Below are 54,693 nucleotides of genomic sequence, written 5' to 3' on the forward strand. Positions count from 1 at the left end.
TGCTGGTGCCGTAGGAGTTCTCATCTATTCACTGCACTGTCCAGAATCCGGAATGCCGTTTATTGCAATCTGGTACACGCTCGGCATCGCCATCAGCGGACTTCTCGGCATGATTGGCGGGCGTGTCGTCCTACATTGGTAAGGGAGGTTGAATTGTCTGGCAACAGAAAGAAGTTCCCCTATCGGTCGCAGCTAATTTGATTGCCAGTCAGAATCTCGCTAGCCTGAAAGCGCCCCGCTTGAGAGAAAAATTGGTAGAAACACCACAAATTAATTAATCAAATTCGTGCAATATAAGGAAATTAGCGAGCTCGCTATTTTGCCAGCACCGTTCCAAATAGCAATAGTTCGGCTTTTCTTACATTTTCCTTGAGAAAGGTCTAATACCCCCCCCTGAATGGAACATCCAGACAGTCGAGGGGTTTTGATTCATGTCAGTGCCTTGCGGTTTTAATTTACGGAGGAGTTATTGATATGGGCGAACTGTTATTCTGGATTGTGTTGGGCGGCTTGCCTGTTCTTTTAGCGTGCGGGTTTGTTTATGCGCACTACCTCAAAAGAACCGGTGACACAACTTCTGATGATGACGCCGCATAAAGGGACACGATCGCCATGCATCCAGTATTGGGCCACGCTATCCCTTATGCGCCGTGTTTTCAAGCCGATTACAAATCCGTATGTGCCCCTGATCAACTCACTCGCTGATCGGGTTTTGCATTTCATATTGTGCGCCACTATTGGATCCATTGGGTCGGCCTCTAAACACGCGTTATCAAAATAGCCGACGTCTTAGTAAAAACCCCTTCACCGTCTGCACGGGAAGGGATTTTTGCTTAACGCAGACTGAATCTATTTCCGGTAGGCTAAGCCGCTCCAAATTCGGCCTTCATCTCGGTGGCGACCACCGTGCACTGCACCGATATAGGCCGCCACTGCAGCAACCAAGGCTGACGCCGCCAAAAGGAAAGCACTCAGAATGCCCGCAATTTTGGTCTTCTCAGCAGTTTCCAACGCTTTATCTTTTGCATCCTCAAGCGCCTTTCTGGCTTGTTCTTTTGCCTCATCGATCTGCTTTCGCGCCTCATCGATTTTCTTCTGTGCTTCCGCTCTTACGGTCTGGACGCGCTCGATAGTCTGATTGACGCGGTTTTGGGCGTCGGTCTCACTCATTCCGGTTTGAGCTATAATCTGACGGACGAGCCAAGCTTTATCTTCATCGGTTATCTGTCCTGTCGAGAGCAGGTTGGAGAAAATGCTACCTGCTTGTCGGGTGAAATCAGCTGCATTTTGACCCTCCGCACCAGATGTGGGTGCTCTATCGTTTCGCAGCAATGTATCCGTAAAGTAGTCGACGGGATTGGCCTTCAAGCCCTGTGGCAGCATTTGCTCAATTGAGGGTGCTGCTGCTTGCCCGGTGCCTTGGATAATGCCGCCGGCTGCACTGCCAGCTCCAGATATTAGTCCTCCGGCCAATTGGCCGGCTCCTTGCGCCGTTCCTCCAATGACGGTTCCTGCTGTTTCTGCGACAGTTTGGGCTGCGCCTCCAACTGCTTTGACGCCGCCAGATAAAATTGAAAGTGCAAATAGCGCAGAAATTAATGTGCCCAAGCCCCAAACGGCCAGACCGTTCAAGCCATCGCGAACGGTCAATTCGTCCCGAGTAGCGGTACCGGCAGGTCTCCGCATGCGGCCGGCGATATAGCCACCCAGCATATAAGAACCAACTATGGAGATGATGACAAACAGCGCGGTAATGACCAGCCAAGCTACGCTTATATCGCCTCCGTTATCCAAAGATATCGAACCAAGACCAAGCCCGCTCGCGAAAGTCGTCAAGACTGTCATAGTGGCCGATGCAACAACTGTTCCTGCAAAAATTGCCGGCCAGTCTACATAACCGCGATCGCCGTCGTTCTGTACTGAAGGTTGATCAACCATTAGCGTAACCCCAGAAATGACAGGATAAACAAAACAATCACAACCAGTCCTACAAGATAGATTATTGAGTTCATTATCGTCCCTCCTTTGTAACCGATCGTACTAATGAACAATTCTTGAGGATAAAAAGTTCCAGATTTTTAGAGATGCTTGCTGAATAAGCTGCCCGGCTCAGTTTCAGTTTTAAGGGAACATATCTTGCGCGAAATAGTTCGGTTGGCTTCGGTTAAGAAGGAACACGGCTATGAAGTTAATATTGCTTGCTTTTTCGACCTTATTGCTAGTGCCAACACCACTTTATGCACAATCGACCGCTGAAAAAACTGGCGTCAACTCGCTGATTGGAACAGCACCCACCACGCAGGACTTCGTGACGCTTAGCGGAAGCAGTGACATGTTCGAGATCGAATCGAGCAAGATTGCGGTGGATAAGGCTGATCCTGCAACCAAGAGCTTTGCCCAGCAAATGGTTACCGATCACGAGAAAACGTCCGCCGAACTCAAGGATTTAATCGCTACGAAGGTGAAGTCAGTTAAAGCACCCGCGGTACCGACGGAAGATCACCAAACAATGCTAGACGACTTGAAAAAACTTCAAGGCGATGAATTTACCAAGCAGTATCGAAGCGATCAGGAATCGGTGCACGAAAATGCTGTCGATCTATTTAAGCGATATGGAGAACACGGCGATGATGCTGACTTGAAGGCCTGGGCAAATACTACCCGCCCGACCCTTGAGCATCATCTGAAGATGGCTAAGGAACTGAATGAATAGAAATATTGTGATGCGGCTGCGCCCGGGAAAGGGGAGCTCCTTAGCGGCGCACGGAGGTTAAAATGGAATACCGGGATAAAAACATCTTTATTAAGTGGAAAGAGACACCAGATAACGGCGTCAAGGTTGAAACCGATTTTCAGTGCTACGCCTTTCTGCTTGTTCCCTCGTTGGGAGATGACAATGAGTTGGCTCTAAAACGGGGAACGGTTCTGGTTTCCGCCCGCTCAGAAGCTGACGCAAGGGTAGTAGCCGCCCAATATGAGACGGCTGCTCTCCCTGGACAAGTGGCGATTGGAGACGTTGACCTTACAACCAACGAATCAAGTGCCTTTCGCGACGTAAAGTCCTATCAGGTCCACCGTGTCTGCGACGAACCGATCAATGTACCGAGAGGCTTGATCGATATGAAAGAAAGCGACTTCGAGAGTTGATTGCGTCCGGTGCGGCTCGCACAGAAGTCAGTTTTTACGTCTGTCGCCCTTCGTCTAACTGCTGCGCATGCTCGTGTTCGATGCGCTCCAGGATCGCAAGAGCCTCTTTGGCCACATCTTCTGTAAGCGAAACTTGAAGCCGACCTTTAAACGTTAAGGGCTGTTTCGTTGCCTTGTCTACGATAGACCAAGTGCCATCGCCCTTGTGTAACATCTCATAAGTGGTCACCATTTCTGTCTCCAAAAAGATCAATGCAATGTCCTGATTTCAATTTTCACTGCCGCACCGATCCGAATACGAAATATCCAACAACAATTAGTGCTAGGGTAAACAAGCAGAACAGAAAGGTTGGACGTTTCCGCTTGTCTCCGGTTCGCTCGGAAGAATGAGTAGATTCATCGGAATTCCATTCCGGGAGGCCGGACGCGTGACTGGAGGCGTTGCTTTCAGTGGCTTTTGTTGGATCTCGGTCTGATCGCGGTATTGCATCGTTATCCGGAAATGAGGATCCTCCAGCTTCTGCGTCGGTTTCCATCGGCGCCGCTGCCGGATCAAAACCAGCAGCTTTATCCCCGGTCGCGCCTTTTTGGATAGATCCCCTTATACGAGCGCCAGCGCTTTTCTTTGGTGAATTAGTTTTCATCACTATGATCCTCCGCCTTCCAACTACCAGCTAGGTCAATTGTTCCTCCGCAGAGCAGCAGGTCAGTATATTTAAAATCGTCACTTTTACTCAGGGAACAAATGCCCCTCCGCAGATGTTTCGTTGTCGTTACAAGGAGGAAAGAAGATGGATCACACCAATCACGTCCGCTTGACGAATGAAGAACTTATTGCTGATAATATTGAAGGGGCGACAGTGTACGGGGTCGACGATGAGAAAGTTGGCACCGTTGATCACGTTCATGGTGCGGGGCTTGGAAGCACCGTCATCGTTGACGTTGGCGGATTTCTCGGAATTGGGGCGAAACCGGTTGCCGTTCCAATCAGCGACCTCGAATTTATGCGAGACGAAAACGGCGACGTGCATGCAGTAACAAGTTGGAATAAAGCCCAGCTTGAAGAAATGCCTGAACATCAAGACTAATCGTATTTGTAAGCCCCGGGCGATCTGTCGCTCGGGGTAAGCACGTCGCTTAAGAGGACATTCGTTAAAACAAAGCCGATGAAGTTTTCTCGGGAGGGAAGCATGCATTGGAATAAAGGAAGGGGAAGTGCCGCAGAAGCTGCGCGAAGATAATGCGCTAACGGTGATTACGCGAATTCGTCACGCCGTATGAATTGAAAAAAGTTTGAACGAACATTTCGTCTTCACGCACACGGCTGGCGTTATGGTCATCCCATTGAAGTTGGTCCATAATTGTCTCCTCGTTCAGGAAAGAACCGCACATCGCGCCCAAAGCTCAACTTTGTCTCGATGTCATCGCCGTGGTTCGATTACCTCGTTTGTTCGAACCAATTCCAGCTGTTCACTAAACCGCTCGTAGCATAGCGAGATGACGGCATCGTGAGCCTGATCAGAGACACTGCATACCGCATCGGAAACCAGTATTGTTCGATAACCTAGATCGATGGCTCCAAGCAGAGCTGCAAGAACGCAGAGGTCGGTCTCTGTTACACTAATGAGCACAGTATGAATATTCCTGGTTTTCAAGTGGCGCTGCAGCGCGACCTCCATCCAAGGTGAAGTAACCCTCTTGTCGAGAACAACGGCCGGTGGCAAAAATTTCTGCAACGGTTCTGTGAGTTGGATAAGAGTTGGATCGATGCGATCCAACGTCAGCATTTGCCATTTTTGATAATAACGTTCCCACTTCCGAAGGTGGACTCCGGCGTTTTAGGCGGAATAAAGCAGGTAAAGACCGTTTTTGCGGGATGGCGAGAGCAAATCTCCACAATGTTGGGCAATACGGTCTTGGTCCAAGGCACATGCCAGGGCGACGATGGCCCGAAAAGATTCTGCATGTCTATACAAAGATGTATGCAGCGGTCTCCCAAATCACACCGTATAAGCCCGGTTTTAAAAGGCATGTTACCCTTTCTCTGGTCTTCCCGATCGTAAAAATTGTCGTCCTTTCGGCAACATATCCAGTCCTGCGGGGTTACTTGCTCCAAGGGTTACGAACACGGCGAAGAGCTAAGGGGACTTTTGATGAGGCTGGCAAAAATTCTCAAGCGGCTCGGACCAGGACTGGTAACAGGCGCTGCCGATGACGATCCGAGTGGAATAGCGACGTATTCCCAGGCAGGGGCACAGTTCGGTCCAACTTTAATGTGGACCATGACGCTTTGCTATCCTTTAATGGTGGCAGTGCAGCTTATCAGCGCACAAGTCGGTCGTGTTACTGGCCATGGATTAGGAAAAAGCCTCAGGAACGTCCTGCCCAACTGGTTGGTTCTAGGCTTGATTGCTGTCCTATTCATCGCCAACACAATTAATATTGGTGCCAATCTGGCAGCAATGGGAGAAGCAGCTAAATTGGTCATCGGGGGATGGTCTCATATTTATACGTTACTGTTTGCCATACTCTCTCTCTTGCTACAATTGTTCATCCCTTATCATCGCTATGTTCAATTCCTTAAGTGGTTGACGCTCGTATTGTTTGCCTACATAGCCCTTCTCTTTATGGTAAAAATCGATTGGCTTGCAGCAGCGCAAGGCCTTGTCATTCCCCGAATTCCTGGCAACGAAGCCGTTACTACGATTGTAGCGATTTTTGGTACGACCATCAGTCCATATCTATTCTTCTGGCAGGCGGCGCAAGAAGTCGAAGAGCTTGATCAGAAAGAGGAACGTGAACCACTCAAGCAGAAACGAAGTCAAGCTCCCGATGCATTGAAACGCATCCGCTGGGATACTTTTGTCGGCATGGCTGTTTCGAATATAGTCGGTCTGGCGATAATCCTCGGCACTGCCGCGACCCTCAATGCAGCAGGAAAAACGGATATTCAAAGTGCTGCAGATGCTGCAGAAGCGCTGAAACCTGTGGCAGGAAATCTAGCTGCTTTAATATTCAGTCTTGGAATCATTGGGACCGGTCTACTAGCAATTCCAGTGCTGGCAGGATCTTCTGCCTATGCTGTCTGTGAAATCGGCGGCTGGAGTGCCAGCCTCGAATATAAACCGATAAGAGCGAAAGCCTTTTATGCCGTCATTACGCTCGGCATGGTTCTCGGCCTTGCCATTGATTGGTCTCCGATCAATCCAATGAAGGCGCTCTTCTGGAGCGCGGTTATCAATGGTATTGCGGCAGTTCCCGTTTTAGTGGGGCTTATGATGGTCGTTTCAAATCGAGAGATCATGGGCGAATTCGTCGCTAACGCTGCCCTCAAGCTTTTTGGATGGCTGGCAACGGCAGTCATGAGCGCAGCCGCAATTGGCATGTTGGTGTTTCCAGGATAGGGTACCCACTTCGTCGATTATCTCTTCCGACGAGGCCTTTTGTTCTTCGGTTATAATGAATGAGGCCACAGACTGGATTTTGCGCAGCAGTAGCGCCGATTGAGCATCCGGTTCCAGTCCTATCTGGAGAATAAAACGGTAGTCCAAGCCGACACATCGAACTCTATAAGCACAAGACCGCTTCGACTAGTCCCGCGATGCGAATCTTGGAAGAAACGGAGCTGGATGTACGCCCGGCCCGCAGGCGCTTGTTATTATGATTAACCGGTCCGATGGACATTTGCCTTGTATCAGCGGGAGATGCTGGCGCGCGTTTTTTGTGCAGTCGAACCGCAAAACGGATGAAATTCATCTCTAATCAATGGACGCCAAAAATCAGAGCCCTAGCTATTGTAGTAATACATTTCGTAAGAGGCCCAGCTAATGATCGCACCACAGCACCCAGACGAATATCAATATCGGTACGTTGAGTGTCAAACCGCAGTGGCTGATGATGTCCTCCGTCTAATAGAAAAAGCAGAGAAAGCAGGATGGTCAGCGGCAGAAGCCGCTCGCGCGATTTCGGATATCGCCAAAGCTCTTTCCCGCGGTTTTGGAAATGAACTTCGCTCAAATGATTGACCCTGGATAATTCGATCGTAGAGTTCTCTCCTATAGAAGTTTGGATGGCTCACCTGACGGCGAGCCATCCCGATTGTTTAGTCATTCTTATGGCCCTGCTGGTCTTCCTTCACATGTTGTTCGTGAGTACCGCCACGTTGGGCCCCACCGGTCTTGTTATCGCCATCATTCTTGTGGCTCTGTTCACCAGCCTTCACATGCTGCTCATGGCTGCCGCCACGCTGACCAGAACCGCTCTTGTTTTCATTTATGTTATTAGGCATCGGTTTTCCTCCTATACAGTGCCAAAATGGGCACCTGGATTGAACCGTTCAAGGCGATGAATGTTTCGAAATATTTTACTGAATCCCGTTCTGTACGTTATCGTACAATTAATAGAACATCTTTAACATTCTGATTTACCTTAACTTATAGCTATGCCAAGGAACTTTTATTATAAGAGATAATTATTTATTATCTAATAAATTTAAAAAGTGTATGATTAACCTCTAAACTTAGGAGGCTGACTTGCCGTTTTTCAACGAAGCGAGCCGGATATATAATAATATTGAAGTCAATTTCCTACGAAGCTGCTTTAATAACGCAGCTATCATTCTTGAAGAAAGCGACCGCAATTATTCGGCTTCAGAACTCTCATCTTGCATCATTATGCTCTACGAGCACGGGCTACGCGATCAATCCTATCTCTGTGAACTCGCTGCAAGGTTGGCCCACCAGAAATTCACCAACCGCTACACCATGCCCGTTCTGTATGACAATTCAAACGAACATGAGGGAACAATTCCCTAACATGGACGTTCGGTGTTGCTAGATATCAACCCTTTGCAGCCCCCGCTCGGCGGTTGATGTCTGCCCTGCCTCGACAATCAGTTGCGGCAGGCTTTTTGGGAGAAAAGCAATGACTTGGGGACATGCAATTTCGATTGAAGTGGGTGGACTAGGTCGATGTATCGTGGTCGATAGTACGGCGGCAGCAGCTGAGTATCTAATTGAGAGCTGGCCATATGAAGCCAAGGGCAAAGAATATTGGCGTGCGCTCGAAACCTGCCTCGCGGAAATTGATGGAGAGTCAAGTAAAGCAAGAAAATACTTTATCGCCGCTGCAAAAGCGGCCGCTCTCAACATTATGCCTGCTACAGTGCATTAACAGAATTCATCCACGCGATGGCGGCGAAGAATCGTGAGGATGATAAGACCCCGGTGCTCTGGGATGTGCACCGGGGTTTTTCCTTCTCGTTCGACCTGCACCGCAACCGATCAATTCGACAAAAGAAAAACTGTTGGCTTCGAGTGTGACCCTGCCCCTGGAAAACCAAACATGCTTAGGTTGATCGATTTCATTAAATGGAGGCAACAATTATCTGGAATATTCTTCTTGGGAGTCTGTTTACACTTCATTGTTTAATGGCGAGGACATCGAGATGAAACAGATCATTAGAGCGATGGTCATCACAGTGGGATCATCGATGGCATTTGCGCAGACACAAGGTATGCCGACCCAGACCGGCGGCCAGGAACCAGAAATTCCTGGCAACCCGCCCGCAGCGTCCGAGCGACCACCGTCAGTGCCGGAGAACGTACCCGTACCCAAAACAGCTCAACCACAAAAGCATGACCGTAAAGCACGGATCGGGAAGCATACGAAATGTGTGCAAGGTCAGGATGCAAATAAATGTCGGGATCAACAACGCGGTCGAAAATAGCCTTAACTCGAACTTACGAAATATGAAGTGATAGGCGGTGGGTATCTAAAACCCCCGATAAGCGTATAGTTTTCTTTTCCGAAGGAGAACGATATGCCGCTTTTTAACGAGGCAAGTCGGATTTACAAGCCGGAAGAAGTCAATTTCATGAGGAGTTGCTTTTCGCGGGCAGCAATCCTGCTGGAAGAAAGCGACCGCGAATATTCCGCAACGGATCTTTCCACCGCAATTATAAAACTTTATCAAAGTGGTCTTAGAAACCTTAATTATATCAGCGACTTATCGTCCCATCTTGCACACAAGCGGTATTGTGACCGCCATAGCAATATGTCTGCGGCATCCAACTCGAATATAGCCCCATCCCAGAAAATACCATCGTGACTTTCAAACGAAAGACTTAAACACTTCGTTGGAACAAATTTGGGCCCCGCTGTTTGGAAGAGCTATTTCCGCTTTGGGCTCGCGCCTAACGGAGGCAGCGTTTCATTCCAACAAGTGCAACGCCGGAGGAAATGACATGCCTGCAAAATCGAAAGCACAGCAACAAGCCGCAGGAGCGGCGCTGGCCGCCAAGCGTGGAGACAAGGCCAAAAGTAGCTTGCGCGGCCCATCAAAGCAGATGGAAAAATCTATGAGCAAGACAGAATTGGAGAAAATGGCATCGACGAAGCAAAAGGCAAAACCGGAACACACGTCCAAGTCTTGACCACGCGAACCATCTCATGCGCCCATTCAAAACTGCCCTGACACACTTGCTCCGATGGCATGCCACATCCTGTTTTAAGAAGAATATCGAAAATATGAAACAAATGGCACACTCACGGGTTTGGTAGATCTGCCGCAGAAAATGTTGCGGCACTAAACTTTGAAACCAAACTGGGAGAGCTTGAAATGGCCAGAACCAAACAACGCACACTGGACGATCTCTTTTACGATACGCTGAAAGATATCTATTACGCTGAACGCAAGATAGTGAAGACACTGCCCAAGATGGCGCGGGCAGCAAGCGATGAAAAGCTCAAAAATGCCTTCAAGAAACATCTTGAGCAGACAGAAGGCCATGTCGAGCGTTTGCAGCAATGTTTTGAGATTCTCGGCAAGCGAGCCCAGGGGAAGACCTGCGACGCCATCGAGGGCATCATTGCCGAAGGGGAAGAAATCATTGAAGAATTTTCCGATACCCCAGCTTTAGACGCAGGACTGATTTCTTCAGCACAAGCAGTCGAACATTATGAGATTACCCGTTATGGCACGTTGAAACGCTGGGCTGAAACGCTTGGTTACAAAGACGTGGCCAAATTACTTGACCAAACTTTGCAGGAAGAAGGCCAGACCGACAAGGATTTGACCCAACTTGCTGAGAGCTCGATCAACCGTCACGCAGAAGCCGCCTGATTTTCATGGACGTTATCGAGAAAATCTGTGTCGTCAGCCAGACTACCGACAGCAAACACAATGTTGCCAGTGTCGAGGCTCTCGCAGCGCGGTTGGCGAAGCTGTCAGGAAGCAGTCTCAGTCCTTCCTCGCAAAATTTCGACGATGTAGATGGGACGTTATTCGTCCCGACTTTCTCGCTGATCAGACAGAGCCATCCCGAACTCGACGCAAATCAGTTTTGGGGTGGCTGTGTTGATCAGGAGTTCATGACGACAAAACTGGCGACCCACCCCGCCTGGAACGAAGAAGACGAGTTGCCTGCCGGTTGGAAACCGCAATTCGCCAAGGATTTGGGAAGTGCAGCGCTGGCGGGCTTCTCCGTTTTCTCGCACGATCAAGCTGCACGAGCGGGCGCCTTTTTGCTCGACAAGAGTAAGATCCGACTGAAAGACCCTTACGCATCTGGCGGTAAAAACCAATGTGTCTTTGAAAACAACCACGAACTGGACGTGTTTCTTCAATCGCTTTCGCAAAGCGAGATAGCGAAAGGAATGGTGATTGAAGAAGATGTCGAGAATTCATCCACTTACTCTGTCGGACAAGTCAACGTCGCTGGTCTGACGGCGAGCTATCTTAGCCGCCAGTACATTGCGCACGACCTCGTGGGCGAAAGCGTTTATGCCGGCAGTAGACTTTACGTGGTTCGGGGAGGATGGGATGAGCTGCTGTTGCGCTTGCGCATGCCTGTCGCGCACCGAATAATTGAAGGCGCAAGGCGTTACGATATGGCGGCGGGAGAGCATTTCGGGCTTGTGGCGTCTCGAAAAAACTATGACGTTCTGGTTGGCCCCATAACGGAAGACGGCTTTTGCTGCGGCGTGCTCGAACAGTCCTGGCGCGTGGGCGGCGCTTCGCCCGCCGAGATTCTCGCTCTGGAAGCAATGAGCGAGGACCGGTCCATCTGCGCGCTACAAGTGATTGCGCGCGAGACTTACGGCGCAACTCCCCGGTTCGAGGTCAACGACTTTATCGTCTATGTCGGCCCGGACGATACCGGCCAGCCACTCCATAAGTATGCACGCATAGAGAAAATCTATCATGATCCGTAACGATACAATCATCGATGTGGGCCCGCATCAGCTGGAAGCCACAGTTATCTCACCCGATACAACGATTCCGGGTATCCTGTATCTGCATGGCTGGGCTGGCAATCAGGAACGCGACATCGAACGGGCTAAATCAATTTCTGAGCTCGGTTGTGTTTGTTTAACCTTCGACATGCGCGGTCACGGCCATACGATCACCAGCAACAAGACAGTTACACGGGGAGAAAATCTGGACGATGTCATTGCGGCCTATGATCGGCTGGCGAGCCTGAAGATGGTCGAAGAGGGATCGATTGTCGTCGTGGGCAGTAGTTATGGGGGGTATCTCGCTACGCTTTTGACAGAGTTCCGGCCCGTTAGATGGCTGGCACTCAGGGCCCCTGCCCTTTATCGCGATAGTTCTTGGCAATTACCGAAAGCACAACTCGACCGGGTCGACCTCGAGGCCTATCGCTCGGCACTGGTGGGAGCAGAAGATAATCGTGCGCTCCATCAGGCCAGAGAGTTTCATGGCGATGTGCTGCTTGTTGAATCCGAACATGACACAATCGTGCCTCATCCGACCATAGCAAGCTATCAAAGCGCGTTCATCCACGCACATTCGCTCACCGTGAGAACGCTTGGCGGAGCAGATCATGCCCTTTCGGACGCTATTTATCTAAAGGCTTACAATCAGCTTTTAACGCGCTGGATCAGAGAAATGGTTCTCGGAGCGCGTTAATTCGTGCCTCGGTTCAAATTTCATTATTCAAAGCTAGACCTTGCCGTTTCTCGTTCGCTGTCTTCCGATATTGCTTATGGAACATTCATTCGCTTTACTGGTTAGGATACCTCTCACAGAAGGGAGGAATTCCATGAAAAGGTCAATCCACTATCCCGCAACTGCTGCACTTGTTCTATTCGCATCCGCTGCATTTGCCCAAACATCTCCGTCGGAAAAGCCGCTAACACCTGCGGTAACAACGCCTGGCGAAACCAATCCAAAAGCGCCTGTACCGGGGAAGAACAGCTTTACCGAGGAGCAGGCAAAGCAACGCCTGACTGACGAAGGCTATACCGAAATCATGAACCTCGAACTCAGCGAAGATGGCATTTGGCGGGCCGAAGCGATGCGCGACGGACAGCCTTTTAAGGTTCAGCTCGATTATCAGGGCAACATAACGACCCGATAAGCAAGTAGCTAAGCCCTAAACTGAATGAAGGAGAGGACGATGGTACATGTCACAGGTCTATTCGACAATCACGATGAAGCGCTTGACGCGGTCCGTGCTCTGGAAGAAGCTGGCATTTCGGCCGACAATATCAGTCTGATATCCAACAATACCAACGGACAATATGCCGGTGATGCGGTGCGGGAAGACCAATCCACAATCACGGGCGTTGAAACCGGGGCTGGCGTTGGCGCCGTCGCAGGCGGTGGTGCTGGACTGCTGACAGGACTTGGCTTGCTCGCAATACCCGGCGTCGGGCCCGTTGTTGCTGGTGGCTGGCTCACGGCCACACTGGTCGGGGTGCTTGGTGGCGCAGCTGCCGGAGGTGTCGCAGGCGGAATTGTCGGCGCGCTTATGGAAAGCGGCCTTCCTGAGGAAGAAGCGCAAGCCTATTCAGAAGCAATTCGCCGAGGCAGCACCCTGATCGTCGTTCGCTGTGACGAGAACGAACGACAAAAGGCCGAAGCAATTTTCGATGAATGGGCGCGCGTGGACATAAGGAAGAGACGCAACGCCTATATCGATGAAGGCTGGGAAGGGTTCAACGCTTCTGGAACTCCCTATACATCCGACCAGATTGAACAGGAACGCCGTCGATGGCAATAGGCCGGGAACGGAGCAGCCACTATGAAGGAGCTTTCTCCCAAGGATGCCCGTCAGGGTCGAAAAGGTCGTCATGTTTTCGTGATCCTTATCGTCAGCCTCATTCTGGCACTCATTGTCTGGGCTGCCGTTGGCTTTTACGGCTCCCAAATACCGGGTCGGGGTTTCATGGTAGATGACAGCAAGCCACCTGCGACCACGGAATCGCAAACGCCTGCCTCCGCGACCGGTACGCGATGACACGCCGTGCGCATAAACAACCGGAAGTCGCGTTGGGACCTGTCCGTCACGAAGCGCTCTATTGCAGTATGCGATTCCTGAACGATCGACGATGGCCGACGAATTCGCCAGTGAACCATAGCGCGAGTCCAAACGTGAAGTTTGTTACAGCGATAGCGCGGAACATCGATGGCCTGACTGGGTTAGGCTCATGTCACGCGCGACGAAACGCATTTTGAAACACCCAAACCACCGGAAGGAAAGAAAATGGCCCAGAGTCATTCACAAAGCCATACCCAGGGTGGCACCCACGAACAGCATGTAAAAGCTGGTCAGCAAAGCCATAAGAATGATGGCAAGCAGGCAAGCGGTGGCAACAATCAGCAGTCCTCATCACGTGGCGGCTCGCATGAGCAACATGTGAAGGCGGGACAGAAAAGCCACAAGAATTCATGACCAAAGGGGGCGGCCTTGTGCCGCCCCATTCTCAAACCGAACCGTGGTTCGGAAAGGTCAGACTGATGTCTTGCCCTCTTCATTCCGACTACACGTTGGAACCTGACGAACTTGTGGAGTTGATCCCCGCTCTGCGCGCTTTTTCGCGCACTTTTTATCGACAAAGGGAAGATGCCGAAGATCTCGTTCAAGAAACACTTCTCAAAGCTCTCGCCAATCGGGAGAAATACGTCCCTTATTCCCCCCTCAAATCGTGGCTTTTCACTATTATGCGCAACACTTTTTGCACCCGTATCCGGCTGCAGAAGAGAGAAGCGCCCGGTGTTTCCGATTGCGTATCTCCAATTGCGAGCCTAGGTCCCTCCCAGGAAGACACTGTTGAAGCACATGATGTGCAAATCGCGCTGCAAACACTGCCGCACAAGTATCGCCGGGTACTTTCGCTGGTGGTGTTTGAAGGCAAAAGCTACGAACGTACAGCGGAACTTTGCGAGTGCTCAATCGGTACGGTCAAAAGCCGCTTGCATCGGGCCCGCCATAAACTGCACAACATAGTCGATGGTTCATGAATGGAAGCAATCAGGCTCGATTGTCTGATGAGAAACTGGTTATGACGGTGCAACGCGACCCGCTGATAGCTTGCGTTTTGAATTAAGGCATGACCAACTGTCTGTTATGACAAGTCGAAATGATAGTGCCATGCATTCATTTTCTGGTAAACATATCCTGGTTTTTGAAGACAGTTTTCTTCTATCGGAAGAAGCAGCGCAAAAGCTTGGGTCCATTGGGGCTTTCATTCTCGGACCCGTCAATACGATTGAGCAAGGATTGCGTTATCTGGAAAGCAATCTGGTTGACGCAGCGATACTGGATGTTGCGCTCGAACCAGCAGCCGTGCTGCCACTTGTCGAAGCACTTGAAACGCGCTCGACTCCCTTTGTCTTTGCGCTGCCGGTCAACCCCGCCATCGACAGCAAAGGCTTCGCTGGCTTTGTACTCAGCAACCGAGACAATGACCTATCCGTCATCGCGGAAGCACTTTTTCGGCGACGTGGTCTGGAACAGTAGGCCTGATCTTAGGCCTCTTTTGCAACGTAGTTGGAACACTGGATGTCTCCGGTGGTTAGGTCCGAAGCAACAACTATGCTGAGGAAGGACTACCCGTCATGAATGAGCAGTATCCCGCCCCACCTTTCGATACGCCCCGTCAATGCACACCCGGTTTGACGGAACGAATGAATCCAAGACCCGACCATGGCGAGCAATCCTACAAAGGGTCCGGAAAGCTTGAGGGCCGCAAAGCCATCATAACGGGCGGCGATAGCGGCATCGGTCGGGCCGTTGCAATTGCGTTCGCGCGCGAAGGTGCAGATGTGCTTATCGCCTATCTTCAGGAAGAGGCTGACGCGCTTGAAGCCGCTGCATTGATCGAGGCTGAGGGGCGCAAGGCTATCTTGATGAAATGTGACATTCAGCGTGCAGAAAACTGCCGGGAGATCGCGAAGCGGGCCGCGAGAGAATTTGGCCAGATCGATATTCTGGTTAACAACGCGGCACACCAATCGAGTTTTGCCTCGCTTGAAGATATCAGCGACGTTGAATGGGAATTGACCTTCCGCGTGAACATCCATGCGATGTTCTATTTGACGAAGGCCGCTTTACCCCATATGAAGCCGGGCGCGGCAATCATAAATACAGCTTCGATCAATTCAGACATGCCGAACCCGACCTTGTTGGCCTATGCGACAACCAAGGGCGCTATCCAGAATTTTACGGCAGGTCTAGCTCAATTGCTGGCGGAGAAAGGCATTCGCGCCAATGCAGTTGCGCCGGGTCCAGTATGGACACCACTAATCCCCTCCACACTTCCGGAAGAAGCTGTGGCGTCCTTTGGAAAGCAGACCACAATGAAGCGACCAGCCCAGCCCGCGGAACTGGCATCTGCTTACGTCATGCTGGCCGACCCGCTATCAAGTTATACCTCGGGTGCGACCATCGCGGTCACTGGCGGCAAGCCTATTCTGTAATTAAGCGCCCGCATGGAGCGGGCACTATTAATTGGGAGGATTGGTTTGTAAAGAATGAGGAGGCTGCTGCGTGCCAGCGTCGTCATCGGCTGTTCGAAACAGAAGAGAGCCAACGACCAAAAGTAAAACCACGCCGATGATCAAGGGAAGAAGTGTTTTCATTCGTCTTCAACGCGCTGTGCGTAAAGCCAGTGCTCCTTCTCTAGGTCGTCCTTTTTCGAACGCTTAGCCTCTTTTCGCGCCTTAAGCTTTTCAGACTCAGTATCCAGTGCGCGAGATGTCTTTTTATTATTATTCGACGCCTGCTTGTCGACAGTATCCACCATGTCGTTCTCCTTTGAACAGATGCCTCTAACCGACAAGGGAGGCCGATGTTCCCGATGAGGGAAGTTATTTGCTTTCATTCCGGTTAAGAGCTGCAATGAGGCTCATCAATTGAGGTTCGTCGACCAACAGACCCACTTCCTCTGTAGAAAGCCATTTGCGCTGACGCTGCTCATATTCTGGCCATTGTGCCTTCTCACATTGAACATGCAAGGGATAAACCTTAACCTTCACTGGGATGAATACTCTCTTCAAGCGTTTCCAATAAAGATAGTGGCCGATTGTCGAACGAGCGACGTTTCCTTCAATTCCGGCTTCTTCCTGAGCTTCGATGCGCGCAACATCGGCCATACTTCTTTTTTTCATCGGCCAACCTTTCGGCAGGGTAAATCTGCGCGTCCCGCGCGATGTAACAAGCATGATCTTAAGGCTGCCATTTTCAAACCGATAAGGAAGTGCAGCGGCCTGCTCGATCTCCTTACCGGCCTTCGCCCGTCGAATTCGCTTCTTCCATTTTCGTTTGCCCATTACTCCCTCCTCAGGGACCATCCGATGCATAACCGCAATCATTGCGTTCTGTTCCATTGAAACAAAAGCGTGGTTTCGCTGTTGGGAGCAACCATAGGATAGGGAGAAAATGACAATGCACGACACAACGCAAATGAATTGCATTAGTACCTGACTCGAATGCTATCGCACCTGTACAGAGATGGCGTCGGACCATTGCCTCAAACGTGGAGGGCCGCATGTCGAACCAAAGCACTTACGAACCATGCTGGCTTGCGCCGAAATTTGTGGAACTTCAGCGCAGGTGATGATGCTTCAAAGTCCTTATCATTACGCGCTCTGCATGCTCTGTGCGCGGAAATGTGAAGACTGCGCCGATAGTTGTCGTGCTTTAGAGGGAATGGAAGCCTGTGTTAAGGCATGCGAACGTTGCGCCGTATCATGCCGCGAAATGGCAATTCATCATTCGGGATAAGGCAATGTTCTCGAAACGGCCTTTCTTGAGGTATCCAATGGATCGCGTCGGGATTGATTCCGAGAACCAATGCCACTGCGACGGCGCGCGCCTTCAACTCCGTGGTTAGAACTGTCAACCGCGAGAGGACCCAAAAATAGTTACGACTTGACCCGACGACGATTGCCCATTCATAATCTGCATCTAGATCGACAATATTGTAGCCACTGTAGAACGGGCCGAAGAACGATACCTTCAGCGCACCCTCATCTGTAGCACCGACAAATCGCGCAGTGCCCGTTGCGCTTGTTGTGCATCGCTTCCAAGGATCAAAGCCTCGATTGACGACGCGTATCGTTCCATCTGCATTCCAAGAGTATTCCGCAGAGGTACGGGTCAGACCGCGTTCAAACCGGTTTTCGATACGTCCCAGTTCAAACCATTTTCCAAGGTAGCGCGAGATGTCAAATGGCTTGACTGGAATAACACCTTTTGGCACCTGCGGTGACGCGGCCCTTGCCAGAGCGATCCCCAGTGCCAACCCCGAAATGCCGAGTAGAAACTTGGCCGTTCTCATGTGTTGTCCTTCCTTGTCAGTCCATGCCTAACCTCATGCAAGAAAAATGGTTCCGCCCTCAGGCATACACGATCAACCATTTCAGCGTATTGCGTTCGGCTTTGCTCAGTCGAGGGGCCACAAGCCGGTCTGAGGCGACTGCTTCAATTTCGGATGCCAGCATGCCTTCAAGCCAATGTTCGATGACATTCGGATGAATATAGGCACTCCGACATACTGCACGCGTATTGCCAAGGGCTTGTGCAATTTTATCAATCACCTCATTGAGTGCTCGTTTCTTCGCGGCTTCGCTATCAGGAAGTTCCTTAGATTGAAATGCATCAAGCGCGCCGACGGTTGCAGCCCAAGTTCGGAAATGCTTGGATGTGAATTCGCTCTTCATGGCATCCTGCAAGTAATCATTGATATCCTGAGAGCTAACAGGGCGATAACTCCCCTCATCATTGACATACTGGAACAAGTGCTGTCCGGGAAGTTCTTGTATGGAGCGTACAATACGTGTAATTCGGCGATCGGACAGTTTCAGGTTCCAGTTTTGACCTGATTTACCCGTGAAAACGAGGCGCAGGCTGGCTCCTTCGTCTTTCACATGGCGGTTGCACAAAGTCGTGACACCAAAGCTCTTATTTGCTCGCGCGTAAGCGGAATTACCAACGCGCAACAACAACCGGTCCATCAACCAGATAATTGTCGCGACAACTTTTTCTCGGCAGAAAGAGCGTCGACGCATATCTGCGTCAATCTTCTCGCGCAGGTGGCTCAAATTGCTGCCAAAATATTGCAAGCCCGAAAACTTGCTGTCGCCACGTCGTTTCATCCAGTCGGGATGATAGATATATTGCTTTCTGTCACGCGCATCGCGGCCTGTTGCCTGTATATGCCCATATTCGCTCTGACATATCCAAACGTTCTTCCAAGCGGGTGGAATGGAAAGAGCTACAATGCGCGCTTTATCGGCCGCACTAACAGCACGTTTTTGGCTATCGACATAGCGAAAACCTTTGCCACAGCGAATTCGCTTCAGCCCAGGTTCGGCATCACTGGTATGATTCAGGCGTGAACGGACCGTTGAATTCTTCGCCAATGCGATCCCCGATTTTTCAGTCGTGATTTCATCGGTGAGATAACACCCCAAAGGAGCGGTGGGTTCCCGCATCAAACTCTAAACCCGGAACCTTCCAGCCTTCAGGTGGTTATTCTCCATTAAAAAGAGGATAAGCCGGTGCCTCAAGCATTCTGGAAAGGTTATCTGAAATTGTCGCTTGTCACCTGTGCCGTGGAATTGACGCCTGCGACGAGTGACAGCGAAAAAGTGCGTTTCCACACGCTCAATGTTAAAACGGGCAACCGGGTGATCAGTCGCTATGTCGATTCAGTGACACATAAGCCCGTGCGCGACGAAGACGAAATTAAGGGTTTCGAGAAGGCCGAAGGAGACTATGTCCTCCTCGAGGACGACGAGCTCGAAGCCGTGGCTCTCGAAAGCACTCGCACCATCGATATCGAAAAATTCGTGGAGCGCGATAGCATCGGTTGGATTTGGTACGATAAACCCCATTATCTTTCACCATCTGACAAGGTCGGGCAGGAAGCCTTTGGCGTTATTCGGGAGGCAATGGACAAGAGCGGTGTCTATGGTCTGGCAAGGCTTGTCATGTATCGGCGTGAACGAGCTGTTCTTCTGGAGCCACGCGGACAAGGTATTGTGCTATGGACATTGCATTTTGGTGATGAAGTTCGAAAAGCCGACGATTACTTCGTAGGCATCAAGGCGGAGAAGCCCGACAAAAAGCTGTTCTCCATGGTTCGCACACTGATCAAGCGCAGAACGGAGGACTGGAAGCCGGGCTTGCTGAAGGATCCGGTTCAGAAGAACCTGCAGTCAATGATCGCCGCCAAGAAAAAGAAAATTAAAACGCCGACAAAACCCAAATCAGCAGCGACCGCCCCGGCGACCGGCGGCAATGTCATCAACATCATGGATGCTTTACGCAAAAGCCTTACCAACGAGAAAAAGCAGCATTAGCTTCTCAGGATACAACCTTTTCGCACTATTTTGGTAAAGCCGTCGCCGCTTTGCGAAAGTCGTACCAGGGATCAAGCTTCGAAGCTGCTAGCCGCGTTGCTGTATTCAAAATCGTAAAATGTGCTGGACCGATAGCGGTATTTAGTTCATTCCAGGCGAGTGGCATAGAAACGGCTGCTCCAGGGCGAGCACGTGGCGAGTAAGGTGCAACAGCCGTCATACCTCGTTGATTGCGCAAATAATCAATGAGTATTTTGCCTTTGCGTTTGGCTTTGGAAATGGTCGAAACATAGCGATCAGGACTGTCTGCCGCCATCTCATCGGCAATCGACTTGGTAAAGGTTTTGAGGCTGTCCCAATTGGCTTTCGGCTTCAATGGCACGACGACGTGCAGTCCCTTTCCTCCGGATGTTTTTACAAATGTTGTCAGGCCATGCTTCTCAAGCCGCTCTTTGGTTTCAAAGGCCCCGTCGATGACACGTTCCCAGGCAACCCCTTCCCCTGGATCAAGGTCCATGGTTAGCATATCCGGCAATTCCCAGTCCCTGAGACTCGAACCCCAAGGATGGATTTCTAGCGAGGCAGCCTGAACCAAACCGATCAAACCGTCAAAATCCTTGATTGCGATGTAAGGCTCTTCATCCTTCTCCGAGGGATCATTCACCTCAACAATATGTTCGTTCAAACCCTTCCAAGCATGTTTCTGGAAGAAATGCTGGCCATCTATACCGGTCGGACAGCGCAGCAGAGCCAAAGGACGATTGACAATATATGGTTCAATTCGTGACCAGACTTCGGCGTAGTAATCCACCAGCCCCTGTTTTGTTATGCCCTCCTCCGGCCAGTACACGCGATCCGGGTGAGTGAGCTTCACGTCAGCTTCTTCGAGGGATGTCCTATACGGCTGAGATGGCATTGCACTTTTATCCAATGTGACCTCCTCGGCAGTCTTGTCGTCACGCAGTCCGCGGAAAGATGCATGGCGCAGTCTTTTGTCCGCAGTCCATGCACGGAACTCGACTTCTGCAACCAATTGCGGCTTGACGAATATCGCACCGCGTTTTTCTTCAGCGGTCAGCTCTATTGCGAATGGGCTTTGTTTCTGACGTATCGACGTGAGCTTCGTGTAAAGATCTTTGGCCAGCTTGACGGAAAAACCAGTTCCCACACGCCCAACAGGAACAAGTCCTTTCTTCTCCTGAGCGCCCAACAGCAGAGAACCAATTGCGCGAGACGTTGAAGTTGAAGGCACAAATCCGGCAATTACAAACTCCTGCCGTCCTATGCATTTCGATTTGCGCCAGCCCTTGCTGCGCCCGGAAATAGAAGGAGCATCGCTCAATTTCGAGACGATGCCCTCCAGTCCGAGACCACAAGCATTCTTCAATACAGCGTCACCATCGGCATCAAAGGCTTCGCTATAGCGCAGCGTTCTCGAGGCATTGGAAATGAGCTTTGCCAGTAGGGATTTGCGTTCGACGAGCGGCACTTGCCGCAAATCGCGGCCATCCTGATAAAGCAGATCAAAGATATAAAAGGCGAACCGGTCCGAACGTCCGTCACTCAGATCGCTTTGCAGTGCCGAAAAGTCCGACAGCCCCGCCTTATTTTCCACGACAATCTCGCCATCAAATATGGCATTCTCGACTCCCGTAGCCAGAAGATCGTTGACTATCGAACGGCCAAATTTCTTTGTCCAATCTAGCCCGCTGCGTGAATAGAGCACGACTTTATCATCAGCGACATGCGCCTGAATGCGATAACCATCAAACTTGATTTCGTGAATCCAGCGGCTTCCTCCGGGCGCGGCTGATACCAATGTCGCCAATTGAGGTTCTATGAATGGCGGCATCGCAGCTTTCTTTGCGCGCCTCGACAATGGCACAGCATTGCCTTCCTTCGCTGCGCGGTTTTTATTCAGCGGTCCGGTTTTGGACGACCAGCCCGGCGCTTCATTTTCCACATCGGCGATAACTCGCCCGGTTTTCACCGATTGCGGTTTCTCCTCAAGAATATCGGGGTCGTCAGCCTCTCGTGAAAACTCGTCCTCGCCCTTTATGAGTAGCCAGTTTTCTCGCTTTTCGCCCGGTTTTCCATGCATTCGAACCAGATGCCAGCGCCCCTTCAGTTTATCGCCGCTCAGTTCGAACTCGAGATGCCCCTTCTTATAATTTTTGCGGGCATCGCCAACGGAGGTCCATTGTCCGCTATCCCAGACAATGACCGTCCCACCGCCGTACTCCCCCTTGGGGATCGTACCTTCAAATCCGGCATATTCAAGCGGATGATCTTCCACATGGACGGCCAAACGTTTCTCGCCCGGGACCAGACTTGGGCCCCGTGTGACCGCCCAGCTTTTTAACACTCCGTCCATTTCCAGCCTGAAATCATAATGCAGCCGACGCGCATCGTGTTTTTGCACCACAAATAAATCGCCCCTGCTTCGCCTGGCTTTGCCGCGGGGCTCCTTCGTCAGGTTGAAGTCACGTTTCTTATGATAGGTTTCAAGCGGCTGTCCCATTATCCAGCCTTTCGAGGCTTCGCTTTGGTTGTTGCGGATTTAGCCGGTTGCTTTTTTGGAGAGCTCAAGGCTGCGCTCTTGCGTAAGGCTTCCTTCAAATCAATCACGTCGGCCGCCCTGGGAGCTTCAGGCTTTCTGAGCGGTTTTCCTTCAATCTTTGCCTTAATCAAGTCGGCTAGTGCTGCATCATATCGGTCGTCAAAACTTGCCGGATCGAAGCGGCCCATCTTGGTGCCGATAATATGCTTGGCCAGATCGAGCATTTCCTGATCGAACTTGAATGCTTCCAGATCTTCGAAAGCCTCTTTTACAGGTCGAACTTCGTAATCAAAGTTCAGCGTCGATGCGATCATCCCCTCGCCATCCGCGCGAATGAGAATTTTGCGTGCACGGCGAAAGAGCACCGCCTCAGCGACTGCCGCCACTTTTTCAGCTTTCATTCCATCACGGAGAAGCAAAAACACCTCGTCATCATCAGTGGGCGTCAGATAATAAGGTCGATCGAGATAAACATCGTCGATTTCACTGCATTTGACGAAATGCGTGATATTGAGTGTTTTATTGCTTTCGGGAATTGCAGACTGGATTTCTTCATCATTGAAACTGACATATTTGCCGGACGAAACTTCATATCCCTTCATCTGCTCCTCTCGGGGAACAGGTTTACCCGTATCGCTATCGACAAATTCACGACTGAGACGATTACCCGTCTTGCGATTGATGAGATGAAAAGAAACCCGCTCTGATGTCGATACAGCCGTATAAAGGCCGACCGGCATCAAAAGCTGATCGACTTTCAACAGACCTTTCCAGTTTGCGCGCGGAGCCATAGCTGCCTCGCTCCTGTGACGAATTGAACCTGATTGGATAAACTCACGCGAACTACTGGTTGTTCCCGACGATTTAGTCAGAAATGCTGCTTTGACATTTCTATCATCCGCTCTAGCTTTCCGCCTTGAATTTCCTCGCCTCTGCAAGAAGTTTCGGTCGGTCCCGGTGACCAAGGCGATCAATCAAATCACGCGCCTGCAAAGGCGACAGGTCCGAATTCTCGGCCAGAAACTTGATATCCTCATCTTCTGTGAGAGGAGCGTGCTTATCGGGTTGGCTAGCCATGATGGTTCTTCCTTCCGTTAACGCTTTTAGGGCATCCACGGCTGACCGCCTTTAGTGCCCTTAACAGCCTCTGGTGTCCAACGAACTCATCTGTCAAATGTTCCAGTATTGTCTCCGTCGAGGGCAGAGAAGATTTCGTGGCAATTTAGGCACCTTGGCGAAAAAGAGGCCGCATCATAGTCAGATGAGACTGTTATTAATCTGTGAATTTGCGAACTTATTATCCCTACTGTTGGCTCACGATATCGGTTATTGCGACTACCGCCGATCCCATCCGACTTCCTCTGCCCCGCTCATGGAACATTTATTTGAGGACGAAGTTAGATATCGTTGGGTGTCAACTGTCGTGTGACCAAGCTTGGGAGATTGACGCCTGCCCTGCCTCTGCCACCCCGTCGAGGCAGGGCGTTTTTGATGGAACTATTCCTGCTTTACTGCATTTTATGGCCGTTTATAGCCGATACAGGCTTCGACTGGTGGCAGAAGGGAGGGTTTCATGCCGCTGTTTAATGAAGCGAGCCGCATATATGGGCCTGAGGAAGTGGAGTTGATGCGCAGATGCTTCGCACAAGCAAATGAAAAGCTCGAGCAAGCTGAAAGCAAGTTTTCAGCTTCGAATTTGGCCTCGAGCATTGTCAGACTTTATCAAAGCGGGCTGCGCGATGAGACCTACATTGTTGACCTGGCGGCTGGCATAGCAAGCGCCAGGTTTCTGATGGAGGAAACCGACTTCAATTTCACCAATTCCAACGATCCTATGGAGGAGAACATCGAATGAGTTGGGGTGAACCTGTTGACATTCAGCTTTATGGCGTTGGCAAATATCAAGCTGTCACGAGTACACCAATGGCTGCTGAATGCCTTTTGAACTATTGGCCAGAAGGCCAACACGGAGAGGAATATGAGGAGGCATTGCAAGCCGTTCTTGCCGATTTGGAAGGCAAGCCGAACACAGCACGCGCATCGTTCATTAGAGCGGCCCGGGTCGCAGGTTTGAATATCCGTCCTAGTCAAACGTCGATACTAAACTGATAAGAGTGGCAATGGCTGATCGCAAGAAACGTCCCCGGTCCGATAGATTTCTCGTTCGAGAGAAACACGCGACCGATCCTGTTCCCACAGAACCAAAGGATCACCAGGCGAGACCGACTCATGAACAGTCGAATTCACCTGGGAGCGAGATAATAAAGGCTCCACAAGAGCCTTACCCGGATCGGTCCGAGAACTAACCGGGGATTGCTCTTTGAGCCTTTGCGCGCCGTAGAGCGCTGTTGTTGCGCATTGATATGAAACGTGAGGTTTTTTGAGTTTCTTATTTCAGTCCAACTGACATCATACAATCAATGAAGGCTCCCAATGAGCGAGCACTTGTTTGACAGGCCGGTTTTTGTCGAGAAAAGCAGCGATTTAGTGTTAGAAATTGTAGGCATTGAGGATGCCATCGACTTTCTTTTCGAATGGCCCGAAGAGGACCGCGACGTTATCTATCAGATGACGTGGAAGGCTTGCTGCGATGCCCATAACGGCTTGAAACCATCCAGCGTAGCAAGACACGCATTTGAAGGTTTCGTCAAAAGACGCAATATTCTTGAATCGCCCAAACTGGATATGTCTTGGATGGCCGCAAATGACGGGGATGCCAAAATCCCTGCGTAATCCCCCATTTGGTATAATGAACTAAACATATGGATCGGCCCATTCGCAATTCAATGCGAATTGAGAGGCCAGTTTGCATTGAAACAGCCCCGGCGTCTTTGGGATGAGGGCCGGGGCTTTATTCTGGAGATGCACTCCTTATCGGAGATGAAGGTTTTAATTTCAAATGGACAGTGCGCGGTATGTGATCAGTTGTCCTTCGATTGGTTTTTCTCAATCTGATACGAAAGCCAGCGGCAAAACATTCCAGGACTGCGTTGTAAAATGAAGTTCTGTTAAACTTAGACAGCATTTTCACGCGCCCAGTATCGAAGTTCGCGGCAGCACTCAATAAAGCCTGAGATTGAGTTTACCGTTTCAAGGAGAACGAGGCCGTCATCGGTATTTGGGGTAATCCCCACTTTTTTCAGAAGCGGCGTAGCTCCGGTGGTGAATCCAATGAACTTACAATGCGCAAAGGCATCCGCGACAAATTCACGAGAGGATGCTTCGGACTTCAGCGCGATGGCTGCCTCTTCCGTCAAAACTAATGCAACCGCGTCAAACAGCACAGACGGACCGCCATCAATCATGTGATCTGCAGCTATCCATTCACCAGCGGAGCTTTCAAAGCCTCCTACCATTGGCGCGATCAGTTCAACCGTCGCTCCTTCCTTGACTGCTGCGCCGTGGATTGCTTCGACAAACTCCATGTCGGTTCCCTTAGAGACGAGAATTCCGATCTTGCGTCCCTCGAAACTATGGAAACTATTTTGGATAATGCTCAATGCTGGAGAGGCGGACAAATCGTGACGAACCGGTACGACTGTTTCCGCTGGCTTTGGCATTTCGCGAATACCGAGATTGCCCGCCACTTCATTCGCCAACGCCAATTCGATATTCATAAGATGCGAAATCAGACGCTCTCGAATGGTTAGGGTTTCAACTTTCGATAGTTCAAAAGTCAATGCCTTGATGATATGCCGCTGCTCAACATCTGTCTGGCTTAAGTAGAACTGTCGCGCTTGACTATAGTGATCGTTAAAGCTCTCCGGGCGCAGGCGAACTTTTTTCCCGTCCTCATGGGCTGCGAATGAGCGGAAGCCGTGCTCCGGATCGGGGCGTGGTCCTTCCCCCCAGGAGTTGGGTTGATAATTTGCTCGGTTGACAGGATTGCGCATCGCCATATGGCCGTCCTGCTGCAAATGCGCGAAGGGGCATTTAGGTGCATTTATTGGCAACTGGGTAAAGTTTGGCCCGCCAAGCCGCTTGAGCTGTGTATCCAGATAGGAAAAATTACGGCCCTGAAGAAGGGGATCGTTCGAGAAATCGATACCTGGTGGTACGTTTTGCGTCATAAAGGCGACCTGTTCCGTTTCCGCAAAAAAATTATCAGGCATACGGTTGAGCACAAGCCTGCCGACAGGGATAGGTTCGAGAACTTCTTCAGGGATTAGCTTGGTAGGATCGAGCACGTCGAACTCAAAACTATCGGCAAACTCCTGGTCGAAGAGTTGGACACACAACTCCCACTCCGGAAAATTATCGGTCTGAATGGCGGTCCACAGGTCGCGCCGATGGAAGTCTGGATCGGCGCCATTGATTTTCACCGCCTCATTCCAGACCACCGACTGCGACCCGAGTTTAGGCTTCCATAGAAATTTGACAAATGTCGACTGGTTATCGGTATTCAACAAACGGAAGGTATGCACCCCAAACCCTTCCATAAACCGAAAGGAGCGCGGAATAGCCCGATCTGACATGATCCACATGACCATATGCATGGATTCGGGCGTCAGGCTAATGAAATCCCAAAAATTGTCATGAGCAGATTGCGCTTGAGGAAACCCGCGGTCAGGTTCTTCTTTGACAGCATGAATTATATCTGGAAAGCGTATCGCATCCTGGATAAAAAAAACGGGGATATTATTACCAACGAGATCCCAATTGCCTTCCTTTGTATAAAATTTTACTGCGAAACCTCGGACGTCGCGCGCAAGATCAAATGATCCTTTTGACCCAGCGACAGTGGAAAAGCGCACAAATACTGGCGTTTTCTCGCCTATTCGCTGGAATATATCGGCGCGCGTATAATCGGTTAGTGATTTTGTCGTTTCAAAATAACCATGCGCGCCATATCCTCTCGCGTGAACCACGCGTTCTGGAATGCGCTCATGGTCGAAATGAAAGATTTTCTCCCGAAAGTGGAAATCTTCCATGAGCGCCGGGCCGGCGCCGCCAATTTTAAGAGTATTCAAATCGTCCGATACCGGCGCACCTTGTGACGTTGTCATGACGGGGATATCGCCGGTTGCAAACTGGTGCATATCTCCCCCATCTCCCGAGACCAGCTTCTGGTCGTTCAAACAGACCGAATTTCTGTCGGGCGTTGTTTTCTTGCTTTCAGTCATCTCTCATCTCCCCATTGTTTCTTGTTCGAAAGCCGCTTCAACGCGGCATGAGTTCGAGTCCTAACAATGGGAGAGAGGGTTTGTTCCTAGAATTTATACCTGGGAGTGGCCTCTTTTGAACTCTTCAAAGAATACGTGAGAGCTGTTTATCAAGATCGAACGACAATCAGGATCAAGAACTATTTTCAGCCACCAACTTCGCCCGCTGTTTCGGGCGACTGGTGAATTTTGATCCACTCAGCCAGAACCGCCAATGTAGTTCCGTCGCTCTGCTGACGCCAACGCGGGGCCCACTCTTGACTAAGCATTTCTCCTCGCAGGGCAGAAGTACAAATGGGGGCGCATCAAGCGAAACACCATCCAGATTGCCGCAAATTCCCAACGCCTGAGCAAGTTTCGCCGGACCGGAACACAGTCGCGTCATGTCGGTTGTTCGGCGCCTTTCCTGCATCCGGTGGATGCCTTGTCGTGGTTCGATAGCGCGCAGAAGAACGGCGGAGGCATCAGCGCACACAACGTTCATACACCAATGTAAACCGTAAATCCGATAGACATAGGCCACGGCTGGTTCTCCGAACATAGAGGCATTTCTGCGATTGCGGCCAAGGAAACTATGAGATGCCGGGTCGGTTCTTAAATAAGCTTCGGTTTCTACGATCACGCCGCCAGTGTCTTCGACACAAAACGTCCAACCAATGAGCTCCGGCGCGACATCGAAAGCGGCTCGGTCAAAAAATTCGCTTAGGTTGTTAATACTGGTCATGAGGGGCACTTTCCGCCTCGCTGTCAATTTCATTATCGAAAATATAAGCGCTCGCCCATTTCCCGCTTCAATATAGATCTCCTTCGAGAAAAAAGTAACCAAAGCAATAAATTCTATACTCGGACGGCGCCACAGGATAATGACTATAAAAATTATATTCAGTTAAGTATTGTCAACAACCGGGATCGGAGATGCATTAGAACTTGCGGCATCGGAACTTTGCGGATGACGCCCTGCGAATTTCTTACGAGAGAGCAGCGCTGATAGTTCGACAATATAGTTATAGTCTCTCAATCCACTATCATACAAAAGCAGGATGGTTGACGCCAAATCCCGTCCCGAGTACGCATGATTAGTCTCTTCAAGAACAATCGACGCCAATGCATAACAACGCCGCATGAAGTCGACTTCAATCTGGCTGTAAATACGGCTCGCTTCGTGGAATAATGGCATATTTGCCTCCCATGAAAAGCGAGTATGCGCTCAATTCTCCGCTTGATGTAAATTGGTCTGCTAACGTACGAAGTTCAGTTTCTCTTTCCTGCAACCGCGCATGCCGATGAGGTTCAGAAACTCTCCACAACAGCTGTCTCAAGTATAAGATACGAGACATTGTGCATAAAAATTCGCGATCGGAATGGTCTGGAAAATTTTGCCGGTGATGCGTATGGCAAAGAGGAATATCGCCGTCTTTTTGAACTGAGCGATCATATCGATTAAGAGTCAACGCTGTTAAATCTGCTCATAAGGCGGGAATACTCTTTTTCTGGCCATCCATAAGCATCTTGCGCGTAAAGCTCCAGTCCTCGGCGGTTGCGAATGATGACCGCACCACGTACCGACCTGATGTGTCCCATTCCCTCAAGGATATGAAGTGAAGTCGTGACGCTGGGGCGGCGCACACCCAGCATAATAGATAAAAACTCATGCGTGAGAGCGATTTCGCTGCCAGATATTCGGTCGCCGCACATCAAGAGCCATCGCGCGAGCCGTTGAGGTACGTCATGGATTGCGTTCGATGCAGCTGTATAGGCCAGTTGAACTGAAAATGCTTCAATTGACCGGATCATTATGTTGGAGAAATTTCGACTTCGCGCCATCCAGTGGCGAAATCTATCATAAGGCATCTCAAATGCCTGTCCGGCAACCTGCATCAAGACATCATAAGAACTTGTTTCTACACCCGCAATCGCTGAGGTTGGAACGTAGCCGTCAAATCCGAAAACACCCGCTTCAGCGCGGTGTCCCTGTTCAGTCTGAATAATGACAGAACCGATCCCTGAGCATAGAAAGTAAACCTTGGTAATGTCCCCGCCCTTCTTCGCTAGCACTGTTTTGCAGGGAAGCTCGACAAATTTCGTTTCACGAATAATGGCCGCATAATCGTCCGGGGGAAGCAATGCCAGCAGTTTGTTGGGCATATCATTTTGCTTTGGAATTGACATTTGCTCACCTTGGTTGCTTCCCTACGAGGAAAACAACCCGACAAAGCCTTGGTTCCAATGGTTGGCAAAATTCGACGCGGGATACGGCATGCCCTCTTTGTCATTTATCAGAATAAGGCTCTGATTCAGTCAGATATCACTATCAGCTTGAATTCTTGTCGCCTAAGAGCTGATGTCGAGCCCTGTTTAGCCTGCTTTTAATTGTTCCTATGGTGCAGCCCGCCTCAATAGCCGCATCTTCATAGCTCAATCCATTCAAGATAACGAGCTTAATGACGTCTTGATGTTGTTGGGAAAGCCTAACAATAGAGCGTCCGACATCCTGCAATTCCATTGCCCACTCCTGCGACGGACCAATGGTAGGTCCTTCCCACTCCTGTACTGGAACCTCGCGCCGCGCTCTTCTGATTTTGCTGCAAAAAGTGTTCTTCATAATAGTGAACAGCCAAGACTTAAGCGTGCCAAAAGGGACGTATTTATCTTGGCTTCTGAGCGCTTTGAACAGTGTTTCCTGAACCAGGTCGTCCGCATCTGTGGGTTGCCGACACATTGTTTTCGCAAAACTATGAAGTGCTGGAAGAAGCTGCAACAATTCGGATTCGAAATCGTTATTGGTTGACATGATTTATCCTCCTGTCCGCCCATCCTATAAGGCTCTCGATGCCGCATTGGTTCCCAAACAAAAAAGCTTGGTACGGTATCGTACGAAGCTCTTACACATTGCTCACATTAAAGCGTTTGAACCGTCAGTATCAAACCGTACATCGATAACAGGCATGAGGAATTATTCTAGGACTTCAAAATATTCCCCGATACCGCAGCTCTTTTAATTGTATATTTATTTAAATCCGTCGTGGTGATGATATCATGAGACATATGGATAATCGTCAATACTTACAGCCTATTTTCGCAGGAGATCGTTCATGCCCGATCATGATGCCGCAACTCGAAAGGACGACCTTCGAACAGGCATTCCCTTCTGGATAAAAACACCCAATTCCACCGTTCAAGCAGAAACCTATCTTCCTCGTAGGGCTTTTGACGTAATAGTCGTCGGAGCAGGTATCTCCGGAGCACTGACGGCAGAAGCGTTGACGCGCAGGGGAAAAAGCGTGTTGATCGTTGATCGGCGCCCTCCGGCACGCGGCTCGACATCAGCGTCGACAGCAATGATCCAACATGAGATCGACGTCCCCCTGAGCCGACTAAGCCGGAAAATTGGTGAGAACGAAGCTAATGCTGCCTGGTTACGGTCAGCGCAGGCCGTCCGCGACCTGATTGATTTGTCCGGCGTACTCGGGCTCAATTGCCAAATGCGTGCAAAGTCAGCGCTTTACCTTGCTGGCGATGAGATGGGAGAGAAAGCGCTTGCCAATGAGGCCGCTGCGCGCAACAAAATTGGTATCAGCGCCAGTTATCTCAGTCACAAAGTCCTCGTAGAGCGCATTGGATTGAACCGCCCCGGCGCAATTTTGTCGAACATCTCTGCATCAGCTAATCCCGCGCAACTTACCGCTGGGTTGTTACACACGGTTCTAACCCGCAATGCCCAGATCGTTTCGCCCGTCGAGATTACGGATATGGCAGAGTTGCCTTCAGGCGTAGCCTTGGCAACTCGTCGAGGCGAAGTTCTGGTTGCTGAACATGCAGTATTTTGCACCGGCTACGAATATCTGCCTCAAATGGAGGCGAAATCGCACAGTATCACATCGACCTGGGCGTTGGCTTCAAAGCCCTTGCGAAACGCGCCACCTTGGTTACGAGATATGCTCGTCTGGGAAGCTGCAGATCCTTATCTTTATCTCAGAACCGATGAGTTTGGACGTATTATCGCCGGTGGCGAAGACGAACAGGCACAAAATAGCAATGAGGATTCGAAGAAACTCGCAGATAAAGCGGCAATCATCATTCGTAAGTTGGAAGACCTCATCGGAGTGACGATTGATAAGCCCGACTATGTCTGGTCAGCTCCATTCGGTGTCACCAAGGATGGCCTGCCGATCATCGACCGTGTTCCCGGATACAAGCGCATTTTTACCGCTCTGGGCTTCGGCGGCAACGGAATTACCTTCGCAATGATTGCAGCCCAAAATATCACAGCCGCCATATCGGGCGAGCCAGTTCCTGATGCAGAACTTTTCCGATATCGCTGAACCATAAATCAAGCGATGATACAGACTAGGAGCCATTCACATCTGGACCGATGGAAATTGAAGCCGGTTGCGCCTTACGTGTTGATTTGCTTGATTGTCCGCCAAGGATGGCCATGGAAGCACACCCTATTCGGGTAGCGCTTTTGGAAGTGAAATTGATATTTTGAGGGTATTCTCCACCCACAATCGATCAAAGTCTGCGTTCAAGGCCGACACCAGTGCCCTTTCCAGTCTTGTACCGAACCCCTCGCTGGATTGGTCATCATGATACTCATTACCTGTTTCAAGCCAATAAATGAAAATAGTGTCAGACGACTCTTGAATATCTATGGAAAGCTCGCGTTCAGAACTCGCTAATGCACCGTGCTTGGCAGCATTCGTCGTCAGCTCATGCAAAAGCAGCGAGAGATTTGTCAGCGACTTTCCTGTGACGGCAGGATCATGGCCCGTGATATGAAAATTGTTTTCACCATAAGGCTCTAGAATAGTATGTAACAATTTCTGCAACGGGACCGACGAGATCGTAACATCGGCATCATCCCATGTCGGCATCGTCAGTTCATGCGCCCTGGCAAGTGCGGCCAATCTCGCCTGAACCACCTCGCGAAACTCATCAACCTGCGTAGCCGATCTTGCGCTCAATGAGACGATTCCGTTTGCCAGAGCGAACAAATTTTTCACGCGATGACGCATTTCGCCCATATGGAGCTTTTGTTGGCTTTGAGCCTCCAAGCGCTCGCTGATGTCGCGTGCAATTTTTGATGCACCAATAACAACGCCGTTTGTGTTTCGAATAGGCGAAATCGTCAATGAAATATCGATTGGCGTACCATCTCTTCGCTTCCGAACTGTTTCGAAATGATCGACTCGGTTTCCCTTTCGAATTTCGCTTAAAATGGCTGGTTCTTCGTCAAGCCGATCTTCTGGTATCAAGATCGTGACCGGCTTTCCGATGACTTCCTCGGCATGATAACCGAATAGGCGCTCGGCACCTCTATTCCAGCTTCTAATAATGCCATTCAGATCCTTGCTAACGATGGCGTCATCTGAACCGTCAACAATTGCAGCGAGCCAATCCCGTAGATCGAGATCGGTTTCGCCGAGTTGTGGTTGCGAAGCAGGTTTTACCGACAACAAAATGCGATGTTTGGCGTAAGCCGAACCAAGTCGATCAGTGCCAATTTGGTCTTTATCTTTTTCCATCGTAGGCCGCCCATTCTAAAATCATCAAAGAATATTAATTGTTCAGAACACGATATCAATTCCTTAGATCCACGTAATGCGTGAAGTGCTTTCCCTTATTCAAATTCTGGATAATCGCCCGCCATACCTGTTCTTCGCCTAACAATGTGATGAACTGTTCACTGCCAAATATCGCCATATCGCGTGACGAGCGCCATAATGTGCTTCCATCGGTCTATAGTGGTACATTAAAGGACCAATTATTGACCGTCAGTACGAGCTGTTTTCTATTTGCAATGGTAATAGGGCGCCCGAGACAATCCACAGTCGAAATCATGCTTTCGTCTGGATTTCGACTGGTGGTCGACGGTGGAGCGGTTTCGGGCAACAGCAGCATGATTGTCGAGAATGCTGGCGGCGGCGGCGCGGTCACTGCGGGCAATGGCATTCTGGTGGTGGATGCCATCAACGGCGGCGTCACGACGCCGGGCGCCTTTTCCCTGGCCAGGCCAGTGGCCGCCGGACCGTACAAATACACATTGCATCGCGGCAGCGCTGGCGATCCTTATGCTTGGGCGCGCACCGTCGGCCGTCACGGCAAGCAAAGCTGCCATGAAAACCCCTAGAAGGGATTGGACTATGATCTGTTCGCGGTCCAGGGCGGCCTCGACATTTATCAGGTTGACCGGGCCGATAGCAGCAGCGATATGGCCGGCTTCTATGGCGCGATCGGTACCGGGCACGGCAACACTGAATTTTTCGGCAACGGGCTCGGCTCCAACAGTCTGAATGCCTTCACTTTCGGCGGCTATTGGACCCACTACGGCCCCCAAGGCTGGTATGTCGATGCTCTGTTGCAAGGCACCCGGTACAATATCGACGCCGATTCCAACCGTCCGTTCTCACTCTCGACCAACGGGACCGGGTTCGGCGCCTCGTTCGAAACGGGCTATCCGTTCCCGCTGGCCAGCGGCTGGATTATCGAGCCCCAGGCTCAGCTCAGCTATCAGAGCATCGCCCTCGACGACGCCAACGACGGCACCGCTACTATCAGCTTCTCGAATGTTGACAACCTGCTCGGTCGTGTCGGGGCACGTCTTGCTAAGAGCTGGGAGCTAGCGCCGGGCGAAGCGAATCCTCGGCTCATAACCGGGTGGCTGCGCGCCAGCTATACCTATCAGTTTCTGGAAAAGCCCAACACGATTTTCACCTCGGCCACGGGACCGGTGCCGTTCGAAGGCGACTTTTCCGGCTCCTCGGTGATCCTTAATGCAGGCTTGGACGCCGACCTGCGCGACGATGTCTCTTTCTACGCCAATGTGGACTACGAATACCAATTCGGCGACTTAGGCCAGTCGATCGGTTGTCAGATCGGACTTAAAGTCAAATGGTGAATCCGCTGCTGCCAAAAAAATTTGTTGGATAATTTACTCTCCTAAATCCGGTACAAGCAGCAGAGGTCCTACCGTGATGTTAGTATAGGCACTATCGCTAATTTTTCACCTGGCCGCGCTATGGCTTCTGGGCTGGAGATGGCCCCCTGTTCAGCTTTCGCTTCGAGTAGTCAAGACGGAATATTCCTCTGCAAGAAAGTCGAGAAGAGACCGAACAGAAGTGAACAGTCCGCGGCGCGAGGGAAATGCTGCATGAATAACGCCACTGCTGGGTATCCAGTCGGACAGTAGGTCAACCAACCGCCCTGCCTTCAAGTTGTCCTGAATAACCATTGTCGGAAACTGGCAAACACCTATTCCCTGAAGAGCGGCCAACCGCAACGCGACCATATCTTCGATGATCACCCGGGGGCTGATAGGACATTTCAGCCATAGCACCGATCGGTCCACGTACATTCCATTCAAAGTTGGTTTCAGACGCTCCCACAGGCGAGACCCATTTTGGTGGTAAATTTCATTCTAAGGCCTGGTGCGATTTATCGCTTGTAAATCCCAGTCTCAGGGCAGCAGCCCTCAGATCTGGATTGTTAGTACTAAGCGACAGCGCTTGCTCAGCAGTTGCGGCAGCTTGCTCCGTTCTTCCATTAAGCCAATAGGCTTCCATAAGCGCAAACAGTGCCTTATCAGATTGCGGTGATATGGACACAGCATTTTGTGCAAGCTTTAGGCTGCGAGCCAAATCGCTTGGCGTACCATTGCTCGTGCGGCCGAGAACACGTGAAAGGGCCGCCTTCGCATCGCTGTCTTGGGAATTGCGTTTCAACGTGTTTTCGAGGCAGCCAATGTAGTTGGAGAGATCGGCGGCCAGAGCCAAGGCTATTTCTACCTTCAGAACGCAGTCGTTTCCGAGGACGGTATGACTTGTCTTATTGACGAGCCGGGCATTGATAAGCCCATTTGATGCGGCGATATTCTGGGAAATTACAGAAGCAATCGTCATCCGTTCCTGATTAACCGATTGACTAGCCCCCATTGTCTTTTCGACGCCTGAGCCGACCAGAACATTGTCGGTTTTGTCCTCTACCTGCCACCCGAGGCTTTCGCTCTTATTTTCCATCCCATATCGCAAGTGAACGGTATATTGAGGTTTCTCCATCCAAGGTTTTTGGCCAGCGCTGCCCTCGTCGCGAATTGTCAGAGTACGAAAATTGACTAGCGCCATATAGACAAGGTCACGGAGCTTCGCCGCCGCTTCCAGCGAAGGAGGATTGTCCGCATGAAAAGCAATAGCGACGATCGGTTTAAACGTCATGACTTCCTGTCTTGTCAGAAAATAAAACAATGACAACACGATCACCGATGCAATAGCGCCGCTAGAGAGAACGAAAAGTGTCAAATGCTGCTTTTTTGGCGAAACGGTCTAACTGGAGACAGTTCCGGTATGGCAGGAGATGTCGCCAATGAAAAATCGCGGTCTTGCGGCGTCCGGCGGACAAATATCAGCCGATATTTTCCAATCGGAATGCGAATTTCCATCGACTGCTCGTGGCCATGTGCTTCGTAAAATTGCAAAAGAGCGGTACGCAGTCGGCCAACTTCAATTCGCGCAATTGGATCAGAAGTTGGATCGAAACTCTCTGGCCGCCCCAGCACATCGACAGCGATGGCATATCCCTTGACACCTTGCGTATCGCCCGGAGCATAAAGATCGGCCAAGTACCGAAGAATGGACTTACCGCGATCAGATAAGCGGAACCGCTCGTCGACTGTTAAATCGGCAACGGCCTCTTGTGCTTCCTCTATAGAAACTTCTTCAGCCTTGATTTCATTACTGCACTCAATCATAGATTCCTCAGTAATTCTGCGACGAAGACGAGCGACATCTAAAATCGAAATAGGAACAACGATGAGTTCGTCCAGGGCGCTAATACGGCAGGATTACAAGACGCCGTCCCTTATCTAACGCAGACGTGTTCCGCTCAGTTTGTCGAAAAGCAGCACTTTGTCGGTTTCTATATCCAGATGGACGGCCGTTCCAATTGACACCGGCGGGCCGCCTTGCACCACAACGTTCATCTCCTGCGCTCCAAGCTGAATGACGAGTTCCTGGTTTTCGCCCGTGGGCTCAACGAGCAGTACTTCGCCCTCCAAACCCTCATTGCGCAGGCGAATATGCTGTGGTCGAATGCCGTAAATAATCTCCTTGCCTCTAGGCATTGGTTTCGGAAGAGGCAAAGCGATCCCGTCCTCTGTGATCGCGTGGCCGCCTGCGACTTTCGCGTGAAGAAGGTTGATCTCCGGCGTTCCGATAAAACTAGCAACAAAAACATTGGCCGGATCGTTATAGAGGTCGAGCGGCGGACCAAACTGTTCTATCTTGCCAGCATTGAGGACAACGATCTTGTCTGCCATCGTCATGGCTTCTGTCTGGTCGTGCGTGACGTATACGGTTGTTTTGCCGAGGCGTTGGTGGAGCTTCTTGATCTCACTTCGCATCTTGACACGCAGCTTTGCGTCCAAGTTTGACAGAGGCTCGTCAAACAGAAAAGCCCTTGGAGCTCTGACAATCGCCCGTCCCATTGCCACTCGTTGGCGCTGTCCGCCCGAAAGTTCGCGCGGATAGCGATCTAGAAGTTTTTCCAAACCAAGAATCTGGGCGGCATTTTGTATACGGGTGGGTATTTCTTCTTTGGAAACGCCTGCAAGCTTCAGGGAGAAGCTCATATTATCTGCAACCCTCATATGCGGATAAAGCGCATAGCTCTGGAAAACCATCGCAATATCGCGCTCCTTCGCCCGCATGTCATTGACGACATTACCACCAATTCTGATCTCACCTGACGTTATGTCTTCCAGACCGGCGATCATCCGAAGCAGTGTGGACTTACCGCAACCGGAAGGTCCCACCAAGACCACGAACTCTCCATCTCCCATTTCGAGCGAAACGTCTGAAAGTACTGGGACATTTCCATAGCTCTTGCCCACACTTCTAAGTTCAATCTTTGTCATTCTTTCCTCCCAAAGCGCACGCCGAAACGTTTTGCTGCGCGTTATGCGACTTTGCCTACGACAGTGGATCCGAGGCGCTCACGCATCCTTGCGCGGGCGAGCTCCAGTTTCCTATCGGTTTGTTGAATCTCGAGAACGGTCTTGCAGAACGCATCAGCTTCAACCAAGAGTTCAAGCTTGTTGGTCTTATCCAGCAGCGTTGCTTCGTCAGTCGAGATAACCGCTTCGCCGTGCATCGCGCCCAATATTGCACCTGCCATAACGCCAATGGAATCCGTATCTCGTCCCGAGTTGATCCCGTCGTGGATCGTCGCGTAGAAATCCCCGTTGTTGACAACAGCAAACCCAAGAGCAAGCGGCAGTTCTTCAATCGCATTCATGCGAGAAGGACGATAGGCGTCACTGGCTCTTCCCGCCTTTTCGACAGTATGAACGACATCATCCCCCATTGGAGAATAGTTCGCGATAATGGAATGGAAGCATTTGACGACTTTGCTATAGTCGGCCCCTCTTAGCTTCTGGGCAGCTTCTACAATGTCTGTGATCGCCCTTTTTGTCCCATCTTTGGCAAGCTCCAGCGCAGCGATGACTACCGTATTGATCGTGCTGCCGGGGATAAATGCGGCGCCTATAGCTGCAGCAAGGACACCAGCCGCCTCCAAGCCGTAGCTTTGTTGATGGCCAGATGCGAAAGCGATCGCCTCGTCATAGGCGGCCCTTGGATCACAAGCATTCACCATTCCGATGGGCGCGATGTACATAGCAGCACCGCAATTGACCATATTGCCGATCCCGCCCTCACGTGGATCGCAATTGGCCAACTGGTGTCGCTGGAATATCCATTTCTCCGGATAGAAAAGCCGTTCGATCAACGGTGCGTCCCGCTGAAGTTCGGGCACCCAGCGCGGCTTCCAGGCAATCTCCCTCACCATCCCCTCGGCCATGTCCCAGGCATCGATATGGCGTTTCACATCGTTGTAGACGGACATCAGACATAAAGTCATCAACGTATCGTCTGTAACGATACCATTGCCCCTTACCCGCCATTTACGCGCAAATCCGTCTTCGTGCTTTTTGTGCCATTCAGTATTCAGTTCTGTTACCCGACCGTAACGCGCGCGGATTTGTTCCGCTGAGAGCTTTTCAACCGGAGCACCAATGGCATCGCCGTAGGCGATACCATAGAGTGACGCTCGAATTCGTCCCTGGAGCGAAAGAGGATCAATATCGTTTTTCATTTCAGTACAGTCCTCGCATATTCAGTTAAACGGTCGCCCCCAGCCACTTTCCATTCGGAAACGAACTGATCCCATTGATCCAATTTTGCTTGGCCGGAGATGAACTTATACATCCAGGCCTTGTAGATATTTTGTGAGGAATCGATATCTGCCGCATATTCCGCAGGCCAGATAAAGTCGTTATCAGGTTTGTAATCGCGGGATACATTGTCCAGAAACTGGGTAGCGGCCTCGCTCCTGAAACCGTCAGGCATTTTCCATGTCGATGATGCTATAAAGCGAACGTACCAAGTCGCCATTTTAGCTGTCGGCTTCAATGTGTCGCCGTCCTTGGTATATTGCTCGCCCTCAAAACCAAGACGCTCAAGCGCCTGCCCCTCTGGACTGGCCACAAAATCAAGAAACTTCACGACCTCTTCCTTGTGCTCAGACAGGGATGAAATCGCAAACCCGCGCGGTTCTTTAGAAACATCAACTGCAGCCAGTCCTTGCCCACCGGCCCCCTTTGGAGGCGACAACAACGCCAACGATGGATTTGCATCAGGATTGACCTGCCGCATCTTGCCACTATAGACATCCACGTTTTCGGCAGATGAAGAGAACACTACTCCAACCCGGCCTGAATAGAATTTGTCTTCCCTCGTATCCCACTTTGTCGTGATATATTCCGGGTCAAGTAGGCCTTGTTCTCGAAGCGAGGAATAGTAGGCGATCTTGGTCCTTTGCTGTTCTGAAATCAGCGATGAAATCCAGTTGCCATCGCCATCTTTGAGCCAGCTCGCGCTAATGCCAAAAGCCTGATTGAATATGGAATCGGCTTCATTCATATTTCCCGGAACGGTCATTCCATAAGTATGGTCACTGCCAACCCCGCCAAAGTTGCCTTTTTTGATAGCCTTGAAAAGATTGGTGTAGTCTTCGACAGTGTGCGGCTTCGACAACCCTGTTTTGCTCAACCAGTCTGCCCGCATGACGGGCTGTGAAACCCGAGGGGGAAATACATAAAGCAGATAGGGATAATTTTGGAGCCTTGCTTTATTATGCGGATAAAGCGCATCCTTCAGATATGTGGTTTTCGGTAGCCATGTATTCCAGTCTTCAAGGATGCCCTGTTCGGACATGGCCTGATCGCCACCTTGAAAGTAAATCAAATCGGGAATATCGCCGGATAGAAGCATCGCACCAAGCTTGTCTGCATATCCAGACGCGGGCAGATTAACGATTTCGATCTTGATATCCGTTCCCTTTGCCCTCAGTGCGTTCTCATAGATTTGCATGAGTTTGACATCGTCAGGATTCGTATTGAGCAAGTCTTTGGCCACGACGCGAATTGTGACTGGGTCTGCCGAAGCGGGCATCGAGACTCCGCTCAACAGCGCGGCAGCGCCAACGGTGCATATAAAGTTTCGTTTAAGCACGAGGTCTCCTCCTATTGCTTGTCTAGCTTCAACCTTTGAGAGCGCCGCTCATGGTGCCTTTGGTGAAGAATTTCAGGATCAATGGGTAAACAGCCAGGATAGGAACGATTGTCAGCAGGATCATGCCCGCGCTCAGCGCTCTTATGTTGATCTGGCTAGCTCCGGTATAATTGGCCGAGTTCTCGAGACCAACCATGGCGATCTTGTCGCCTTCGACAACGAATTGGCGAAGAACCACCTGTAACGGCCATTTTGACTGATCGTTGAGATAGATCATCGGGCGGAAGAAGTCGTTCCAATGAAACACGAAGTAGAAAAGCGCGATCGTCGCCAGCGCAGATTTCGAGACCGGAAGTGCGATGTGCCAGAATATTTGGAAGGGGTTCGCGCCATCAAGTTCTGCTGCTTCTAAAACTTCGCTCGGTACTTCCTCGAAAAAGCGGATCAGAATGATGAGATACCACGCATTGACCAGCTTGAAGAGGATGACGGACCAATAGCTGTCGATAAGCCCCAGCCGCTTGTTCAGGAAATAGTCCGGTATTATCCCAGGATCGAAAACGATTGTAACGAGGACGAAGACGAGGATCGCGCGTCGTCCGGGCAGCCCAGGACGGGATAAGGCCCATGCCATCAGCGCGGTAAAGCAAACACCGAGTGCCGTACTGGTGAGAGTGATGAATATAGAATTCAGGATTCCGCGCTGAACAGCCGGATTTGTTACCAGAAGCTTCCATACTTCCAGAGAAAAGCCATTCGGGATGATCGCCAGTCCGCTCATCCCCGCTACCTGTGACGGGCTTGAAAGCGATACCGCCAGAAGATTCAGCAAAGGCTGAACCATGACGACAACCATCAGCAGCAGCGTGGACAGGATGATCGTATATTCCATCCGTTCCAGCGGCGATCTGCGAAGCTTGTTCGTTGCCATTACCAAACTCCCTTCCCGGTCAGTTTCTTGGAAAGAAGATGCGCGCCGGTGATCAGCAGCATGCCGAGGCCAGCTTTGAACAGTCCGGCGGCTGTCGCCAGAGAATATTGACCCGTCTGCAAACCAATCCGGTACACATAGGTGTCGAGGATATCGATCTTGCTGCGCACGATGTCGTTCGTGAAGTTGATGACCTGATTGAGGTCAGCATTGAGGAACATCCCGGCATTCAAAATGAACAGCGTTGCGATTGTTGGAACGATACCCGGAATTGTTACATAGAGAATCTTCTGCCACCGGTTCGCGCCATCTATTTCTGCCGCTTGATACAACTCCTGATCAATGGCCATGATTGCAGCAAGGTAAAGAAGACTATCCCACCCAGCCGAACGCCATATTTCCGAGAAAACCAGAACCCATCGGATCGTTCTCGTCTCGGTCATGAACGACACCGGCTGCAGTCCGAAGAAGCCGGTTACCTCATTCACCGCACCGGTGCTGGGTGAAAGGATAGCGACAAAAATACCTGCGATTACCACCCAGGACAGAAAATGCGGCAGATAGATCGCTGATTGTATGAATTTACGTGTTTTCCCGCTCTGCACTTCGTTCAGCAAAAGCGCGACAATAATCGGTACAGGAAAAACGAACGCGATCTTCATAGCAGATATGATCAGCGTGTTGGCCAGTACCTGCCAGAATATGAGTGACGAAAACAGAAGCTCAAAATGCTTCAACCCGACCCAAATGTTTGGAGGAATAATACGCAATTGCTCAAAAGCAATCTTTGCTTCCCAGATCGGCATAAAGTGGAAAATGAAAAAGAACACGACCGCTGGCGTCATCATGACGTAGTAAAGCCACCAGTTGCGCAGCACTCTGTTCCTTTTGGGAACGTTCCCAATTTCATCGCCGATTGCTGGCGACATTACTCCCTCAACCATAGCTTCCATACCTCCCTACGCCACCTGACCGGCGGTTTGCGCCGTGACATTGGCAACAGATCCGCGCTCTATGACATGGCACGGTACATAAATACGTTGATGATTGGATCGACCCGCTATCTCCTCGAGCAGGCTAACAACAGCCGTCGAACCAATTCGCCGCCCATCCTTCTTTACCGTTGTCAGGGCCGGCCACGAGAACGCCCCGGATGGAATTCCGTCAAAGCCTAGAACTGAGACATCCTCCGGGCAAGAAAGGCCAGCTTCCCTGATCGCCAGAATAGCGCCTAGAGCCATCAGATCATTAGCGCAAAAAACCGCCAGGTGCTTCCGCCCCGCAGTCATCTTCAGCAAATTTCGTATCGCCGATGCTCCACCATCGACGGTGTAATCACCATCTTCCGTCTTCAGCACAGACGGATCCACATCGCGTTCTATGCAATGGTCATGAACAGCCCGCAAGAAGCGTGCGCGCGCCAAACGGGAGCGAGGACCGAGAAGCAACGCTGGCTCCCTATGTCCGTGCTCTAGCAGCATGTCCAATCCGAGATGAACCCCTTGTGCAATATCGGAACCAACACTTGAAGTATCGGGAAACCGTTCGGCGCTCGAACCAATCAAGACAAATGGCAAGCCAAAGCGATCAAGATCATCGAGATTATCTGCGACAGGATTGATGATTGCACCGTCGACACGGGCCCGTCGCAACGCCTGAAAATGCGACGCTTCCTTGGCTGCATCCCAGTCCGAGGAGAACACCAAGAGCGACATTCCCTGTTGCGCCGCACGATCCTGTGCGCCCCGGGCGACCTCAGCCCAGAATGGATTGGCAATATCCGGGATAACCAAACCCAGTAATCCACTGCGCCCCGAACGCATTCCAACCGCCAGATGATTGCGTTCATACCCTGTTGCAATAACGGCTGCCCGAACCAGTTCGGCCGCCTCACTAGAAATATTGGGAGAACCAGCCAATACGCGCGCCACGGTGCTCTTGGACACACCAGCTTTTTTCGCGACGTCCACAATCGTCGCTCTACGATTTGAATCGCTTCCCAATTTTAATTCCCCCCTGATCGGTGAGACTTTCACCAACCGATTGACGTGGGAACGTTACCACTACATTATTACGCGGGCAACACTAATTTTTGAAACTGCCGCTGGCACGAAAACGGAGACCGTCTGCACATGATTACCGTCATTGGCTCTATCAATATCGATCTGGTGGCGAAGGCGTCCCGCTTGCCACAGACAGGCGAAACGGTCGCCGGTAAAACTTTCTCGATCGATGCGGGTGGAAAAGGCGCCAATCAGGCGCTCGCAGCGAGGCGCGCCGGCACGGATGTGCAGTTTATCGGCGCGGTCGGACAGGATAACTTTTCCAGCTCCGCCTTGGTTTTATTACGTGAAGAGAATGTAGACTTATCCTCAGTCAAGTCTGTCAACGAACCGACTGGCACAGCATTAATCAGCGTCAATGATGAAGGCGAAAACGCTATTATCGTAATTGCCGGTGCAAACAATACGATAACCAAAGAAGATGCCGCGACTGCAATCAGCGCAATGCATCAGAGCGACGTGCTCATGCTGCAACTCGAGATCCCAGCAAATGTGGTGGAATTCTCTCTTAATATAGCCCGTCAGAAAGGTGTGAGGTCGATTTTGAATATCGCCCCCTTCTTGCCAGATGCTTCACGTCTTTCGGGGCTTGCTGACATCATCATCGCCAACGAAACAGAATTCCAGCTGCTCGCAGCAGATATTGCGCTACCAGCGGACAATCTTGAAACGGCATTGGCCGACTTGCATCAGAGATCGGGCCAAAGTTTTGTCGTGACATTGGGTGCGGATGGCGTAATCGCAGTACATAATGGGCACATCTACTCGTCAAATGGGCTGACCATCAAACCCGTCGATACAGTCGGCGCCGGAGACACATTCTGCGGCTATTTTGCTGCTTCCATTGCTGCCAATGTACCGTTTCCCGAAGCACTGCAACGGGCGGCTATCGCTGGCTCCTTGGCATGCACCAAAACTGGCGCTCAGGAAGCCATTCCTAATGCGAAAGAGGTTGAGACATTGATGATAGAGCATTTAGACACTTTACAAGCCCAAAATTAGTCTCGATATGCGCTAGGCGGCGTGGACATAGTTGACCTTCCCGACCACATAGTGATCCTGATTAATCACCTGAAGGGACATGAAACGCCCTTCCGCCTCAGGAAGCGTGATTGTCGCGGGACCGGCATCGAGATCGAAGATCGCCGCCGAGTAAAGCGTGTCTCTGTTTGCCCGCACGACCGTCTGCTTGTCGATCGGCATGGCTTCCCGATAGTGGAAAAACCGCCCGACGCTTCCCGCTTGTTTGGCGGCAACCGCCATGTAGGTGTCGGATTCAGCGCGAACGACGTTATCGGCGGTCACCTTCACCTGTTCTTCTGCCAAAGCAGCCATTTGGCTGATCAGCATAATAGACCCGGCTACGGCTACGATACGAGGAAATGTAGTGACAGTCATTTTTCTCTCCAATCGTCATCTATGGAACAGTGACAAGGTCCGAAAGCACCCAGGACTTTTCGAAGAACCGCTTTTCCGGACCATAGAGCCGAAACAGAACTTCGAAATGTGAACCAGGCTTCGTCGGGATCCAGTTGCTCTCCTGCCCCTGTGGTGCGGTCGGTCCGAAGTAGACGTCTACTGCACCATCAGCGTTGACTTTAATTTCAGGACTGTTCGACGAGCGGCTGAATCGGCTCACCTCGCGGATAAAGGCATGAGTGTTACTGTCATAGACGGTAGCGGACCAGTATTGCGTGACCGGGGCCTGAGGCGGCACCGTGAACCTGTATGTCTTACTGCCTTCCAGTGCCGCACCGTCTCCGTCAGTCATCGTCAAAAGATAAAACTGACCGGCGCCGAGATGTTTGATGCCGACATACCCCATTGAATAAGTGACCGCGGTTGCGTCGGTTGGGTAGATATCCTTATGCGCAAAGTTGTCGGAGTGCCCTTGGATTACATCCGGCACTGCCGGAACAAACCACTTGGCTCCGCTGTAATATGGCTCGAAAATAACAGTTCGCTGATGCTCGAGCCATTCATGTGCTTCCTCGGCACCCTTTACTAGCGTTGCGACAGTATCTGCGTCAGGCCGAAACTGCTTTCCCTTCTCAATGCCAAGCGACCTTACAATATCTATCATTGCCCGGTCGCGTTCGAGCCACGGCTCGGACTGAATGACGCGGTCGAGAGATTGGAAATAATTCAGATCATAAGGGATTGTTGCATCGAACAGCGTATCGATGACGTCCACATACTTCGTTTCCTCTGGTCGCGCTGCGGACGCGAGCGGATAGAGTTTGACCCGTTTGCCGTAAGCCACGGCCTTGGCGACATCCGCGTCGCTGCCGGACTTCGGCGTTGAGCGGATAAGGGCATAGCCAGCATAAGTATCCGACCTAAGCGGTATGTAGCCTTTGGGGACCTTCTTGGAATAGCCGGGCGGTAAAATGAGGTATTTTCCGCCCTTGCCTTTGTCAGCTCCCGATGGGCCTGCGTCCTCGAGAGCGACCTGCCACAGATTGTCGATGTTGGCAGTGAGTGATCCTGTATCCGCCGGTGGAATTTCAAGGATGATCGGTCCCGCCTTGCTCGTGTCGAAGAACGGCATCAGATAAACTGTGTCGGGATTAGGTGTCAGTGTCTGGTTCTTCCAGGAAGGTAGACGAGACCAATAGGCGATTTGGTTCGGACCGCCGCCAGCCTTCTGAAATGCCTGCAGCATGAGGTCGGCATTGACGGCGGGCATTGCCCAGATAACCACCTCCGCAGCGCGCCGCTCCGCGCTTCGGCGCGCGATGTCATCCATCGAAAACGCATCATGATTGCTACCCAAGAGCATGGTCATCGCAATCACAAGGACATGTGCTTTCATAGCTCTCTCCAGACAAAATGCGATGAGAGAGTTTGGAATTGAGCGGGAAAGGACGCAAGTACGCAACGGTAAATGGCATTCAATAACAGTAGCGCTTTCGCTGCGGTTTGGTCGGTCGACCGGCATCCTGATAAATTCTGCTGTGATAATCAGGCCTCGAGCGAGAACGCGCCTTTAACCAGTCATCCAAAGTCAGTCTAAGCCCATCGGCAAACTGAATCAGAACAGCGGCATAGCGTCAAAATCATAACCGAATGTCTTGGGTGCCAGCGTGTTGCTGTAGCCGAGGCCTAGCCAGTCAAAAACGCTCGTGATCCGCCAGACCGCCATCAAGAGACGAAACTAAAATGATGGCACGGAATCCCATGCGGCATGATCAGAAATCGTGCCCCCTGCCTAGATCGCTAAGGAAACGCGTGCGGTCGCCGATCCTGACAACGCGATGTCTTACAGCGTGAATTCGCACATGGGCATCTCCATCAACGAACGAGGACCCAACTGATTCGGTAGTGGCGATTCCCCTGCCTTCGCCGGTCCTGACATATCGTTGCGATAATCTGCTCACGACCCGACGTCGCCATTTCGAACGGCTTGCCCCGTGTTGTTCTTTTGGCGAGTAATTAGCCACACCGGCATTAGAATGCTGATCGTCGGGGGCCTATAGCGCAATTCTGGTTTGGCAGGGCACTTCCGGCGGGTCCGACCGGAATTTCGTAATTGGAGCAAATTTGGTGGGACAGACTGATCCGACATTGCGAAAGATTCTGACCGTAAGTTAGGAACAGGCTCGACCCGTCCTTTATAAGCGAAGGTAGCACCAATTCCAGATTGCCAGTCAAGAGAGACACGGAAAGAAATAGTCCTGCGATCACAGTTAATATCAGTGCTTCATACCATTGCTGGAATGCTCGTTCGACGTTCACAGGTCCTGCTCAACCAATTTTATATTGTGCCGTTAAGATCGCCAATTCGCTCATTGTAAGGATCACAGTATATCGATACTGGGATGAACCACGGTCTCGACCATGAATGGCGCATGCAACGAAGCTGATCTGCAGCCCTCCGTCAGCTGTAGTTTCTGTATGAGATTCTTTGAGCGCTTCGTTATAAATTGTAGCTGTATCTGCGCATTCACGCCTTGCGGCTCCGGCTTTGACAATCATTACATTCCCCTTAGTTACTGTTTCCCGGAGCAATTGATAGTTATTTGAACTGCTTCCGAACGTTGCTATTTCGCTTCGCACTTTTATCAAACAACCAGAAGCGATGGTGGTTTCATTCTGTTTTGAGATGCCCGGTGAAAAAGGAGCCTGTAGGATCGATGGGCAGTCGGCACGCGTTTCCCATTCATAAACAGGCCACACCCCAGCCCTCCGCTTCTGGGGATCGGCAAAATGTTCTGTTCAACGAAACTGGGCTCTGCGCTCTTGGAATGCCGCCTTTAATTGCCTAATCGTTACTTTCGCCGAACAGCCGGATGAGCCCTTTTTGCGCTTAACCCGATGAGCTAATCCAGGGTTGAGCCTTTCAGAGCACCCTCCGGCTGTCTTGTGGCGTCAACTCGCGTCTCACGATTATTTCCGAACTGAGTAAAGAATCCGAATGACTCAAGAAAGTGCGCAGCACAGGAAAGCCTACCGGGCCCAAAGGACCATAGCAAGCAATGGAAGACTTCACCCATCCTCATTGTTGCAGCAGCATTGCTGAAGTAATGTAGACTTGCCTACAGTAGCTGCTTTCGGTAAGTATATTATGGGTCTTTATACCAGTAATAGCAAGAAAACGTGGCCAGCCTTAATCGAAAGTTGATAGTCATGACCCGAAGGAGTTTTGAACCGTCCATGAGCCACTACAGATTACCTTATGGTCTTGTATTCATGCATTTTCTCAATTTCGCGAATGAATTGCTCCGCAAATTGAGCTGTATCAATGTAGTCGTGCTCGTTCATTCCAAGATTGTGGTGACGCGTAAACACTGCCTTCAGTCGATCCAGAAACTTGGGCTCTGTCTCAGCCAGATGGCCGATAAGGACCTGAAGTATCTGTTCATGGGCCAGAACCTTACGTTCTAATGAGCTTGTATCATTCCTCAATGGATTTACTCCCGGTCGACGCGTGGCGTGCAGTGCGAGAGCGGGAAAAGCCTCCGCACGCGCGACGAAGGATGTTTGCAAGCCTCGTCCAATCCCGGGAGGGCGCACTCATTTGTCGATGAGCATTTTTAAGGTCACCCGTACTGGCTGCCTGATCCTCTTCATGGCGCGGACGCACAGGGTGATGGTGTTCTGGCGATGTGGATGGACGCTCCTCTTTCATTTCAGCCTCCTGTTATTGCACAATTGCACTCGCTCTAAAACGCTTTAGCAAGCGCAGTGCTATACCCTGCGGCGAGCGCAGCGCTCGGCGGCCCCTCCCAACGGCTTGGCCTGGCCTGATGACCCAGCCGCCGAAGGTAAAACCAACAACCATTGTTGCAATCGCACTAACTATCGCTCCGCCAAGAGCGGAATTTATCCAATGTGCATTTTTCATGGTGAAATCCGATCTTCAACGATCGAACGCGCCTTATTGCGCGCTGAGATGTATCATACCACTCTTATTGGGATAACTTGCACGAATTCTACCTGCATGGAAACCTTGGCTTCCGCGTGTTTGTGCGGCGAAAGCCCGAAGGAATCGTGCCACAGTTCAGGAGGTGCGACCCCATCACTATCCCTTACAATATTCTGCATGCATCACACAATCCAAAGGTAGATTAATAGTTTTCCGCTATCGCGAATACTAGCTCATTTATCGAGCTTCACTTGACACGTGGAAAACCTGATCTGTCAACCAGTCAGATGCACAGTATTTTAAATACCATCCAAGAGCTTTTTTTGAACACAACGCAGCTTCCGTCAACGCAACCGACGGTGAAGGCGCACCTGTTCCACCCTCGCAGGGTGAGACCTGTAGCTGCAGACGAAACATGTCTTGAGGCCGTCCGATATTTTGTGCAGAAATGGGTTTGGACTAGCCCCTCCCGCTATGCTTGATCAAGTGTGATTTTTTAGTTCCGGCCAAGAGGCAGAGAAGCACTTCCCTAAAGAAAGGCTTCTTCGGCGTAATTTTCACTTATCAAGCGCGTGGGTGCGGTGTTGGTGGCGACGCATTGCGTTTCAATTCTCTTGCCGGTGTAGCGATCGAACAGGTGCCAGGCGTCTGGCGCGATATCAAGTCTGACGGGTTCGCCATCCCGGCGGATGTCCTCGGCAGACAAGATAACGGCCAGTTCATGCACGCCGAGCGCACAATAAGCCACGCGTGCGTTTCCCAACTCCTCGATGAAGTCAACGGTTGCAGGTGCACCGTGGCTTTGTTCGCCTGCAGAACTTATTTTTTCAGGTCGCACACCGATGGTAAGGAGCGTGCCTTCCGGCAAAGCGGGAGCAAGGAGTACGGGTTCACTGCCTTCTCCATTGATTGTCACGCGACCTTTTGGTCCGACGGTGGCGGGCAACAGGTTCATTGCCGGAGCGCCGAGAAATCCGGCGACGAAGGCTGATGCAGGCTTTTTGTAAATTTCGCCTGGAGCTCCGATTTGCTCAACCCGACCGCCATTCATCACGATCAGTATGTCGGCGAGTGTCATCGCTTCAACCTGATCATGAGTGACGAAAATCGATGTGGCTTTCAGCCGCTTGTGCAAGCGCTTGATCTCGATACGCATCTGCACGCGCAATAATGCATCAAGATTGCTCAAAGGTTCATCGAACAGGAAAACATCCGGTTCGCGCACAATGGCACGACCCATGGCCACACGCTGGCGCTGGCCGCCGGACAATTGCGCCGGACGTCGGTCCAGATAGTCGGTCAGATTGAGAATAGCGGCTGTTTCCCCCACCCGTCGTTCGATTTCGCCTTTGGGTACTTTGGCGATACGAAGAGGATAACCAATATTCTGACGCACAGTCATATGCGGATAGAGCGCATAGTTTTGAAACACCATGGCGCAACCACGATCCGCCGGATCAACATCGTTCATGAAGGCACCGCCGATGGAAATAGCCCCCGACGAAATATCCTCAAGCCCGGCGATCATCCGAAGCAACGTTGATTTTCCGCATCCCGATGGACCGACAATCACCGCGAACTGACCATGTGGGACCTGCATTTCAATGCCATGCAGTACTGGTTTACCGTCATAGGTCTTGCGCAAATCAGAAATAACAATATCAGTCATCAGAGGTCTCCATACATGAGACGGTGGCGCAAAAGCTCGGCAGTGTCGGGGCGCAGTCCACTCTTCGCCAGATAATCCGTAGCAGAACCATAATGTCGATCTATGTAACTGATCGTGTCAGCCATGGTGCGGGGCTCAGCGGCGAGAAGCGGACGGAAGCTTTCCAGATCTGTCCCCTGCAGTGCAGCATGGGCGAGAATATCATCGATCATCGGCGCTATCATGGGGCCAGTCAGCGCGTAATCTTCGACGATGAGATCAGCACTGACACCCGCCAGCGCCAAAAGCAATGCGGCAATGATGCCTGTGCGATCCTTGCCAGCCGTGCAGTGAAAGAGCACAATTCCCTGCGGTGCTTCCGCAATCAGGGTCAGCACGCGAACGATTTCAACTGGACGATGGTTCAGCGCCTTGATGTAGAGATCGTAAAGCACATCGCCCTTTTCACCTGGTTCCGGGATAAGAGCTTCGAACAGTGAGACATTGTGGTAAGCGACCGTCGGATTGACATAAAACGGGTCGGGCTGGGATACCAGTTCCCGGTCATGGCGCAGATCAATCACCGTGGTGACACCCTCGTCCACCAGCAGGGCCATGCCTGCCGCATCGAGCCGATGCAAACCATCAGCCCGAAACATGCGACGCCATTGGGTTTCGCCATCCAGACCGGTGTAGCCGCCGAGATCGCGAATATTGAAGGTGCCCACAACCGGGATATGGCGGGTATGTTTCATGTGCATCAACGAATTCCTGATTTCATAAAAGATTGGACGACCTGCCGTTGCAGAACGATATAGATAAGCAGAATGGGAAGACTGGCCATGGTGGAGGCCGCCATAAGTGGACCCCATTGATTGCCTTCGCTTGTCATGAACATTTGTATGCCAATCTGCACCACGCTGTTTTCAGCTTTGCGTGATAGAAGCAGCGGCCAGAAATATTCGTTCCAGGTCGAAATAAAGATCAAAATCGCCAGCGAGGCGATGGTGCCACGCAGATTTGGCGCGACGACTTCCCAAAGAATGCGCCAGCTTCGCGCGCCATCCACACGCGCTGCCTCGAACACTTCCTTGGGAAAACCGCGCATGGATTGGGTGAGCAGAAGAATCGCCAGTGCAGAGGCAAAATGCGGCAAGATCAACGCGACCACGCTGTTGAGAAGCCCCATTCGTGCAACCAGGAGATAGTTCGGAATCATCACGACTTGAAACGGCACAAGCCAGGTCAGCGTGATGATCGTATAAACAAATTTGTCGAAACGAAACCGGAAGCGTGCAAATGCGTAGGCGGCGAGCAAGCCGGTAATGAGCTGGATCACAGTGACGACAGCAGAGACGAGAAGCGTATTGCCCAGCATGCGCATGATCGGAATGGTGTTGAGCGCATAGGCATAGTTATCCAGTGACACAGCGCTCGGCCACAGGCTCGCCTCGAAGAGCGCATTGGCCGGGCGCAACGATGTAACGACCATCCAGTAAACGGGAAAAAGGCAGATCAGCGACAGGAGAACCATCGTTGCATGGCCGAAGCCTGTTTGCACAAACGATTGGGCCTTGTTCCTGCGGCGTAAGCGCGCCCTTCCCGTCGCCTTAGTCTGTAGGACTGCTTCAATTGTCATGGAACGAATACCTGTCGATGAGACGGAAAAGGACAAAAGCAACAACGCTGAAGCCCAGGAACAGAATGACCGCGGCAGCAGAACTCCAGCCAACCGACATCGACGAGAACCCGAAATCCCACAGCAGATAATAGATATTGGAGGTCGCACCCAAGGGACCACCACCTGTGAGAACGTTGATGTAGGTAAAGCTCCATTGCGCACCGAGCAGGATGGTCATCATGACAAGAAACAACACAGACGACCGCAGAAGCGGCAGACGCACGTCACGGATTATTTCCCACTGATTTGCACCGTCCATTCGCGCAGCCTCAATCAATGACGGATTGATATTCGCGTTAGCCGCAGAGAGGATCAAAGTGGAAAAACCGATCAGTTTCCATCCTGTGATGCCGATCACCGTCCAGATCGCGAGCGATGGATCAGTCAGAAATTTGACCGGCCCCAAGCCCAGTATTTGCAGAACCGTGTTGACGAGGCCATAGCCGGGATCGAGTAGCCATCGCCACAAGGCAGCGGCTACGACAGGGGCAATAATCATCGGAACAAAGATGATAGCGCGATAGACGGTACGCGCCCGGGCCGGTAAATCATGAGTGTAGATGGCGAGCGCCAGTGGTATCAGTACAGAAAGCGGTAGCAATCCAAGCACATAAATGCCGGTGTTGCTCAGTGCCTGCCAGAATTTCGGCAGGGAAAAAATGCGCAGATAGTTGTCCCATCCGACAAAGACCTGCGGCGCGGTTGGCAACATATTCCAGCGATAGAAGGAAAGCCGGAATGCGTCCACCAGAGGCCAATAGACCCAGATGGTGAGCGTGAGCAGCGCCGGTATCAGGTAGAGCCAAGGAGCAAGCGGGGAGCGGGAAGCTTTTCGCAGTACTACCGTGCGGACGGGAGTTGAGGAAGAAAGCAGCGCCATTGTCGGCCTTTCAAAAAGGCGGCCCGCCTTGAAACGACGGGCCGACGAGAATTAAGGCATAAGAGCCTGCGCGTTCGTCTGAGCATCCACTAGCGTTTGCTGTACATCACCGATTCCAAAGATCGATGCTTCAACGCCGTCCATCATGGTCTTGATGATTTGTACATAGTTCGGGCCAGGCATCGGATCCCATGGCTCCAGGCGCGAAAGCTGGTCGAGATTAGGCGCCACAAGAGGATGGGCCTTGACCCACTCCCCCAGATATTGTGGGTCGTTGACAATATCAGGCCGAAGCGGCAGGTAACCAATCTCCGAGGTCACGATGGTGTAACCGTGTTTGGAGGTGAGAAACTTCGTCAGCTCCCAGGCAGCGCGCTGCTTGAGCGGATCATCGGTATGAATGGTGAGCGCACTACCCGAATTGTTGGGTCTGGTCGGCTTGTCGCCAAATTGCGGCATGGGAGCGGCTCGAAGCTCAAACTTATCCTTGGCCCCAGCGATAAGCGCGCCTTGAATGGCGCTTGTCATAAGATACATGCCAACCTTGCCGGCGGCCATGTTCTCCAGCTGGCTGTTAAAATCCAGATTCTCGTAGACGCCTGCATCATGCAGATCGCGGAGCATTTTCACCGCTTCAACGGCTTCCGGCTCAGCGAATTTCAGCGTCTTTCGATCGCGGGAGATCACCTCCCCACCGTTTGAGCGCACGACACCTTGCAGCAACCAGTCATAGTTGGCGGGGCCGGTGATGCCCGCGGCAAACCCCATATTGCCAGCGTTCTTGATGGCGAGCGCAGCCTGCTTCAGCTCATCCCAATTGCGCGGTGGCTTTTCCGGATCGAGACCAGCTTTACGGAACAGGTCAGCATTGTAAAACAAGACAGGCGTCGAAAACGTATAAGGGACGCCATAGGTCTTTCCCTCGATAACGCCTAGCTTCAGCCCGTTCGGGCTCATACCTTCAAAATGGCTGGCCAATTCCTGCGCGGGGACAATATCTTCCAGCGCTTTCGCACCATAATTCTCCCGCGCATAGTCGAGCGACATGAAGCCAGTCTGGGCCAAATCGACGGGCAGACCGGCAGCCAGATCGGCCTGAATACGGCTGGTGTCAGCGGCAGAATATGGCACACCCTGTACTGTGACGTTCGGGTTCGCTGCCATGAATTCAGCGATCATTTTCCTGGTCGCTTCCGCGCCGTTACCGGCGGAAGCAAGATTATAATTGTAGAATGTTATTGTAACCGGCTTGTCCACTTGCGCCGACATCGGCTCCGCGATCGCGGGCCAGGTCAGCCCCACCGCGAGAGCGCCTAAAACTATCTTCTTAAGCATGGTCATAGCTTCTTTCGCGTTGGAAATTATTCGGCGGCCAGCGCGTCGGCTTCGTAGCGGCGGATCACTTCAGCCATGCCGGCAAAGGTGAAGCTGTGCAGCTCGCGACGCGTGGATGGCTGCGGTGCGAAAGTGATGCTGAGGCCCGACGGACGAAGCGTGCCGATGGCAAAGGAAGAGCCCTCCAGCATGCGAAGTCCTTCATGCAGCCACAAGACGTCGGTGGCGGCATGCTGACCAACCCCCACGACAACCGGAATACCGTACCAATTGCTCACCCGGTCATAATGAATATGCCCCGACAAAATGCCGATGACGTCGTGACCTTTGACAGCCTGGCGCAACGCCTCTGTGTCGGCATAGCCGAGCGATTCCCATTCCATGCCTTCATCGTCGGTATCGAGCGCTGGCGCGTGATGCATGACCAAAAGCTTGGGAAGACCCTCGTGGCGGGCAAGCTCCGCTTTAAGCCAATCGATCTGGCCTTCTTCGAAGAAACCGCCGATCTTTCCGGGAACGCTCGTGTCGAGCGCGATGACGTGAATGCCGTGCAGGACCTGCGCATGATCGTATGGCGCATTGATATTGTCGACGCGCCCGAGCATGGTTGGATAAAAACCATCGCGACGGTCGTGATTGCCAAGGGCGTAGACCACGGGCATGGCAAGTTCAGCTTCGGCCATGAGGCGCTTCAATTGCTCGTAGCTGCCTGCGTCACCGCGATTGGTCAGGTCGCCGCT

General features: G+C 51.3%; 65 protein-coding genes (1 of these 65 only partly in view). 29 read left to right on the top strand and 36 right to left on the bottom strand.

What is annotated here, in order from left to right; translation table 11 throughout:
* Window positions 1-142: NrsF family protein (locus tag FHW03_RS20365; RefSeq protein ID WP_182522282.1), on the top strand; the 142-nt coding region annotated here is incomplete at its 5' end.
* A 707-nt stretch (window positions 143-849) separates the two neighbouring features.
* Here the strand turns inward: FHW03_RS20365 and FHW03_RS20370 are convergent.
* On the bottom strand, window positions 850-1,938 hold the full coding sequence (locus FHW03_RS20370) for an ATP synthase F0 subunit B (RefSeq protein ID WP_182522283.1): 1,089 nt from the start codon (window positions 1,936-1,938) through the stop codon (window positions 850-852).
* 244 nt (window positions 1,939-2,182) lie between these two features.
* Between FHW03_RS20370 and FHW03_RS20375 the strand changes: the two genes are divergently transcribed.
* Together FHW03_RS20375 and FHW03_RS20380 are read left to right on the top strand one after the other, a co-directional pair.
* On the top strand, window positions 2,183-2,713 hold the full coding sequence (locus FHW03_RS20375) for a DUF4142 domain-containing protein (RefSeq protein ID WP_182522284.1): 531 nt from the start codon (window positions 2,183-2,185) through the stop codon (window positions 2,711-2,713).
* A gap of 62 nt (window positions 2,714-2,775) precedes the next feature.
* Complete coding sequence (locus tag FHW03_RS20380) at window positions 2,776-3,147, top strand: hypothetical protein (RefSeq protein WP_182522285.1); 372 nt, start codon at window positions 2,776-2,778, stop codon at window positions 3,145-3,147.
* Between the two features lie 34 nt (window positions 3,148-3,181).
* Here FHW03_RS20380 and FHW03_RS20385 read toward each other — a convergent pair whose 3' ends face one another.
* Together FHW03_RS20385 and FHW03_RS20390 are read right to left on the bottom strand one after the other, a co-directional pair.
* Window positions 3,182-3,379 carry a hypothetical protein gene (locus tag FHW03_RS20385; protein ID WP_182522286.1) on the bottom strand — a complete coding sequence of 66 codons (198 nt, stop codon included), beginning with the start codon at window positions 3,377-3,379 and terminating at the stop codon, window positions 3,182-3,184.
* Between the two features lie 43 nt (window positions 3,380-3,422).
* Window positions 3,423-3,791, bottom strand: a complete 369-nt coding sequence (locus tag FHW03_RS20390; RefSeq protein WP_182522287.1) for a hypothetical protein — start codon at window positions 3,789-3,791, stop codon at window positions 3,423-3,425.
* Window positions 3,792-3,938: 147 nt separating this feature from the next.
* On the opposite strand from FHW03_RS20390, the gene FHW03_RS20395 reads away from it, so the two are divergent.
* Window positions 3,939-4,235, top strand: a complete 297-nt coding sequence (locus FHW03_RS20395) for a PRC-barrel domain-containing protein (protein WP_182522288.1) — start codon at window positions 3,939-3,941, stop codon at window positions 4,233-4,235.
* Between the two features lie 333 nt (window positions 4,236-4,568).
* On the opposite strand, the gene FHW03_RS26090 is transcribed toward FHW03_RS20395, so the two are convergent.
* Window positions 4,569-4,934 (bottom strand): cysteine hydrolase family protein, encoded by a 366-nt coding sequence (locus FHW03_RS26090; RefSeq protein WP_377515324.1) that lies wholly within the window; start codon window positions 4,932-4,934, stop codon window positions 4,569-4,571.
* Window positions 4,935-5,300: 366 nt separating this feature from the next.
* On the opposite strand from FHW03_RS26090, the gene FHW03_RS20405 reads away from it, so the two are divergent.
* Complete coding sequence (locus FHW03_RS20405) at window positions 5,301-6,551, top strand: Nramp family divalent metal transporter (RefSeq protein ID WP_182522289.1); 1,251 nt, start codon at window positions 5,301-5,303, stop codon at window positions 6,549-6,551.
* A gap of 423 nt (window positions 6,552-6,974) precedes the next feature.
* Window positions 6,975-7,172 (top strand): hypothetical protein, encoded by a 198-nt coding sequence (locus FHW03_RS20410; protein ID WP_182522290.1) that lies wholly within the window; start codon window positions 6,975-6,977, stop codon window positions 7,170-7,172.
* 77 nt (window positions 7,173-7,249) lie between these two features.
* Here the strand turns inward: FHW03_RS20410 and FHW03_RS20415 are convergent, their stop codons facing one another.
* The gene (locus tag FHW03_RS20415; RefSeq protein WP_182522291.1) at window positions 7,250-7,435 is read right to left on the bottom strand and encodes a hypothetical protein; all 186 of its coding nucleotides are present in this window, start codon (window positions 7,433-7,435) and stop codon (window positions 7,250-7,252) included.
* A gap of 244 nt (window positions 7,436-7,679) precedes the next feature.
* Between FHW03_RS20415 and FHW03_RS20420 the strand changes: the two genes are divergently transcribed.
* The 14 genes from FHW03_RS20420 to FHW03_RS20485 all read left to right on the top strand — a co-directional run bounded on the left by FHW03_RS20420 (window position 7,680) and on the right by FHW03_RS20485 (window position 15,874).
* Window positions 7,680-7,961, top strand: a complete 282-nt coding sequence (locus tag FHW03_RS20420) for a hypothetical protein (protein ID WP_182522292.1) — start codon at window positions 7,680-7,682, stop codon at window positions 7,959-7,961.
* Between the two features lie 109 nt (window positions 7,962-8,070).
* Window positions 8,071-8,319: a DUF982 domain-containing protein gene (locus FHW03_RS20425; protein WP_182522293.1), complete on the top strand. Its 249-nt coding sequence runs from the start codon at window positions 8,071-8,073 to the stop codon at window positions 8,317-8,319.
* 274 nt (window positions 8,320-8,593) lie between these two features.
* Entirely contained in the window at window positions 8,594-8,875 is a 282-nt protein-coding gene (locus FHW03_RS20430) for a hypothetical protein (RefSeq protein ID WP_182522294.1), read from the top strand.
* A gap of 517 nt (window positions 8,876-9,392) precedes the next feature.
* Entirely contained in the window at window positions 9,393-9,581 is a 189-nt protein-coding gene (locus tag FHW03_RS20435) for a DUF3008 family protein (RefSeq protein ID WP_182522295.1), read from the top strand.
* 185 nt (window positions 9,582-9,766) lie between these two features.
* Window positions 9,767-10,270, top strand: a complete 504-nt coding sequence (locus tag FHW03_RS20440) for a ferritin-like domain-containing protein (protein WP_182522296.1) — start codon at window positions 9,767-9,769, stop codon at window positions 10,268-10,270.
* Between the two features lie 5 nt (window positions 10,271-10,275).
* Window positions 10,276-11,361 (top strand): DUF3182 family protein, encoded by a 1,086-nt coding sequence (locus FHW03_RS20445; protein ID WP_182522297.1) that lies wholly within the window; start codon window positions 10,276-10,278, stop codon window positions 11,359-11,361.
* Window positions 11,351-12,079: an alpha/beta fold hydrolase gene (locus tag FHW03_RS20450; protein WP_182522298.1), complete on the top strand. Its 729-nt coding sequence runs from the start codon at window positions 11,351-11,353 to the stop codon at window positions 12,077-12,079. Before FHW03_RS20445 ends, FHW03_RS20450 begins: the two co-directional genes overlap by 11 nt.
* Window positions 12,080-12,212: 133 nt before the next feature.
* Window positions 12,213-12,530, top strand: a complete 318-nt coding sequence (locus tag FHW03_RS20455) for a PepSY domain-containing protein (RefSeq protein ID WP_182522299.1) — start codon at window positions 12,213-12,215, stop codon at window positions 12,528-12,530.
* A gap of 39 nt (window positions 12,531-12,569) precedes the next feature.
* A complete protein-coding gene (locus FHW03_RS20460; protein WP_182522300.1) occupies window positions 12,570-13,175 on the top strand; it encodes a hypothetical protein in 606 nt (201 codons plus the stop codon).
* Between the two features lie 21 nt (window positions 13,176-13,196).
* Window positions 13,197-13,412, top strand: a complete 216-nt coding sequence (locus tag FHW03_RS20465) for a hypothetical protein (RefSeq protein WP_182522301.1) — start codon at window positions 13,197-13,199, stop codon at window positions 13,410-13,412.
* Window positions 13,413-13,658: 246 nt separating this feature from the next.
* On the top strand, window positions 13,659-13,847 hold the full coding sequence (locus tag FHW03_RS20470; protein WP_182522302.1) for a hypothetical protein: 189 nt from the start codon (window positions 13,659-13,661) through the stop codon (window positions 13,845-13,847).
* Window positions 13,848-13,912: 65 nt separating this feature from the next.
* Complete coding sequence (locus tag FHW03_RS20475; protein ID WP_182522387.1) at window positions 13,913-14,416, top strand: sigma-70 family RNA polymerase sigma factor; 504 nt, start codon at window positions 13,913-13,915, stop codon at window positions 14,414-14,416.
* Between the two features lie 130 nt (window positions 14,417-14,546).
* Window positions 14,547-14,915 (top strand): transcriptional regulator, encoded by a 369-nt coding sequence (locus tag FHW03_RS20480; protein ID WP_182522303.1) that lies wholly within the window; start codon window positions 14,547-14,549, stop codon window positions 14,913-14,915.
* A gap of 98 nt (window positions 14,916-15,013) precedes the next feature.
* Window positions 15,014-15,874, top strand: a complete 861-nt coding sequence (locus tag FHW03_RS20485; RefSeq protein ID WP_182522304.1) for an SDR family oxidoreductase — start codon at window positions 15,014-15,016, stop codon at window positions 15,872-15,874.
* Window positions 15,875-16,032: 158 nt separating this feature from the next.
* Here FHW03_RS20485 and FHW03_RS20490 read toward each other — a convergent pair whose 3' ends face one another.
* The 4 genes from FHW03_RS20490 to FHW03_RS20505 all read right to left on the bottom strand — a co-directional run bounded on the left by FHW03_RS20490 (window position 16,033) and on the right by FHW03_RS20505 (window position 18,892).
* Window positions 16,033-16,200: a hypothetical protein gene (locus tag FHW03_RS20490; RefSeq protein WP_182522305.1), complete on the bottom strand. Its 168-nt coding sequence runs from the start codon at window positions 16,198-16,200 to the stop codon at window positions 16,033-16,035.
* 64 nt (window positions 16,201-16,264) lie between these two features.
* Window positions 16,265-16,726: an NUDIX hydrolase gene (locus FHW03_RS20495; protein ID WP_182522306.1), complete on the bottom strand. Its 462-nt coding sequence runs from the start codon at window positions 16,724-16,726 to the stop codon at window positions 16,265-16,267.
* A 392-nt stretch (window positions 16,727-17,118) separates the two neighbouring features.
* On the bottom strand, window positions 17,119-17,736 hold the full coding sequence (locus FHW03_RS20500) for a lipocalin family protein (protein WP_182522307.1): 618 nt from the start codon (window positions 17,734-17,736) through the stop codon (window positions 17,119-17,121).
* Window positions 17,737-17,794: 58 nt separating this feature from the next.
* Window positions 17,795-18,892, bottom strand: a complete 1,098-nt coding sequence (locus tag FHW03_RS20505) for a DNA topoisomerase IB (RefSeq protein WP_182522308.1) — start codon at window positions 18,890-18,892, stop codon at window positions 17,795-17,797.
* 66 nt (window positions 18,893-18,958) lie between these two features.
* On the opposite strand from FHW03_RS20505, the gene FHW03_RS20510 reads away from it, so the two are divergent.
* Entirely contained in the window at window positions 18,959-19,762 is an 804-nt protein-coding gene (locus FHW03_RS20510) for a Ku protein (protein ID WP_182522309.1), read from the top strand.
* Between the two features lie 25 nt (window positions 19,763-19,787).
* Here FHW03_RS20510 and ligD read toward each other — a convergent pair whose 3' ends face one another.
* From ligD to FHW03_RS20525, 3 genes are all read right to left on the bottom strand, one after another.
* On the bottom strand, window positions 19,788-22,283 hold the full coding sequence (gene ligD / locus FHW03_RS20515; protein WP_182522310.1) for a DNA ligase D: 2,496 nt from the start codon (window positions 22,281-22,283) through the stop codon (window positions 19,788-19,790).
* Complete coding sequence (locus FHW03_RS20520; protein ID WP_182522311.1) at window positions 22,283-23,113, bottom strand: Ku protein; 831 nt, start codon at window positions 23,111-23,113, stop codon at window positions 22,283-22,285. Before FHW03_RS20520 ends, ligD begins: the two co-directional genes overlap by 1 nt.
* A 112-nt stretch (window positions 23,114-23,225) precedes the next feature.
* Entirely contained in the window at window positions 23,226-23,399 is a 174-nt protein-coding gene (locus FHW03_RS20525) for a hypothetical protein (protein WP_182522312.1), read from the bottom strand.
* A gap of 496 nt (window positions 23,400-23,895) precedes the next feature.
* On the opposite strand from FHW03_RS20525, the gene FHW03_RS20530 reads away from it, so the two are divergent.
* The 3 genes from FHW03_RS20530 to FHW03_RS20540 all read left to right on the top strand — a co-directional run bounded on the left by FHW03_RS20530 (window position 23,896) and on the right by FHW03_RS20540 (window position 25,055).
* Window positions 23,896-24,177: a hypothetical protein gene (locus tag FHW03_RS20530; protein WP_182522313.1), complete on the top strand. Its 282-nt coding sequence runs from the start codon at window positions 23,896-23,898 to the stop codon at window positions 24,175-24,177.
* Window positions 24,174-24,431: a DUF982 domain-containing protein gene (locus FHW03_RS20535; protein ID WP_182522314.1), complete on the top strand. Its 258-nt coding sequence runs from the start codon at window positions 24,174-24,176 to the stop codon at window positions 24,429-24,431. Before FHW03_RS20530 ends, FHW03_RS20535 begins: the two co-directional genes overlap by 4 nt.
* A gap of 324 nt (window positions 24,432-24,755) precedes the next feature.
* Window positions 24,756-25,055, top strand: coding sequence for a DUF982 domain-containing protein (locus FHW03_RS20540; protein ID WP_182522315.1), 300 nt, complete (start codon window positions 24,756-24,758; stop codon window positions 25,053-25,055).
* A 281-nt stretch (window positions 25,056-25,336) separates the two neighbouring features.
* On the opposite strand, the gene FHW03_RS20545 is transcribed toward FHW03_RS20540, so the two are convergent.
* From FHW03_RS20545 to FHW03_RS20565, 5 genes are all read right to left on the bottom strand, one after another.
* Window positions 25,337-27,445, bottom strand: coding sequence for a catalase (locus FHW03_RS20545; RefSeq protein ID WP_182522316.1), 2,109 nt, complete (start codon window positions 27,443-27,445; stop codon window positions 25,337-25,339).
* A 172-nt stretch (window positions 27,446-27,617) separates the two neighbouring features.
* A complete protein-coding gene (locus FHW03_RS20550; RefSeq protein WP_182522317.1) occupies window positions 27,618-28,208 on the bottom strand; it encodes a DNA-3-methyladenine glycosylase in 591 nt (196 codons plus the stop codon).
* A 162-nt stretch (window positions 28,209-28,370) separates the two neighbouring features.
* Window positions 28,371-28,661, bottom strand: coding sequence for a hypothetical protein (locus FHW03_RS20555; RefSeq protein WP_182522318.1), 291 nt, complete (start codon window positions 28,659-28,661; stop codon window positions 28,371-28,373).
* 263 nt (window positions 28,662-28,924) lie between these two features.
* On the bottom strand, window positions 28,925-29,653 hold the full coding sequence (locus FHW03_RS20560; RefSeq protein WP_182522319.1) for a Crp/Fnr family transcriptional regulator: 729 nt from the start codon (window positions 29,651-29,653) through the stop codon (window positions 28,925-28,927).
* Window positions 29,654-29,795: 142 nt separating this feature from the next.
* A complete protein-coding gene (locus tag FHW03_RS20565) occupies window positions 29,796-30,275 on the bottom strand; it encodes a sigma-70 family RNA polymerase sigma factor (protein ID WP_182522320.1) in 480 nt (159 codons plus the stop codon).
* 301 nt (window positions 30,276-30,576) lie between these two features.
* Between FHW03_RS20565 and FHW03_RS20570 the strand changes: the two genes are divergently transcribed.
* Window positions 30,577-31,806, top strand: a complete 1,230-nt coding sequence (locus tag FHW03_RS20570; RefSeq protein ID WP_182522321.1) for an FAD-binding oxidoreductase — start codon at window positions 30,577-30,579, stop codon at window positions 31,804-31,806.
* A gap of 126 nt (window positions 31,807-31,932) precedes the next feature.
* Here FHW03_RS20570 and FHW03_RS20575 read toward each other — a convergent pair whose 3' ends face one another.
* Window positions 31,933-33,009 (bottom strand): PAS domain S-box protein, encoded by a 1,077-nt coding sequence (locus FHW03_RS20575; RefSeq protein ID WP_182522322.1) that lies wholly within the window; start codon window positions 33,007-33,009, stop codon window positions 31,933-31,935.
* Window positions 33,010-33,347: 338 nt separating this feature from the next.
* Between FHW03_RS20575 and FHW03_RS20580 the strand changes: the two genes are divergently transcribed.
* Together FHW03_RS20580 and FHW03_RS20585 are read left to right on the top strand one after the other, a co-directional pair.
* Window positions 33,348-33,614 carry an autotransporter outer membrane beta-barrel domain-containing protein gene (locus FHW03_RS20580; RefSeq protein WP_182522323.1) on the top strand — a complete coding sequence of 89 codons (267 nt, stop codon included), beginning with the start codon at window positions 33,348-33,350 and terminating at the stop codon, window positions 33,612-33,614.
* A gap of 6 nt (window positions 33,615-33,620) precedes the next feature.
* Entirely contained in the window at window positions 33,621-34,382 is a 762-nt protein-coding gene (locus tag FHW03_RS20585; protein WP_182522324.1) for an autotransporter outer membrane beta-barrel domain-containing protein, read from the top strand.
* Between the two features lie 150 nt (window positions 34,383-34,532).
* Here FHW03_RS20585 and FHW03_RS20590 read toward each other — a convergent pair whose 3' ends face one another.
* From FHW03_RS20590 to FHW03_RS20630, 9 genes are all read right to left on the bottom strand, one after another.
* The gene (locus FHW03_RS20590; RefSeq protein WP_377515362.1) at window positions 34,533-34,838 is read right to left on the bottom strand and encodes a LysR substrate-binding domain-containing protein; all 306 of its coding nucleotides are present in this window, start codon (window positions 34,836-34,838) and stop codon (window positions 34,533-34,535) included.
* Window positions 34,839-34,896: 58 nt separating this feature from the next.
* Complete coding sequence (locus FHW03_RS20595; RefSeq protein WP_182522325.1) at window positions 34,897-35,778, bottom strand: tetratricopeptide repeat protein; 882 nt, start codon at window positions 35,776-35,778, stop codon at window positions 34,897-34,899.
* The gene (locus tag FHW03_RS20600) at window positions 35,775-36,227 is read right to left on the bottom strand and encodes a hypothetical protein (RefSeq protein ID WP_182522326.1); all 453 of its coding nucleotides are present in this window, start codon (window positions 36,225-36,227) and stop codon (window positions 35,775-35,777) included. Before FHW03_RS20600 ends, FHW03_RS20595 begins: the two co-directional genes overlap by 4 nt.
* A 114-nt stretch (window positions 36,228-36,341) precedes the next feature.
* Window positions 36,342-37,391: a sn-glycerol-3-phosphate ABC transporter ATP-binding protein UgpC gene (locus tag FHW03_RS20605; protein WP_182522327.1), complete on the bottom strand. Its 1,050-nt coding sequence runs from the start codon at window positions 37,389-37,391 to the stop codon at window positions 36,342-36,344.
* A 41-nt stretch (window positions 37,392-37,432) separates the two neighbouring features.
* Window positions 37,433-38,629, bottom strand: a complete 1,197-nt coding sequence (locus FHW03_RS20610; protein WP_182522328.1) for an ADP-ribosylglycohydrolase family protein — start codon at window positions 38,627-38,629, stop codon at window positions 37,433-37,435.
* Window positions 38,626-40,047: an extracellular solute-binding protein gene (locus tag FHW03_RS20615; RefSeq protein WP_377515336.1), complete on the bottom strand. Its 1,422-nt coding sequence runs from the start codon at window positions 40,045-40,047 to the stop codon at window positions 38,626-38,628. Before FHW03_RS20615 ends, FHW03_RS20610 begins: the two co-directional genes overlap by 4 nt.
* 28 nt (window positions 40,048-40,075) lie before the next feature.
* Window positions 40,076-40,978, bottom strand: a complete 903-nt coding sequence (locus tag FHW03_RS20620; RefSeq protein WP_182522329.1) for a carbohydrate ABC transporter permease — start codon at window positions 40,976-40,978, stop codon at window positions 40,076-40,078.
* Window positions 40,978-41,931: an ABC transporter permease subunit gene (locus FHW03_RS20625; protein ID WP_182522330.1), complete on the bottom strand. Its 954-nt coding sequence runs from the start codon at window positions 41,929-41,931 to the stop codon at window positions 40,978-40,980. The genes FHW03_RS20620 and FHW03_RS20625 overlap by 1 nt, the downstream gene beginning before the upstream one ends.
* Window positions 41,932-41,937: 6 nt before the next feature.
* A complete protein-coding gene (locus FHW03_RS20630; protein ID WP_182522331.1) occupies window positions 41,938-42,981 on the bottom strand; it encodes a LacI family DNA-binding transcriptional regulator in 1,044 nt (347 codons plus the stop codon).
* A gap of 129 nt (window positions 42,982-43,110) precedes the next feature.
* Here FHW03_RS20630 and FHW03_RS20635 point away from each other — a divergent pair, with 129 nt between their 5' ends.
* Window positions 43,111-44,043, top strand: a complete 933-nt coding sequence (locus tag FHW03_RS20635) for a ribokinase (protein WP_182522332.1) — start codon at window positions 43,111-43,113, stop codon at window positions 44,041-44,043.
* Window positions 44,044-44,055: 12 nt separating this feature from the next.
* Here FHW03_RS20635 and FHW03_RS20640 read toward each other — a convergent pair whose 3' ends face one another.
* From FHW03_RS20640 to FHW03_RS20650, 3 genes are all read right to left on the bottom strand, one after another.
* Window positions 44,056-44,439 (bottom strand): DUF1254 domain-containing protein, encoded by a 384-nt coding sequence (locus FHW03_RS20640; RefSeq protein ID WP_210277352.1) that lies wholly within the window; start codon window positions 44,437-44,439, stop codon window positions 44,056-44,058.
* A gap of 19 nt (window positions 44,440-44,458) precedes the next feature.
* Entirely contained in the window at window positions 44,459-45,856 is a 1,398-nt protein-coding gene (locus tag FHW03_RS20645) for a DUF1254 domain-containing protein (RefSeq protein ID WP_182522333.1), read from the bottom strand.
* Window positions 45,857-46,788: 932 nt separating this feature from the next.
* Window positions 46,789-47,220 carry a hypothetical protein gene (locus FHW03_RS20650; RefSeq protein WP_182522334.1) on the bottom strand — a complete coding sequence of 144 codons (432 nt, stop codon included), beginning with the start codon at window positions 47,218-47,220 and terminating at the stop codon, window positions 46,789-46,791.
* 477 nt (window positions 47,221-47,697) lie between these two features.
* On the opposite strand from FHW03_RS20650, the gene FHW03_RS20655 reads away from it, so the two are divergent.
* Window positions 47,698-47,928: a hypothetical protein gene (locus FHW03_RS20655; protein WP_182522335.1), complete on the top strand. Its 231-nt coding sequence runs from the start codon at window positions 47,698-47,700 to the stop codon at window positions 47,926-47,928.
* A gap of 1,010 nt (window positions 47,929-48,938) precedes the next feature.
* Here the strand turns inward: FHW03_RS20655 and ugpC are convergent.
* The 6 genes in view from ugpC to FHW03_RS20685 are tightly spaced (at most 51 nt apart) and all read right to left on the bottom strand, a layout consistent with a single transcriptional unit that may run on beyond the window.
* Window positions 48,939-50,078, bottom strand: coding sequence for a sn-glycerol-3-phosphate ABC transporter ATP-binding protein UgpC (ugpC, locus tag FHW03_RS20660; RefSeq protein ID WP_182522336.1), 1,140 nt, complete (start codon window positions 50,076-50,078; stop codon window positions 48,939-48,941).
* A complete protein-coding gene (locus FHW03_RS20665) occupies window positions 50,078-50,818 on the bottom strand; it encodes a tyrosine-protein phosphatase (RefSeq protein ID WP_182522337.1) in 741 nt (246 codons plus the stop codon). The genes ugpC and FHW03_RS20665 overlap by 1 nt, the downstream gene beginning before the upstream one ends.
* Window positions 50,818-51,696, bottom strand: a complete 879-nt coding sequence (locus FHW03_RS20670; RefSeq protein WP_182522338.1) for a carbohydrate ABC transporter permease — start codon at window positions 51,694-51,696, stop codon at window positions 50,818-50,820. Before FHW03_RS20670 ends, FHW03_RS20665 begins: the two co-directional genes overlap by 1 nt.
* Window positions 51,686-52,618: a carbohydrate ABC transporter permease gene (locus FHW03_RS20675; RefSeq protein WP_182522339.1), complete on the bottom strand. Its 933-nt coding sequence runs from the start codon at window positions 52,616-52,618 to the stop codon at window positions 51,686-51,688. The genes FHW03_RS20670 and FHW03_RS20675 overlap by 11 nt, the downstream gene beginning before the upstream one ends.
* Window positions 52,619-52,669: 51 nt before the next feature.
* Window positions 52,670-53,953 carry an ABC transporter substrate-binding protein gene (locus FHW03_RS20680; RefSeq protein WP_182522340.1) on the bottom strand — a complete coding sequence of 428 codons (1,284 nt, stop codon included), beginning with the start codon at window positions 53,951-53,953 and terminating at the stop codon, window positions 52,670-52,672.
* Window positions 53,954-53,979: 26 nt separating this feature from the next.
* Window positions 53,980-54,693, bottom strand: the 3' portion of a protein-coding gene (locus FHW03_RS20685) for a metallophosphoesterase (protein ID WP_182522341.1). It continues 156 nt past the right edge of the window; 714 of the gene's 870 nt are visible here — the last part of the coding sequence; its start codon lies beyond the right edge, outside the window; it ends in the stop codon at window positions 53,980-53,982.

Source organism: Ochrobactrum sp. RH2CCR150 (assembly GCA_014138095.1).
Taxonomy (GTDB): Bacteria; Pseudomonadota; Alphaproteobacteria; order Rhizobiales; family Rhizobiaceae; genus Brucella; species Brucella gambitense.

Excerpts from the sequence above, each read along its gene's own strand:
- FHW03_RS20550 (WP_182522317.1), bottom strand. The coding sequence starts at position 28,208 with ATGACCAGTATTAACAACCTAAGCGAATTTTTTGACCGAGCCGCTTTC.
- FHW03_RS20445 (WP_182522297.1), top strand. The coding sequence starts at position 10,276 with ATGGACGTTATCGAGAAAATCTGTGTCGTCAGCCAGACTACCGACAGC.
- FHW03_RS20590 (WP_377515362.1), bottom strand. The coding sequence starts at position 34,838 with ATGTACGTGGACCGATCGGTGCTATGGCTGAAATGTCCTATCAGCCCC.
- FHW03_RS20670 (WP_182522338.1), bottom strand. The coding sequence starts at position 51,696 with ATGACAATTGAAGCAGTCCTACAGACTAAGGCGACGGGAAGGGCGCGC.
- FHW03_RS20480 (WP_182522303.1), top strand. The coding sequence starts at position 14,547 with ATGCATTCATTTTCTGGTAAACATATCCTGGTTTTTGAAGACAGTTTT.
- FHW03_RS20455 (WP_182522299.1), top strand. The coding sequence starts at position 12,213 with ATGAAAAGGTCAATCCACTATCCCGCAACTGCTGCACTTGTTCTATTC.
- FHW03_RS20380 (WP_182522285.1), top strand. The coding sequence starts at position 2,776 with ATGGAATACCGGGATAAAAACATCTTTATTAAGTGGAAAGAGACACCA.
- FHW03_RS20430 (WP_182522294.1), top strand. The coding sequence starts at position 8,594 with ATGAAACAGATCATTAGAGCGATGGTCATCACAGTGGGATCATCGATG.
- FHW03_RS26090 (WP_377515324.1), bottom strand. The coding sequence starts at position 4,934 with ATGCTGACGTTGGATCGCATCGATCCAACTCTTATCCAACTCACAGAA.
- FHW03_RS20495 (WP_182522306.1), bottom strand. The coding sequence starts at position 16,726 with ATGGGCAAACGAAAATGGAAGAAGCGAATTCGACGGGCGAAGGCCGGT.
- FHW03_RS20390 (WP_182522287.1), bottom strand. The coding sequence starts at position 3,791 with ATGAAAACTAATTCACCAAAGAAAAGCGCTGGCGCTCGTATAAGGGGA.
- FHW03_RS20625 (WP_182522330.1), bottom strand. The coding sequence starts at position 41,931 with ATGGAAGCTATGGTTGAGGGAGTAATGTCGCCAGCAATCGGCGATGAA.
- FHW03_RS20370 (WP_182522283.1), bottom strand. The coding sequence starts at position 1,938 with ATGGTTGATCAACCTTCAGTACAGAACGACGGCGATCGCGGTTATGTA.
- FHW03_RS20665 (WP_182522337.1), bottom strand. The coding sequence starts at position 50,818 with ATGCACATGAAACATACCCGCCATATCCCGGTTGTGGGCACCTTCAAT.
- FHW03_RS20565 (WP_182522320.1), bottom strand. The coding sequence starts at position 30,275 with ATGTCAACCAATAACGATTTCGAATCCGAATTGTTGCAGCTTCTTCCA.
- FHW03_RS20405 (WP_182522289.1), top strand. The coding sequence starts at position 5,301 with ATGAGGCTGGCAAAAATTCTCAAGCGGCTCGGACCAGGACTGGTAACA.
- FHW03_RS20645 (WP_182522333.1), bottom strand. The coding sequence starts at position 45,856 with ATGAAAGCACATGTCCTTGTGATTGCGATGACCATGCTCTTGGGTAGC.
- FHW03_RS20545 (WP_182522316.1), bottom strand. The coding sequence starts at position 27,445 with ATGACTGAAAGCAAGAAAACAACGCCCGACAGAAATTCGGTCTGTTTG.
- FHW03_RS20635 (WP_182522332.1), top strand. The coding sequence starts at position 43,111 with ATGATTACCGTCATTGGCTCTATCAATATCGATCTGGTGGCGAAGGCG.
- FHW03_RS20490 (WP_182522305.1), bottom strand. The coding sequence starts at position 16,200 with ATGGTGGATACTGTCGACAAGCAGGCGTCGAATAATAATAAAAAGACA.
- ugpC (WP_182522336.1), bottom strand. The coding sequence starts at position 50,078 with ATGACTGATATTGTTATTTCTGATTTGCGCAAGACCTATGACGGTAAA.
- FHW03_RS20675 (WP_182522339.1), bottom strand. The coding sequence starts at position 52,618 with ATGGCGCTGCTTTCTTCCTCAACTCCCGTCCGCACGGTAGTACTGCGA.
- FHW03_RS20520 (WP_182522311.1), bottom strand. The coding sequence starts at position 23,113 with ATGGCTCCGCGCGCAAACTGGAAAGGTCTGTTGAAAGTCGATCAGCTT.
- FHW03_RS20395 (WP_182522288.1), top strand. The coding sequence starts at position 3,939 with ATGGATCACACCAATCACGTCCGCTTGACGAATGAAGAACTTATTGCT.
- FHW03_RS20470 (WP_182522302.1), top strand. The coding sequence starts at position 13,659 with ATGGCCCAGAGTCATTCACAAAGCCATACCCAGGGTGGCACCCACGAA.
- ligD (WP_182522310.1), bottom strand. The coding sequence starts at position 22,283 with ATGGGACAGCCGCTTGAAACCTATCATAAGAAACGTGACTTCAACCTG.
- FHW03_RS20435 (WP_182522295.1), top strand. The coding sequence starts at position 9,393 with ATGCCTGCAAAATCGAAAGCACAGCAACAAGCCGCAGGAGCGGCGCTG.
- FHW03_RS20605 (WP_182522327.1), bottom strand. The coding sequence starts at position 37,391 with ATGACAAAGATTGAACTTAGAAGTGTGGGCAAGAGCTATGGAAATGTC.
- FHW03_RS20475 (WP_182522387.1), top strand. The coding sequence starts at position 13,913 with ATGTCTTGCCCTCTTCATTCCGACTACACGTTGGAACCTGACGAACTT.
- FHW03_RS20410 (WP_182522290.1), top strand. The coding sequence starts at position 6,975 with ATGATCGCACCACAGCACCCAGACGAATATCAATATCGGTACGTTGAG.
- FHW03_RS20560 (WP_182522319.1), bottom strand. The coding sequence starts at position 29,653 with ATGTCAATTCCAAAGCAAAATGATATGCCCAACAAACTGCTGGCATTG.
- FHW03_RS20500 (WP_182522307.1), bottom strand. The coding sequence starts at position 17,736 with ATGAGAACGGCCAAGTTTCTACTCGGCATTTCGGGGTTGGCACTGGGG.
- FHW03_RS20505 (WP_182522308.1), bottom strand. The coding sequence starts at position 18,892 with ATGCGGGAACCCACCGCTCCTTTGGGGTGTTATCTCACCGATGAAATC.
- FHW03_RS20655 (WP_182522335.1), top strand. The coding sequence starts at position 47,698 with ATGAGCCACTACAGATTACCTTATGGTCTTGTATTCATGCATTTTCTC.
- FHW03_RS20465 (WP_182522301.1), top strand. The coding sequence starts at position 13,197 with ATGAAGGAGCTTTCTCCCAAGGATGCCCGTCAGGGTCGAAAAGGTCGT.
- FHW03_RS20640 (WP_210277352.1), bottom strand. The coding sequence starts at position 44,439 with ATGACTGTCACTACATTTCCTCGTATCGTAGCCGTAGCCGGGTCTATT.
- FHW03_RS20570 (WP_182522321.1), top strand. The coding sequence starts at position 30,577 with ATGCCCGATCATGATGCCGCAACTCGAAAGGACGACCTTCGAACAGGC.
- FHW03_RS20620 (WP_182522329.1), bottom strand. The coding sequence starts at position 40,978 with ATGGCAACGAACAAGCTTCGCAGATCGCCGCTGGAACGGATGGAATAT.
- FHW03_RS20385 (WP_182522286.1), bottom strand. The coding sequence starts at position 3,379 with ATGGTGACCACTTATGAGATGTTACACAAGGGCGATGGCACTTGGTCT.
- FHW03_RS20535 (WP_182522314.1), top strand. The coding sequence starts at position 24,174 with ATGAGTTGGGGTGAACCTGTTGACATTCAGCTTTATGGCGTTGGCAAA.
- FHW03_RS20425 (WP_182522293.1), top strand. The coding sequence starts at position 8,071 with ATGACTTGGGGACATGCAATTTCGATTGAAGTGGGTGGACTAGGTCGA.
- FHW03_RS20415 (WP_182522291.1), bottom strand. The coding sequence starts at position 7,435 with ATGCCTAATAACATAAATGAAAACAAGAGCGGTTCTGGTCAGCGTGGC.
- FHW03_RS20440 (WP_182522296.1), top strand. The coding sequence starts at position 9,767 with ATGGCCAGAACCAAACAACGCACACTGGACGATCTCTTTTACGATACG.
- FHW03_RS20610 (WP_182522328.1), bottom strand. The coding sequence starts at position 38,629 with ATGAAAAACGATATTGATCCTCTTTCGCTCCAGGGACGAATTCGAGCG.
- FHW03_RS20540 (WP_182522315.1), top strand. The coding sequence starts at position 24,756 with ATGAGCGAGCACTTGTTTGACAGGCCGGTTTTTGTCGAGAAAAGCAGC.
- FHW03_RS20600 (WP_182522326.1), bottom strand. The coding sequence starts at position 36,227 with ATGATTGAGTGCAGTAATGAAATCAAGGCTGAAGAAGTTTCTATAGAG.
- FHW03_RS20525 (WP_182522312.1), bottom strand. The coding sequence starts at position 23,399 with ATGGCTAGCCAACCCGATAAGCACGCTCCTCTCACAGAAGATGAGGAT.
- FHW03_RS20530 (WP_182522313.1), top strand. The coding sequence starts at position 23,896 with ATGCCGCTGTTTAATGAAGCGAGCCGCATATATGGGCCTGAGGAAGTG.
- FHW03_RS20485 (WP_182522304.1), top strand. The coding sequence starts at position 15,014 with ATGAATGAGCAGTATCCCGCCCCACCTTTCGATACGCCCCGTCAATGC.
- FHW03_RS20460 (WP_182522300.1), top strand. The coding sequence starts at position 12,570 with ATGGTACATGTCACAGGTCTATTCGACAATCACGATGAAGCGCTTGAC.
- FHW03_RS20450 (WP_182522298.1), top strand. The coding sequence starts at position 11,351 with ATGATCCGTAACGATACAATCATCGATGTGGGCCCGCATCAGCTGGAA.
- FHW03_RS20575 (WP_182522322.1), bottom strand. The coding sequence starts at position 33,009 with ATGGAAAAAGATAAAGACCAAATTGGCACTGATCGACTTGGTTCGGCT.
- FHW03_RS20680 (WP_182522340.1), bottom strand. The coding sequence starts at position 53,953 with ATGCTTAAGAAGATAGTTTTAGGCGCTCTCGCGGTGGGGCTGACCTGG.
- FHW03_RS20555 (WP_182522318.1), bottom strand. The coding sequence starts at position 28,661 with ATGCCATTATTCCACGAAGCGAGCCGTATTTACAGCCAGATTGAAGTC.
- FHW03_RS20375 (WP_182522284.1), top strand. The coding sequence starts at position 2,183 with ATGAAGTTAATATTGCTTGCTTTTTCGACCTTATTGCTAGTGCCAACA.